The sequence below is a fragment of the Antrihabitans cavernicola genome (genome assembly GCF_008297975.1).
GTDB classification, from domain to species: domain Bacteria; phylum Actinomycetota; class Actinomycetes; order Mycobacteriales; family Mycobacteriaceae; genus Antrihabitans; species Antrihabitans cavernicola.
In genome coordinates this window covers 1-56,611 of sequence record NZ_VLNY01000021.1, presented here as the reverse complement: position 1 = coordinate 56,611, position 56,611 = coordinate 1, and the positions used below count along the sequence as shown (strand labels likewise).

The following is a 56,611-nucleotide window of genomic DNA, read 5'->3' as shown; positions in this document are numbered from 1 at the left end:
GAACTCGTCGACCCGGTCCGGCGTTGGCGGCGGCAACAAGGCCGGCGAATCGTCGCCGACGTGCCGAGAGGCATTGAACTCGTCGACCGGGCAGACCAGCCGCACCCCGAACGTCGACTCGATCTCCGCCGCCTTGCGCACCTGCAGGAACCGGTGGAATCCCTTGAAGATCTGCACATACTCGCGACGCGTCGATGTCGACCTACCCGCCACGGCGAGATCACCGACGACCCGGTCGATGTCCTCGGCTGTCACCTCCCAGGCTGCACACCCCAACGCCGCTAACGTTCGCTCCAACAATCCGATGTCGTTGTCGATGGTGACCGGACTGAAACCCCGTGCCCGCCATGACGCGACGAACGCATCCACGCAATCCTGTTGGAACACAAGCGGATCCGAGGAGACCGGCTCGCCGGCCACGGCACCACCGGGGATCAGCCGCAGTCCGCCCACCACAGACACACCTTCTTCCCACCTGAACGATTAAGGCAGTGCCTAACATATACCAGTTTTACCTCAAAGAACGGCAGGACACGCAAGAGAGTGGAAAGGCCAGCTAGCAGCACCTATCCGGGGAAACGAACATATGCGAGCCCCGGATGGATGGACGAAGACGTTCACCGATCCACGCCTGTGCGCCGCCATCGTCGACCGCTTGACGTTCGGCGGCAACATCATCGAAACCGGCACCGACTCCTACCGACTCGCCCACACCAAAGCCGCCCAGGGGCAATAGATCCAATGGCCACCCTCGCGGACGGTATCCGCGCGGCATCGATGCACAATCGGTAATCAACGAAGATCGACATCTATCGCAGATGTACTCCGCATTCCTACGGATTCCAATCTCTCCCCTGAGCCTCATCAGTCACTTTCGCCACTTCGGTATCTATTTCGGTGGATTCATCCGACGGTCCTATACTCGTCAAGCCCGCGATCTGCCGCCGTTATGGGTGAGGGGACGCTCGATCTGTTCGCGCAGGATGTCACCGTGACCGGCGTGCCGGGCGAACTCTTCTATCATCGCTAGCATCGTCCATCGCATGCTGACCGTGCCCTCACGAGGATTGTCCTTGGTGTCGTCGAGGGCGAAGCGCGCGGCGATGGTCCGCGATCGTTGACTGGCGCGCTCGAACTCGGCGATGACATCTGCCAGTGACTCGTCGTCGGCAACTGCGAAGGTGCCCTCGTCGCGCTCGGAGTAGCCGTCGCAGTCCGATGCATCCATCTCCGCCCAAAAGCGTTGAAACCAGATTCGTTCCGCGGCGGCTGCGTGTTTGATCACCGAGATCGGCGTCGTGAGTGAGGCGACGAGCCGACGGCGGGCATCGACCTCGGACAGCCCTCGCGCAGTCGCGATAAGCGCTTCGCGGTTGTGATCGAGCGTGTCCTCGATCAACGTCCGCTCGTTGCCGTCAGTGATTCGGTATTTGCCCACGTTGTGGCACTCCAATCCAATTGTGTGACAACGATTGAGCGCCGGTCCAGATCTTGCGCGCGGGCCGCTGGAAGCGCCGGAGGCATCGACTGGGCAATCGTTGTTACGGGATTACGGACGAGCTGTCCGATGAGTGGCGGTGGCCATCTGGCGACGAGATCGAGGGTCAACGAACCGCGCTCGAATGCGAGCGACACTGCACGCGATGGATGCCCGGGCGTGCCATCAACATTTGCTACCGCCGCATAACAGTGTGCCGCAGCTTTCCACCGTTGTATCGGGAATCGCTCTCGAGATTGCGTTGAGCGGTTCGATCAGCGGCGCGAGGTCGGTGCGGAGGTCGTGGTAGACCTCGCGTGCGATGAACCGTTTCAGGCAGCGCATAACGTCTTTTTTGGACAGTCCCTCGGCGCGGCGTCGGCGCATGTAGTCGATGGTGCGCTGGTCGAACCGCAGCCGGACCACGACGACCATGTGCAGCGCCCGGTTGGCCTGGCGGTCCCCACCACGATGCAGCCGCATCCGGTCGGTGCGGCCCGAGGACACCGGGATCGGGGCGGCCCCACACAGGCGGGCGAACGCGGCCTCGCTGTGCAAACGTTGGACATTCTGTCCGGCGGTGATCAGGAACTGGGCCGCATGCCCGGCACCGATACCCGTGCGCGAGACGAGGGTGGGTGCCACGTCGGCCACCAACGTCTCGAGGTGGCTGTCGAGCGCCGCGATCTCGGTATCGAGTTCGGTGATGCGCTGCGCCAGGGTTTTCAGGGTGAGTTTCGCGGCCTGGACCGGGTCGGACAGACGGGCGATGTCGGGTCGGAACTTGCCGCATACCGCGGCTTGACGGCGTATACCAGTCACGGTGATCTGCTCGCGCAACGACGCGGGGGCGGTCACCAGTACCGACTGCAACTGCACCAGCGCGACAGAGCGGGCCTTGACCGCCGAGTTGCGGGCCACCGTCAGCATCCGAATCGATTCCACCGCACCGGAACTGGTCTTCGGGCTGGCGATCGCATCCCCGGCCAACACCTTGCGGGCGGCGGCTTCGGCATCAAGAGCATCGGTCTTGCCTCGGCGGGCCTTGGCGTGCGCGTGCGGAGTGTTGACCTCCCGGACCTCGTGGCCGGCATCGAGCAGGTAGCGGGTCAGACCGGCACCATAGGAGCCGGTGGACTCGACAGCGAACACCGCCTCAGCGCCAAACTCGCGGACCCAGTCGCGCAGTTGCCGGTATCCGGCACTGGTCGCCTCGAACTGTCTGTCGGCCAACCGTTGTCCCGTGGTTGTGAGGATAACGCCGTGGTGGGTGTCCTTGTGTGCGTCGACGCCGACAACAACTGCTGGTTGCGGCTGCACTGTGGTGGCTGTCATCGTGGATAGGTCTCCCTCGCTCGGCTGCGGTCGAGGCGAGTGGATGACCGAATCGGGCCGGGCGGACACAACAGTGACGGGGCACGATGCACGACAAGGTCCTATGAAGTCACATCCCCGCCCGGTCCGACCATCCACCACCAGGTGGTGAGTTGTTCGGCAGGAGCCGACAGGTCGCACGAAGGACACCCCTCAGGAGCAGAGCGGGTCAGTTTATCGGGAAGTCAGACCCCCACCGAACAACTCACCCAACATCTTCACTGTTTTATCGGATGGCGCGTGCTTACGCTGCGGATGGCTCGTTAACTCAGCGAGCCGGCAGGGGGAATCTGCGGCGGTGGGGTTTGCAGTCGATTTCGTCTACTGACGACGAAGGGGGCTTCATGTTCAAACGCGTTGCTTTGAGGGGAACTGTTGCGGCAGTAGCTGTTTCCGTGGCGATCTTGGGGATACCGGCCGCGCAAGCTGATCCACCGCCGCCACCTGGCGAGGTCGCTGCGACGGCAGCGAAGGCTCAGTCCGACGCCGAACGAGCGGGTGCGTCGAAGCCTGCGCCCACAAGTATTCCCCCGCAAGCACCGCCAATCGACGTTACCGACAAGGGGATATCAGCTCAGGCGTCCACTGGGCGCATTGCCGTGACAATTCCGGACGGTGGACCGTCAGTTCGCGTGGGTGATCAAGCAGTCACGGACAAATACAGCACGCGGAAGCTTGGTGTCGATGGTGCGACTTTGGCTGTGCTGCGCCCTGGTGAGAGCAGTGCAACGTGGAACCTGACGCTACCTGCGGGTGTCGTTGCAAAGGTGGCGGCTGATGGCTCGGTCCAGTTTCAGAGAGCTGCGGGCGCGGGCACGATCACCGAGTACGTCGCGTTGGCGAAGCCATGGGCCATCGACGCCGCCGGTAGATCGCTACCGACGAGCTATGAGGTTCGTGGGCAGCAGTTGGTTCAGTCGGTCGATACCACGGGTGCTCAGGGGCAGATCGTCGTGGATCCTCGAATCACCTATGGAGCCGGGATTTATCTCAACGCGCGAGGTTACGAGTTGAATGCTTTGCGTATCGCGATCATCGTTGCGGGTGGCGTCCTCGCTGTCGGGACATGCGCTCTCGCAAACCAACTGCCAGTTCCCGGACCGCTCAAGCTCCTCATCACCGCAATTTGCGCGATCGGCGGTGTCAATCTGATTCAGGTCTTCCAGGCAATCGTCAATCACGGACCTTTCAACGACAATCAGTGCTATCAGACACGTCTGATTCCGTCGAGCGATCGCTTCGATGGGGTAGGAGAGGAAAATTGCTCAGGGTTGTGATAGCGGAGCGTCGTTCTCACGCTCAAGTGAGCACGTCGGATGTCGTGGGGGGATCTGGGCAACGGCTGCTGTCTGCGCGAGAATGGGAATCATGGAGCCGATGAATCCCGTTGATCATGTGACCGCAGATCGCAGTCGGCAAAGCCGCCGGGAGATATGGTCTTGGCCGATCTGTTTCCTCGCTGTCGTTATTGTCGGCGTCGTGTTGGCAGTAGCGACCGATGCGCCCGTTTGGGTGCTCGTTGTCGCTGCTCTGGCGGTTTGGGGTCCGTGGCAGTTCGCAACCTTGCTGGGGCGGCGCCGGATCTGATGCGGCGGTCGACCGGAACGAAGCCGGTAGAGAGCTAAGATGCAAGGGCCCTCTACCGGCTTCGCTACACGCTGGCCGCAACTAGTCAGACTGACGACAGCCTCAGCAGGGAAGCCGGTGCGGTTTCGGTGTCGAATGTGTTCCGGTCCGGTCGATGCCCAGATTGCGATCTCAGCAATCTGCAAGCCATTCCACCTGCTGACGGAACCGCTTGTATGACCGGACGACGTGTTCAGTGTGTGTTCTGTAGCTAGTTCCCCAACGCAGGTCGGCTGGCGTCGCATTTCGGAACCTGAGATTTCCGCTGCTACTACCACCAAAGCGGTTCGAGCACCGGACGATTTCCCGTCGGTAATGGCGGACTTCGTTATTGGAACTCCCGGTCACCCGACACCCCTGCATCGCGCGTCTCGTTCGGAGCGCATTCACCCGCCATCAATATCGGCCTGCGTCACGCTGCAGACCATTCGTATGCGCATGGGGCCATGCAAACCTGCTTCGATGGGGCCATGCAAACCTGCTTCGATGGGGCCACACAAACTTGACAGACTCAGCAGACATTCGATCACCGCTACCGGTCTGGCTTCCGGCCGAGGCGGGCCACCCACTCGAACAAATAGAACCCGGCGACAGAGGCGACAGACCAAACGGGTGGTCGGGCGGAGATGTACCGCGGTGGGTGGTGTTGAACATCGCGCCAGGGCGGCACACTGATGCGCCTTGGGTATATGTGGGACATCGGGTTACAGTTAGCATAAGAGCGGTTGCAGATTCGCTGCCGGACATCGGCACCACTCGAAGCCTCAGCGGCACGAGTCGATCGATAGAGGGAGAAGCACATGACGCTTTCGAATGCGCCAGCACGCGGGTCGGATCACCGGTCCGATGACTTCGACTTGTCGTATGAAGAGACCCTGACGTTACTGTCCGAGGGGTCTGTACACCGGCATTTCGACCCCTACGTCGACATTACGTGGGACTCGTCCGAGTTCGAGGTGACCGGTAGCGATCCGCGATGGATCCTTCCCAAGGCCGACCCGCTGGGCAATCACCCCTGGTATCTGGCGCTTCCGGACGAGAAGAAGATCGCCATCGGGATGTGGCGTCAGGCGAACATCGCCAAGGTTGGTTTGCAGTTCGAAACCGTCCTCATGGGTGGGGTCCTGCAGTACGTGTTCCGCGCGGCGAACGGTTCCCCGGAGTTTCGATACTGCACTCACGAGGTGATCGAAGAGGGCAATCACACCCTGATGTTTCAGGAGATGGTGAATCGGATCGGTGTCGACGTACCGGGCGGCCGGAAGTGGTTTCGCGTTGTCGCACCGTTCCTGCCGTTGGCGGGGTCCGCTTTCCCGATCATCTTCTTCATCGGGATCCTGGCCGGTGAGGAGCCGATCGACCACATTCAGAAGACCATTCTTCGCTCGGGTGCCGAGATCCACCCGATCATGTCGAGCGTGATGGCGATTCACGTTGCCGAAGAAGCACGACACATTTCGTTCGCCCACGAGTTCCTGCGTCGGCACATCCCGGAAATGTCGCCACCCGGGCGGTTCGCAATCTCGTTGGCGTTCCCGATCGCGATGCGTGTGCTGTGCGACGTCATCGTGATTCCGCCGCCCGAGTTCTGGTCGAAGTTCGACATCCCGGAGTCCGTGAAGAAGGACCTGTTCTGGGAGAAGCCCGAGTCGCGGCAGACGCTGCGCGACTACTTCGCGGACGTGCGCATGTTGGCTCAGGAAGCCGGCCTGATGAACCCGGTCTCACGTCGGCTGTGGAAGATGTTGAAGATCGACGGAAAGGCCTCCCGGTTCCGCAGTGAACCGAGCCGGGTTTCGGTCCGGGCGACGACGTAGCGGAGAAGCGCCTTCATGCCTCATGTGGTAACCCAGTCGTGTTGCAGCGACGCGTCCTGTGTGTACGCGTGTCCGGTGAACTGCATCCACCCGACGCCGGACGAACCCGATTTTCTGACCGCGGAAATGCTGCATATCGATCCTGCGTCCTGCGTGGACTGCGGGGCCTGTGTGTCGGCCTGTCCGGTCGATGCGATCGTGCCGCAGTCCAAGCTGACGGATTCTCAGCAGCGATACCTGGGGATCAACGCCGACTTCTACAGGGAGCCCCGGCAGCGTCCCCTGCTGGCGCCCGTGACGCCGCCGCCGGCCGCACGCCAAGACGTGGCTGCGCTGCGCGTAGCGATCGTCGGCTCCGGACCCGCCGCGATGTATGCCGCCGACGAGTTGCTGACCCAACCCGACGTGCAAGTCAACGTTTTCGACCGGCTTCCCACGCCACACGGGCTTGTCCGTGCCGGAGTAGCACCCGACCATCAACACACCAAGCAGGTCAGCGAACTATTCGAAACTATCGCCGACCAGCCGGGATTCGAGTACTACCTCAACGTCGAGGTCGGTACCGATCTGACACATCAAGATCTGCTCGAGCACCACCACGCCGTCATCTATGCGGTGGGCGCCTCCTCGGACCGGCGGCTGAACATTTCCGGCGTCGACCTGCCTGGATGTGCGTCGGCCACCGACTTCGTCGCCTGGTACAACGGCCACCCCGACCACGCGCACCACCCGTTCGACCTGTCGCATCCTCGCGCGGTGATCATCGGCAACGGCAACGTCGCACTCGACGTGGCCCGGATCCTTACCGCTGACCCGGACCAGCTCGCCGCCACCGATATCGCTGCTCCGGCGTTGGAAGCATTACGGAACAGCCGCATCGAGGAGGTGGTGATCGTCGGACGACGCGGAGTCGCGCAATCGGCCTTCACTGTCCCAGAGTTCGCCGGTCTGCTCGCCGTACCGAACCTGCGTGTGAGACTTGATCCAGCGCACTTCGAACTCGACGAGGTGACCGCCAGGCGCGAACGTGACGGCAGCTTGGACCATTCGGTTGTCCAGAAACTGCGGATGCTGCGGGAGTTGAGTACGCGCGATTCGGCCACGCCAGGTCGCAAGCAGATCACGCTGCGGTATCTGTCGGCACCGAAGCGGATCGTTGGTGAAGACCACGTCGCGGGAGTGGAGTTGGTGGCGACCTCGCTCGTGCTCGGTGACGACGGTGTGCTGCGGGCCAAGCCGACCGGGCATGCCGAAACTCTCGATGCGGGCCTGGTCCTCACCTCGATCGGATACCGTGGCATCCCCGTGACCGGTCTACCTTTCGATGAGGCGGGGGGAGTCGTGCCCAACTCCGATGGGCGAGTATTGGACCGCGTCGATGGCGATCGTGTTCCCGGCACGTACGTGGCCGGATGGATCAAGCGTGGTCCGACCGGATACATCGGCACCAACAAGTCCTGCGCTCAGGAGACGGTCAACGCTCTCGTCGACGACTTCAACTGTGGGCTCCTGACGGCACCCACGACCAAGGCTTCGGCGTTGAAACGTTTCGTGAGTCGACGCCAACCCGCCGTCGTCGATCGCGCCGGTTGGCAGGCGATCGACCGGGTGGAGCTACAACGCGGGGCAGTGCAGCACCGGGTCCGCGACAAGATCGTCGATCGAGCCGAAATGGTCACTCTGGCTGCGGCACGTCCGCATCGGCTTCTGCGGCTCTCGCCGCTACATCGCGTCCGCAAGTGATACGACGACAAGGTCTTCGGCGTCAAATCCTTATCTATCCGATCGTGCGGTAGCGACGTAGTGGCGCAGCTGGGCACTGGTCCCTCGACGTGATGGTTCGGATCTTGAAGCATGCCAGGCGCGCCGTCCCGACTGTGCGGCCCGCGTCGTTCAGGATGTGATCAAACTGTGGAGTTCTGCAGGCATCTCATCGTCGTGACCGCCGGTGTCAGGCTCGGCGGTGAGTTCGTCGGCGGTGAGTTGGGTGGCGTTCTTACCGCCGAGGTACTGGGTGAGACCTGATTTGTCGTAGTGGGCTTTGATCCGGTCGCTCATGAGGCCGATGTATTCGAGGTTGGGCACTAACCGCTGGAACATGATGTTGCGGAAGCCGAGCATGCCCGGCGCCTGCAGCACTTCCTCGTCCCACCGCTTGAGTGAGATCTTGTGGGAGAACCATTCGTCGTAGATCTCGCGCATCTTGAATCGGTTGCGCATCAGCAGGGCGACCTCGTACGCCCAGTCCTCGCGTTCACGTCGTTCGGATTCGGAGAGGTTCTTGGTGAAATGTTCACGCAGCGCGAGCACACCGTAGTGGACGTGACGGGCCTCGTCTTGAATCACCATTTTCAACAGTTGTTTGAGCAGTGGTTCACGGGTCTGCTGGTAGATGGTGGTGAAGGCGCCGAGCGCGAGACCCTCGATCATGATCTGCATACCGAGGAACTTGATGTCCCAGCGCCCGTCGGTCATCAGGTCGTCGATGATCACGAACAGGTTGTCGTTGACGGTATAGATCTTCTCCAGCTTCGTGTCGAGGTAGCGTAGGAACACTTCGAGGTGACGGCCTTCGTCCATGACCTGGGTGGCGCCGTAGAGTTTGCCGTCCATCCACTGCACGCTCTCGGTGACTTGCGCCGCGGCATAGAGCGCGCCCTGTTCCCCGTGCATGAACTGGCTCAGGATCCATGCGGCCACATCCCAGGTCAGCCGCCGTTCTTCCAGTGCGGTGAGCCGAACTCCGAATCCCTCGATCGCGTCGAACGGGACGAAGCTGCGCGGCAGGATCGCGGCCTGATGATTATCGGGCGCGACGTCGGTGTTCCACGGCAGGTCTGCGTCGCCGTCCCATTGATTGGTGACCGCCCGCCGGTACAGGTCGTACATCTCGGTGAAGTCACCCTGATAGCTCAATGTGTAGTGGGCGCTGTGGTTGGCCTGCATGTCGACGTGATCGCCGCGTTTGCCCGCCCCAAGAACAAGACCTCGCACCGCCGAGGGGGCGAGCGCGGCCGCGACCTTCGGGTTCTCGATCGACAGGGCGAGGCCGATATTGTCCATCGCTTTGTGGATTTCGTTCTGCGCTTGCATCGGCAGGCCACGCAGCATCGTCTCCATCGGCGCCTTGGCTGGATTTTTCATGACCTTGTTCTCCTCGTTCGAATGGTTCAGGCGTCGATGGTTGTGCTGTCGAGGGCATACGCCGAGCAGGCCAGCACAAACCCGTCGGCTCGTTCCTCGGCAGTCAGGCAGTTGGGCTCATCTACGGTGACGTTCCCGTCGAGCACCCGGACCTTGCAGGCGGCACAGCCGCCGACTGTGCAACTGAAATCCAGTCGCACTCCGTGTCTCAGGCCGGCATCGAGGATCGTCTCGCCGGGCCGCTGGGACACGGTCGCGTTCGAGGAGGCGAACCGGAGTGTCTGCGGGCCGGCCGGCAAATGCTGGGTGTGCCGCGGGGCGGGATAGAAACGCTCCCGATGAATCTGCTGAGCCGGCAGGCCGCGGTCGTGCAGTGCGGTCGCGGTTGCATCCATCAGTGCGGTGGGTCCGCACAGAAACACGTGGGTGGCCGCACCGGCGGAGAGCGAGTTTGCGGCCTGCTCGCCGGTGAGCCGGCCCGGCGCACCGCCGGCCGATCTCGAGCGCGACCATTCCATGAACACACTGAGATGCGGATTCTGGATGGCCAGCGCTGCAAGGCGGGACGCGAAGATCGCCTCCGGCTCTGATCGCGCGGCGTAGACGAGCCGGATCGGTGCCACCGTGTCTCGGTGCAACGCTGTTTCGATCATGCTGATCACCGGAGTGATCCCACTGCCCGCCGCCAGGAACGCCAGCGGCGCGCGCGGATCCTCGGGCATTACGAAATCGCCCGACGGGCCCAGCACCGTGTATTCGTAGCCAATCGCGATCCGGGAAGCGACGAACCCGGACACCACTCCTCCCTCGATGCACTTCACCGTGCAGGCCAAGCGCCCACCCTCGGGTTCGCTGATCGAGTACGCGCGCTTGACCACGGACCCGTCTATCGGAAAGCAATGCGTCAGGTACTGCCCTGCCCGATACGGCACCGGCCGACCATCGACGGTTTGGAGCACGAGCGTCACCGCGTCGGCCGTTTCGTGGACCACGCTCACCACTCGCACCCGGGTGGACGTCGCGGCCGGGGTGCCCCTGCTCCATCGTTTCGCGGGGCCGTTCGGCCGGGCAATGGTGATCGGTGCCGGTCCGAACATGCCCCGACCCGGGAGCCGCTGTTCGACCCTCGACAACGCTGTCATCACTGCGCGCATTCGATCCTCGATCCCGGTCGTTTCGACCCCGATGCGAGCCCCACATCGCCACGGCAACCTCACGCCGTGACTGCAGTCGACGATTTGGAGTCGACGCCAAAACTGAGAACGCTGCCGTGTCGAGAATGTAGAAGTCGGAACGGGCATGTGTCAAGATGTTCGGGTGACGCAGGTGATCAGGCCGTTTCGGGGGATCAGCGCAGACGAACGGCGCCGCACGCGCCGAGTCGGCCTGCTCGACGCCTGCTACACCATTGCCGCCGCACAGCGAATGATGGGCACCACCGTGGATGCCATCTGCGCCGAGGCAGGCCTGTCGAAACGCTACTTCTACGAAAGTTTCCGCAACCGAGACGAACTCTTCGCAGCACTGATCGACACCCTCATCGCCGAGATCACCGACGCCGTGATCAGCTCACTGTCCAGCACGGCGATGCCCCTGCTCACCCGCGTCCACGCCGGGATCGAACGGGTCGTCGCTATCCTCACCGACGACCCGCGCAAGGCGAAGGTGTACGTCGACGTTGTCGGCAACCACGTGCACAACGGCACAGTCGACAGCGCCGAGCAGCGCCTCGCCGGCCTACTGGTACAGCTCGTGCTCGCCGACACCGACAGCACCCCCGCCCAACGCCAGCGACTCAACCTGGTTGCACTCATCCTCGTGGTGGGCACAGCCCGAGCCGTCACGGCCTGGCTGGACGGCGACGTCACACTTTCTCGCCACGATCTGGTCGACGAAATCGCGCAAATGGCCGTCGCCGCCGCCCGAACAGTCCGACCAGATCTCTGACAACTTGCCGGCCTGTCCGCGGACACGCCATCACAACCGCGGAATCACTGTCATGAACTCACGCGTGTCACAGCCTCGAAAGCAGTTGCCGAAGAGTCGAGTGACGCCTAGGCCTCCACCGGGTAGTTTGTGTGTAACCGCACGAACCACTCATCCATTCGAGGTGCCAGCCATGCCCGCTCCGTCCGCCGCGTCGTTGACACGCTTACGTTCACTCGTCGCAATCGAGCACCCTGACACCCGCCCGACCAGGACGATCGAGGAAGTGTTCACCGGCGCACCGTTGGCGGAGATTCCGATCGGAACAGCCGACGATGTAGCGGCGGCAGTGGCGAAGGCCCGAGCAGCGCAGACGGATTGGACGCGGACCTCGGTGCGAGATCGTGCCCGGATCATCGAGCGATACCGCACGCTGGTGCGTTCGAATCGCGGGTTCCTGATGGACGTGGCCCAAGCCGAAACGGGGAAGGCGCGCTCCGCCGCTCAGGAAGAAATCCTCGACATCATGCTCAATGCGCGTTTCTACGCGCGTGAAGCACCGAAGCTGCTCGAACCCGAGCGGGTGCAAGGCATGCTGCCGGCACTGACCAAGACGGTGGTCAACTATCAAGCCAAGGGCGTCGTCGGCATCATCTCGCCCTGGAACTACCCGATGGCGATGTCGATCTCCGACGCACTCCCCGCACTGCTCGCCGGCAACGCCGTCGTTGTCAAACCCGACAGCCAAACCCCCTACTGCACGTTGGCGAACGCGGAACTGCTCTACCAGGCCGGGCTCCCACGGGAGCTGTTCGCGGTGGTTCCCGGACCAGGCTCGGTGGTGGGCACCGCTATCGCGCAGAGCTGCGATTACCTGATGTTCACCGGATCGACGGGGACCGGTCGCCTCCTTGCCGAGCAGGCAGGGCACCGGTTGATCGGTTTCTCCGCCGAGTTGGGCGGGAAGAATCCGATGATCATCGCCGAAGGTGCCAACCTCGACAAGGTCGCCAAAGCGGCTACCCGAGCCTGCTTCGCCAACTCCGGACAGGTGTGCATCTCGATCGAACGAATCTATGTCGAAGCATCGGTCGCCGACGAGTTCACCGCCAAATTTGCCGAGCACGTGCGCAACATGAAGCTTGGCAGCACGTACGACTTCACCTCCGACATGGGCAGCCTGGCATCTGAAGACCAGGTCAAGACCGTGTCCGGTCACGTCGACGACGCGCGGGCGAAGGGCGTCACCGTGGTCACGGGGGGAAACGCCCGACCCGACCTCGGCCCGCTGTTCTACGAGCCGACCGTCCTCACCGGCGTCACCGACGACATGGAGTGCGCACGCAACGAGACCTTCGGTCCGCTGGTGTCGATCTATCCGGTCGCTGACGTCGATGAGGCCATCGCCCGCGCAAACGACACCGAGTACGGACTCAACGCCAGCGTGTGGGCCCGAACAGCGGGTGAGGGCGAGGCCATCGCGGTACAACTCCGGACCGGCACAGTCAATGTGGACGAAGGATACGCACCGGCATTCGGCAGCACCGCTGCGCCGATGGGCGGGATGGGCGCATCCGGAATCGGTCGCCGACACGGACGCGAGGGCCTGCTGAAGTACTGCGAATCGCAGACGGTCGCCACCCAGCGAGTGTTCAACCTCGACCCACCGTTCGGCCTGTCCACCGAGTTATGGCAGAAAGCGCTGACGCCGCTGATCAGCCTCGTCCAGCAACTGCCGACGCGACGCTGACGGACTTACCCGTACACCGCCACATCCTGGCTCGTCGAGTGGGGCGCAGCGCAGTCCGCGGATGACGCCACCGGGGACCAGTGCGGGCATTTATCCTTGGACGAGTCGCCGCGAATGCGCGTCGGGCAAGGCTGATGCTGCCGGAAGTGACCACCACATTCTCCTTGGAGGTTCGTATGAGTGATTCCGCACTGCATGACGAGTTGGACCGCCGAGCCGGGGAGGTGACCGATCAGGTCGTCAAGTGGCGCCACCACATCCATCAGCATCCTGAGTTGTCGAACCGGGAGGCCGAGACGGCAAGATTGATCGCCGAACACCTCCGGTCGCTGGAACTCGACGAAGTGCGCACCGACATCGCAGGGCATGGCGTGGTCGGAGTTCTGCGTGGTGGCGGCTCGGGTGAGCGGGTGATCGCGCTGCGCGCCGATATCGATGCGTTACCGGTCAAGGATCTGTCGGGGGTGCCGTTCGCATCGGAGGTGATTGACGAGGATTATCCGGGCGGACCGTTCCCGGTCTCGCATGCGTGCGGGCACGACTGCCATACGGCGATGCTGCTCGGCGCGGCGACCGTGCTGGCCGGGATGCGTGAGCGGTTGCCGGGGACAGTGCTGTTCGTGTTTCAGCCGGCCGAGGAGGGGCCGCCCATCGACGAGAAGGGCGGCGCCCGAGAGATGCTCGACCAGGGCGCTCTCAGCGATCCAGCACCGACGATGGTGTTCGGTATGCACGTCGGCCCGATCCCCAAGGGGGTTGTGGGCTATCGGGTGGGTAACCAGTACGGCGCCTCGTGCATGATCAAGATCGAAATCGGGGGCACACAGGTGCACGGATCGACCCCGTGGATGGGTGTCGATCCGATGCCCGCGGTCGGGGCGATCTTGACCGGTATCGGTCAGATCTACCGGCAGACCAACGCTTTCGACCCGGTCACCGTCAGCCTCGGTCACATCGAGGACGTGGGCCGGTTCAACATCATCGGCGAGACCGTCACGATGTGGGGCACGATCCGATGCTCGGTCGAATCAGACATGGCCGAGGTGCAGCAGCGAGTGTCGACGCTCGCTCACGGGTGCGCGGCCGCCTACGGCTGCACTGCGAAATGCGAGTTCCTCCAAGACGTGCCGGCGGTACACCACACCCAGGAATGGGTCGACGCCGGCCTGCCGACCCTGCGCCGGGTCGCCGGGGACGACAAGGTGCTCGAGACCCCGCCGACGCTCGGCTACGACGACGTGTCGGAGTTCGTAAACAAGTTCGGCGGCCTCTATGTCATGTTGGGCGTGCAGGACACCGAGATAGTGGACGGCACCCGACTCGTCCCGATCGAGGGAGGGCGGGGTGCGGTTCCGAACCACAATCCGCACTTCTACGCCGACGACGACCAACTTGTCACCGGAGTGCGCCTGCACACCCACGTCGCCTACGATCATCTCGCCGGTGAGCTGACACCTGGGGGCTGACGACGATATGGCGGTGTGGTCCCCAACACCGACAGGACCATGGGCGAGGTCAGGGTCGTCGGCAACGCGGGCCTGGAACCGTCGAAATATTCCGCGAAGGTCAGCTCGCGCCGGTCAGGTCGGAGCGGAAGGTTCGCGATGTGCGAAGGCGCACGATCTCATCGTTGAAGTGGTCTGTGGCTTCGATGTTGCTCATGTGTCCGACACCGGGCAGTATGTCGAAGCGAACGAGCACACCGTTGCTCGCCAAAGCCGCCGCGAGTTTTCGGGAGTGCCTTGGCGGAGTGAGCCGATCGAGCCGGCCCGCCAACACGGTTGTCGGAACGCTCCGACTGTCGAGAGCTGCGGTGATGTCGAGGTGGCTCAATGCCGAACCCCACCGGCCCCGGATACGTCCCCTGCACGCCGCGACGATACCGAAGCAGAAGTCCACTTCCTCGACCGTCGATGTCGGCGACATGACGGCGAGTTGGAAGGCCCGCCGAATCACCGCGTGCGGAGGCGTGGCGACTGGGGTTCCGAGAACGGCGCGGCTGAGCGCCTGCGGAATCGGTAGCCGACCGGAAGGGATCGGGATGACGGTTTTGGAGATGAGGTCGCTGCTCGCCGTATTCGCCAGCAGCATCGCGTGCGCGTAGCGGTCGACCTGCTCTGGATGTGCGCCTGCCCACGCCATGATGCTCATACCGCCCATGCTGTGACCGACCAGTACAGCTTTTTCGCCGGGACGAATCGTCGCGTCGAGTACACAGGCGAGGTCGTCGGCGAGCATGGCCGGGCCGAACCTATCGCTGCCGGATTCACTGCGGCCGTGACCACGCTGGTCGTAGGCGATGACCCGGTACTTGCGGGCCAGAACATTGATCTGCGGACTCCAGTATTCGATACAACACGTCCAACCATGGCTGAGCACTATCGGCTCCCCGTCGGTGGGACCATACATGTGCACCCGCAGCCTCGCGCCGTCCCGGGTGCGGACGGCAACTACGGTCGGGTCGACCGGTGTGCGCAGCAGCGGGTTGTCCCACTCGCGATCATGATTTGCGCGCGCGGCACCGAGCGCCCGCAGCACCGCCGCGGTCCCCATTCCGATGGTGGTCCCCGCGACGGTGGCGATGGTCGTTCTTTTCTTCATCAGGGTCCTCTGTGCGGTTCAGCCGCGATCCGAGTAGACATCGTTGGTTACTTCAGAGGGAACGGGCGATGATCTCTTTCATGATCTCGTTGGTGCCGGCATAGATCTTCTGAACGCGGTTGTCCGCCCACAGCCGCGCGATCGGGTATTCCGTCATGTAGCCGTAGCCGCCGTGCAACTGCAGGCACTCGTCGAGGGCCACCATCGCCCGTTCCGTCGTCCACCATTTCGCCATGGCGACCGTCGGGATGTCGAGCTCACCGCGCAGGTGCGCGACGATGCAGTCGTCGACGAAGACCCGCCCGATGCGGGCGTCCGTGGCAACCTCGGCGAGTTTGAACTTGGTGTTCTGAAACCCAAACACCGGCCGTCCGAAGGCTTCCCGGTCCTTGGTGTAGCGCAGCGTGTGTTCGAGCGCGGTCTCGATACCGGCGATCGAGCCGACCGCGATGACCAGACGTTCCTGCGGCAGCTGCAGCATCAACTGGATGAAGCCTTGCCCCTCCTCGGTGCCCAGCAGGTTCGACGTCGGTACGCGCACATCGTCGAAGAACAGTTCCGAGGTGTCTTGGCCCTTCTGTCCAACCTTGTCGAGCACCCGGCCGCGGCGGAATCCTTCGCGGTCCGCCTCGACCAGCACCAGCGAAATTCCCTTTGCGCCTTCGGCGATGTCGGTCTTGGCCACCACAATGATCAGGTCGGCCTGCGCACCGTTGGTGATGAAGGTCTTCGACCCGTTCACGACGTAGTCGTCGCCTTCCCGGATCGCCTTGGTTTTGATCGCCTGCAGGTCCGAACCGGTGCCGGGTTCGGTCATCGCGATCGCACCGACCACCTCGCCGCTGGCCATCTTCGGCAGCCACTGCCGTTTCTGTTCGTCGGTGCCGTACGCGTTGAGGTAGTGCGCGACGATGCCGCTGTGCACGGTCTGACCCCACGACGTGTCGCCGATGCGGGCCTGCTCTTCGATCAGCACTGCCTCGTGGGCGAACGTTCCGCCGCCGCCGCCGAACTCTTCCGGGATGGACATACACAACAGGCCGAGTTCGCCCGCGGTATTCCACATGTCGCGATCGACGTGATGTTGTTCGATGAACTTTTCGGTGTTCGGCTTGATTACTTTGTCACAGAAGGATCGTGCGAGTTCTCGCAATGCGTCGAGATCGTCGTCGAGCCAGGGGGAGCGGTATGCGGTCATCGAATGGCCTTCATCGTGTCGGTTGTGCGGAGTCTCGAATTTCGGTGCGGTACGGGAGGGTGGTGTAGTTGTCGACGTCGAATCGCGAGAGCCGGCGGCGCAACGTACCGGTGGCCCACGGCCATGCGGTGAAGTTGCGCCCCTGCGCATCCAGGTAGTAGCTGCTGCAGCCGCCCTTGTTGAAGACCGTGTGCCCCAACGCTTTCTGAACATCGTCGTTGAAGGTACGGAAAGGCTCGTCGCGAACGTCGAAGACCTCCACACCGTCTTGCTCGAGCCGCCGCAGGGCGTCGATCACGTAGTCGAGTTGAGACTCGGCGAGACCGAGGAACGAGTTGTAGACCAGGATGTTCGGACCCAGCATGATGAACGCGTTCGGCACCCGCGGCGTGGTGGTCGCCAGATACGCTTCCGGGCTGTCGGCCCACCGGTCGCCGAGCAGGTTGCCGTCCATGTCCCGGATGCGACTGGCGATCGGCGGATGACTCACGTCGAAACCGGTGCCGAAGATGATGACGTCGACCTCGCGCTCGGTCCCGTCGGCGGCCACCACGTGGCGCGTTCCGACACCGGCGAGCGCCTGCGGAATCAGCTCGACGTTCGGCATCGCCAACGCCGGAAGATACGAGTTCGACAACAGCAACCGCTTGCAGCCGAGGGTGAACGAGGGGGTCAGCTTCGCGCGTAGCTCCGGGTCGGGCACCTGCAGGCGTAGCCAGGCAAGACCGATCGGATTCAGTAAGCGGGCGCCGCGCTCGTGGCGCATCATCGTGCTGATCGAACGCAGAATGCCGTCGGTGACCGTCCTCAGCCCGGTCTGGGTCACCGGCAGGTGCTTAAATCCTGATCGCACCGCGCCGGGGAACGGGATGTCGAGACGCGGGACCACCCAGGACGCGGTGCGCTGGAATACGTGTAGTTGCTCCACTGCGGGTTGGATTTCGGGGACGAACTGCACCGCGGATGCACCCGTCCCCACCACCGCGACTCGTTTGCCGGTCAGATCGACGTCGTGATTCCAGCGGGCGGAGTGGAAGACATCGCCCTCGAAGTCATCGAGGCCGTCGACGTCGGGGATCGTCGGTTCGGTGATCGGGCCTGCCGCGAAGATGACGTACTGCGCCACGTACGAGCCGTTGTCCGTCTCGAGGATCCAGCGCCTATGTTCGTTCGACCACGCCGCCTCGATCAGCTCGGTCCGCAACCGCAGGTACTTCGCGAGATCGAACTTGTTGACGGTGTCGTCGATGTAGGCGAGGATCTCCGGCTGCAGGGCGAAGTTGTGTTCCCACGCCGGGTTCGGGTTGAACGAAAAGGAATACAACGGTGCGGGTATGTCGACGCCGCAGCCGGGGTAGGTGTTGTCGCGCCAGGTACCGCCGACTCGATCGGCCTTCTCGAGCACCACGAAGTCGGTGATCCCTGCCTGCTCCAAGCGGTAGGCCGCCGCCAGACCGGCAAGGCCGGCTCCGACGACGACGACACGGAACTCCTGCTCCTCGCCGAGCGTGCTCATTCGACGACACCGGCGGTGCGCAGTTGCGCGATGTCCGCCGGGCTGTGACCAAGTCTGCCCAGAATGTCGTCGGTGTCGGCACCGACGCCGGGCGCGGGGGCGGGGGTCGGCGCGGGAGTTCGGCTGAATCGGGGTGCGGGCGCGGGTTGGCGGATCCCACCGACGTCGACGAACGTTTCGCGCGCCTGGTTGTGCGGATGGTTGTGCGCCTCCCAGGGCGACAGCACCGGCGACACACAGGCATCGGAGTCGGCGAATACCTCTGCCCATTCGTCGCGGGTCCGGGTGGCGAAGACGTCGGCGAGGCGCTTGCGCAGTGGGGCGGATTCGTCGAGGTCGTACTGGCCGGGCAACTCCTCGTCCGCCAAGCCGAGTAGGCCGAGCATTTCGGCGTAGAAGTGCGGCTCGACGCATCCGACGGCAACGTGTCGACCGTCGGCGCATTCGTAGGTGTCGTAGAACGCGCCACCGGTGTCGAGCATGTTCTCGCCACGCCCCTCGTCCCACAGCCCGACGGCATGCATGCCGTGCATGAACGCGGTCAGCAGCGCAGCTCCTTCGACCATCGACGTGTCGACAACCTGCCCGCGATTCGATGTGGTCCGCTCGTGCAACGCCGCCAGGATTCCCATCACCAGCATCAGTCCGCCGCCACCGAAGTCGCCCAACAGGTTCATCGGCGGCATCGGACGTTCACCGGCCTGGCCGATGGGATCGAGCGCACCCGCGATCGCGATGTAGTTGATGTCGTGGCCGGCGCGCTGCGCGAGCGGCCCGTCCTGACCCCAGCCGGTCATGCGGCCGTAGATCAGCCGCGGATTGCGAGCAAGGCACTCGTCCGGCCCGACTCCGATGCGCTCGGCAACGCCTGGGCGAAAGCCTTCGACGAAGACATCCGCGGTCTCGACCAACTTCAGGACGATCTCTCGTCCCTCGGCCGTCTTGAGGTCTACGGCGATGGAGCTTCGACCCCGGTCCAGGACGCCGGACGGGGCGAGCAGCCCCGCACCGGCGTCGCCGGCTCGTTCGACCCGGATCACTTCTGCACCCAGGTCTGCGAGGATCATGCAGCCGAACGGTGCGGGTGCGAGGCTGGCGATCTCGATTACCCGCAGTCCGGCGAGTGGGCCCACCCCGGTCATGCCGTTGCGTCCCGTGGCAGCCCCAGCATGCGCTCGCCGATCACGTTGAGCTGCACCTCGGTGGTGCCGCCGTAGATCGTGGTGGCGCGACCGGAGATCAGCTGTTCCATCGCCTTGTCGCTGGGTTGGCCCGAAATGGCAACGGTCCCCGCCGCACCGAGCTCGGCGACCACGAACTCCGAGATCGCCTGGCCCAGGCCCATTCCGAGCAGCTTGCCGACGCTGGAGGTGGTACTCACGTCGATGCCCGACAATTGCTTGAGAACGACGCGGGCGCCGATCACGTCGAGCGCCTGGCTCTGCGCGATCAACTCGCCGAGGCGGTACCGGCCGACCGGTGACAGGGTGCGTCCTTGCGCGAACCGTAGGAGGTCGACGTCGGTTGCGTACGCCTCCATCTTCTGGCTCAACGCAACTCGTTCACCGGCGAGGGTGGTCCGGGCGACGTTCCAGCCGTCGTTTATCTCGCCGACCACATGCTCGTCGGGGATGAAGACGTCGTCGAGGAACACCTCGTTGAACAACGCCGAGCCGGTCATCTCCCGTAGCGGTCGTACCGTCACCCCGGGCGTCGCCATATCCAGTACGAAGTAGGTGATGCCTTGATGCTTCGGCTTGGTGGTATCGGTCCGGGCGATCAACATCGCCCAATCGGAGAATTGTGCCACCGTGGTCCAGATCTTCTGCCCGGTGACCTTCCAACCGCCGTCCACCTTCTCCGCTTTGGTGCTCAACGACGCCAGATCCGATCCTGCGCCCGGCTCGCTGAAGAGCTGGCACCACACCAGCTCGCCCTGCAGTGTGGGCACCGCGAGGTCGTCTTTCTGCTGCTGCGTGCCGTGCGCGACGATCGCTTGCACGGCCCAGCCGCCCATCAACAGCTGTGGCATCGCGATACCGGCGGTCTTGATTTCCTGAGCGATGACGATCTGCTCCAACGGTGACGCAGCGCGTCCGTACGGCTTCGGTAGGTGCGGTTGCACCCAGCCGCCGTCGCCGAGGGCAACCAACTGCTCGTCCTCGTCGGCGATGCCGGCGATCGGCGCCAACTCGGCCCGGATCTGCGTCCGCAGCGTCTCTGCCTCTTCCGGCAATTCCAGCTCCGACACCCGCGTCACCCCCGAAAGGGACTCATCCGCGACGCGGTTCGCCCGCTCCTCGCGGGTACCGAGCACCCCGCGAATAGCCAGCGCCCGCCGGTAGTAGAGGTGCGCGTCGTGCTCCCAAGTGAATCCGATCCCGCCATGTACCTGAATGCAGTCCTGCGCACAGTCCACGGCGGCGTCCGGCACGATCACGGCGGCGATCTCGGCAGCGAAATCGGCGGTGCCGTCGCCCTTGTCGAGCGCGCTGGCTGCGTCCCACACCACGGCGCGGGCCTGCTCCAGCGCAATGCCCATGTGCGCGCATTTGTGCTTGACACCCTGGAACTGGCCGATCGGCTTGCCGAACTGCACCCGGGTCTTGGCGTATTCGGCGGCAGTGGAGACGCACCAGGACATCACGCCGACGGCTTCGGCGCCGAGCACCACAGCCGCGATCGAACGCACCCGCTGTTGCGATAGACCGTCGAGTACCCGATCGGCGCCGACGCTCAGTCCGGACACTTCCAGACGCGCCGAACCGCGCAAAATGTCGATGCTGTCCTGGACCCCGATCGTCACGTCCGCCGCGTCGAGCACGACCCACCGCACGGTGTCACCGATCGTGGCCGGGAGCAGTAGCACGTCGGCGTGCTCGCCGGCGATGACCGCGTCCGCGGTTCCGGTGATCCTGTATCCGGCGCCGTCGGCCTCAGCCACCAGCGGTTCGCCGAGAGCAACCGCGGCTGTCGTGGAGCCGTCGAGCAGGCCGGGGAGCACCTCGATACCGATCTTCGAGTCCGCGGCGGCGAGTAGCGCACTGCCGAGCACGGTCGGCACGAAGGGTCCGGGAGCGACGGTGCGGCCCAACGCCTCGAGCGCGACGGCGAGCGTCAGGAGTCCGGCTCCGTGACCTCCTGCGTTCTCCGGCACGTGCAGGCCGAGTAGATCCTGCCCGACCAATGCGTGCCAGAACGGCGGGTACTTGTCCTCGACCGGTGCTTCGACGGCTGCTCGGACATGTTCGGTGGTGATGGTGCGTTCGGCGAACGATGCGACGGAGTCGGCCAGCGCGCTGTGTTCTTCGCTCAGGCCGAGCCCGAGTTCGTAGGTGTGTCGTGCCACGATTGCGCTCCTCAGCCCAACTTGTTCGCGAGATCGGCGATGGTCCATGGGCCGTCGCTCTCGGTGGTCGACACGGCGTGCCATCCGGTGAGTTCGGAAATTCCGCCGCCCTGCACCGCATAGACCTTGCCGGTGAGCTTGCATTCCGGGCCGGCCAGATAGGCGACCAGCGGCGAGATGTTCGCTGGGGCGAACGCGTCGAATTCACCCTCGGGGACCTCTTCGGCGAAGAGGGCACCCATACCCGGTGTCGCCAGCGTGAGCCGGGTGCGCGCGATCGGTGCGATGGCGTTGACTCGGACTCCGTAGCGCTCCAACTCGTCGGCGGCAACCAGTGTCAAGGCGGCGATTCCGGCCTTGGCGGCTCCGTAGTTGCCTTGGCCTGCGTTGGGCATGAACGTGCCCGAGGCGGATGCGGTGTTGATGACTGCCGCGTTGACCGGCTCCCCGGCCTTGGTCTGTGCCTTCCAGTACGCGGCGGCGTGATGCAGTGTCGCCGCGTGCCCCTTGAGATGCACAGCGACGACGGAGTCCCATTGCGCTTCGTCCATGCCGGCGATGAACGCGTCACGCAGAATGCCGGCATTGTTGACCAGCACGTCCAAGCGGCCGAACTCGCTGACGGCCTGAGCAACCACCGATTCGGCGCCGTCCCAGGTGGCGATGTTGTCGGTGTTGGCCGCGGCCTTGCCGCCGGCGGCGACGATTTCGTCGACCACCTGTTGCGCCGGCCCCGTGTCGGCTCCGGTGCCGTCGTTGGCGCCGCCGAGGTCGTTGACCACGACGCTGGCGCCCTCCCGGGCGAACAACAGTGCGTGTTCACGGCCGATGCCGCGACCGGCGCCGGTGACGATCGCCACCCGTCCATCCAGAGTGCCCATCAGTACTTGTCTCCCTCGGTTTTAGTCATGCAGAAGTAGTTCAGTCGTTCGTGAAGACGGCGAGTCCGTCCTTGATCACCAGGTCGTCGCCGACGGTTGTCTCGAAGGCGTACGAACTGAGCGCCGAGCCGCGCGCACCCGCGTGCCAGAACCGCGTTTCCATGTCCTGATCCGGCAGCACCGGTTTCGCGAAGCGGACCGCAAGACGTTGCAGCCGTTCGGTTTTGCCATCGGCCAGCTCGGTCAACGCGGCCCACGAGGTGAACGCCATGGTGCACAGACCATGGTTGATGATGCCTGGGAGCCCGGACATCTGGGCGATCTCGTCGTCGAGGTGAATCGGCATCGGATCACCCGAGGCCGGCGAGTACCGAAACGTCTGATCCTTGTCGATGTGCTGGGCTAGCTCCGCAACGGGTGCGGCGGAACGCGACTTTGAAGCGAACCGGTGATCGGGTGCCTGCTCGCCGGCGGCAGCACCGGCGTCGACCTTGCGGAAGAACGCGGTCATCCATTGTTCGTTGACCAGTTCGCCTGCGTCCGTGCGGGTTTCCGCATATACGGTCACGGTCGACCCGTTGTCGCGACCAGCGAAGCCTATCGGTTTCGCCCGCACGACCAGAATGTCGCCCGCGAAGATCGGCCGATGAAAGTGGAAGTCCTGCTCGCCGTGCACCAACTTCATCAACAGCTCGACCGGTGCCACCGACAATGCTGCCGGCGCCATCGAGAAGAACACCGGTACCACCGCGAACACCGGCGGCGCCACCTCACCGCTGCGGTGCCGCTCGATTGGATCGTTGGTGGCGGCGGCGTATTCGGCGATCCGCTCGGCCGTGACGTCGAAGCGCTCCTCGTCGGTCCATTCGTTCAACCCGGACGCGTCGAAGGTGACGGTGCGCGTTTCGGAGGTTGTGCCCATCTTCGATCAGCCGACCAGTTCGGCGAACTTGGCGAGAGACTCCTCCAGGTCGCCCTTAGCGTTCTTCGCAACCGCCTTGCCGATCGGCCCGACGATCATGGTGCCGGTGAAGCTGGCATCGACAGTGGCAACGGAACCGGTGCCGTCGGGCGCAACGGACATCACGAATTCCACTGTCACACCCGCCATGCCGGTGCCGGTGATCTTGACCATCTTCGGGACCTCGACTTCGGCGACGGTCCACTCGATCTTGTTCGCCATACCCATCACCGAGACCACCTCGGTGAACTTCGAACCCAGGGTCACCTCGGCCGGAACCTCGGACTTCCAGGCCTGGTGAATGGTGAGCCACTCTTCCCAGCGGCTGAGGTCAGCCAGGGCGTCCCACGCCTTTTCGGGTGCGGTGGGCAGTGTTGCGGATACGGAAACTGAAGCCATGACGAATCTCCTTGTGTCAACTGTTGATTGGTGTGATCGAACGTGTGGTCAGCGATCGGCGGGCTTGTACGCAGTAATCACGACTGCGCCGCCGAGCCCGATATTGTGTTGCAGCGCAACGCGTGCGCCATCGACCTGCCGCTTGTCGGCGGTGCCGCGCAGTTGCCAGGTGAGTTCACTGCACTGCGCGAGTCCGGTGGCACCGAGCGGGTGCCCCTTCGAGATCAGGCCGCCGGAGGGGTTGACCACCCAGCGTCCGCCGTAGGTGGTGTCGTCGTTGTCGACGAGCTTGCCGCCGTCGCCCTCAGGACACAGACCGAGTGCCTCGTAGGTGATCAGTTCGTTGGCGGAGAAACAGTCGTGCAACTCGATCACATCGACGTCCTCGGCCGTGATGCCAGCCTGCTCGTAGACCTTCGCCGCCGCGGTACGCGTCATGTCGGCACCCACCAGGCTGATCGCGCTCTGATCCGCGAACGTGCTCGCCAGGTCGGTAACCATTGCCTGGCCGACGATTTCGACGGCCTGGCCCGCGAGCCCGTGCTTGTCGACGAACGCCTCGCTCGCCAGAATCGCGGCACCGGAACCGTCCGAGGTCGGCGAACACTGCAGCTTGGTCAGCGGCCCGTAGATACGCTTGGAAGCGAGTACTTCTTCCAGCGTGTACGGGTCCTGGAACTGCGCATACGGATTGTTCATCGAATGCTTGTGGTTCTTCACGCCGATCTTGGCGAACTGCTCGGCGGTGGTGCCGTAACGCTCCATGTGTTCGTTGCCCGCTGCACCGAACATGTAGGGAGCGGGCGGCATCGCGAATTCCTGCAGCTCCGCGAGCGCCAACAGATGGCGCATCATCGGCTGCTCACGATCGTCGTAGGTGGAGCCGAGCGAACCCTTCTGCATCTTCTCGAAGCCCAGCGCCAACGCACACTCGGCTTGCCCGCTCTTGACGGCCTGCGCCGCCAGATACAGCGCCGTCGAACCGGTGGAACAGTTGTTGTTGACGTTGACGATCGGGATGCCGGTCAGGCCCAGTTCGTAGACGGCACGCTGCCCCGAGGTCGATTCGCCGTACACATAGCCCACATAGGCCTGCTCCACCGCGGTGTAGTCGATGCCTGCGTCCTCGAGGGCCCTTGTTCCTGCCTCCCGAGCCATGTCCGGGTAGTCCCAGTCCCGCGAACCGGGTTTTTCGAACTTGGTCATTCCTACGCCGACCACAAAGACCCTGTTGCCCATGAACGCTCCTGTTTCGACCTGTAGCTACTGCCTGTGACAAATTGTCACACTAAAGTAAATGAGACAGACTGTCCGAGTCAATAGCGTACAGTACGCAAGATGTCGGAAGCAGCCATAGACGAAGGTCGCACTGCTCACACCGATGGACGAACCACGCGCTGGGACGACCACAAGGCCGCGCGTAAGGACCGCATACTGGAAGCAGCCATCGACGCGATCAACGACGGCGGCTCCGACATCCCAGTTCAGGAAATCGCCGACCGAGCCGGTCTGCCGCGCTCGGTCATCTACCGAATCTTCAAGGACCGTAGCGATCTCGACGAACAGCTGCGCGCCCGAATCGTCGATCGCCTGATGGCCGAGGTGACGCCGGCCTTGACCCCGCGCGGCACGGTCGGCGAATCCATCGGTCGTGCGGTGGAGACCTACGTGGGCTGGATCGTCGACTACCCCGGACTCCACCAATTTCTCGGCACCGGCTCTGCCAGCCGCCGCACCACCGGATCGCGCGTCGTGACCGGCACCAAGACCGCAATCGGCGTGGATCTGGCCGGACTGTTCGACGCGATGCTGGCTGGCCGACCGCAGCACGCCGAAACCGCGGAGACGTTGGCGTTCGCCCTGCTCGGACTGGTCGATGCCACAGTGAACCGTTGGCTCGTCAGTCCCGGTCCGAGGTTGAGCTCGAACGGACTCGCCGCATTCCTGGAGACGTCGATCTGGCATGTACTCGACGGCGCCCTGCGAGACTTCGGTTTCGTCGTGACGAAGTCGACACCGGTGTCGGAGCTGGTCGGCCTCACCTAACGCTCATCGCAAATGGATGGTCCCAGGCCACTTGCTCGCGCACCCCCTCGATCGAAGGACAGGCAGTTTCTATCGGTCGTCGCGATCCTGGACGGAGGGATTCCGATGCCTCGGTACGCGCCGAACAAGGTGTCTGCAGGATCGATCGGCACTAGCCGCCTCCGACTCCCTTCCTGAAGACAATTCTTACCAGGAGCGCTGGTTGTAGAACGTCATCGCTCCGATCTCCATGCCCACGATGTTGCCACCGTGAACACCTCGCAAATAGTCGGGACTAGGAAGGGTTTCTCCAATTCCCGTCGTCACCTTCGATACATTCACGTCCACAGGCCGGAGAGTTCTTCAGCACCTGCACATCCAGGTCTTCGGTGCCCTCCGTCGGCCTTGGCCGTGATTCGGCGGCCCGGCCCTCTCACCGACTCCACCCTCACCGGCAGCGACGCCGCAAACTCGCTTCGCGGCGCGGACCGGGCTCACACAGCGCGGAAGCAGTTCGCAGGATCGCTGTTTCTCGACATGCCCACGATGCAACAACCTGAGGCGTATGTCGGCGACGCTGCCGCCTTCTTCGGCGAGGACGGAACCTTGACCAATACGTCGACCAGTGACTTCCTCGCGGGATTCCTGCGATCGTTCGCCGACTGGACCGACCGGACCGGCTCTACTCCACGATGATCACGCCGGCCACACACCTGTCTCGACTCAAGCGAGGGCTTTTGCTCTTGATGGCATCGAACTCACTCGCGATGACATCCGAATCCAGCAGTTGCTTCGCGACGGCGCCTGGGTCGCCGAACTGACCGGCTGTTGGACCTGTCCGGCTGGCCTGCGGGAATGCGGGTCACCAACCGGAAGGAGCGCCCTGCCGTGAAAATGATCGGTGACGTCGCTGGGGTCCGGGCCTGGATCTGGCTTGGATTACCGGGGGTGTGGTCGCCATCGTCACAGGTCTGATCACGATTGCGATCCTATGGTCGGGACATGCACCTGTTGGCCCCGACGATGCCGTCAACTGGAGTCAAGCCGACGCCGAGGAAGTGGCCCCTGCGATGAGCCCACACCATCGAGGGGCAACCGAGCAGGCAATCCGCAACATCGAACGCAGCTTGAACGGTGCCGGCGCCGGACTGGAACACGTCCTTCCGGCTGACCGTGTACCTGACCGACATCGCGCACCTACCTGCCGTATCGAGCGTCAGGGGGAACGTCTGTTGCCCCACGCTGTGCCTTCGGCGACCCTCCAGATCAGCGCCCTGGCAGACCCCCAGATGATGATCGAGATCGAGACAACATCCGCCGCACCCCACTGACCCGCCCACGTCGGTCGGCCCAGGAGTGTCAGCCCTCCGGTGAATCCGCTTCTCGCGCAGCGGTTTGGGTCAAGAATCGAAGCGATCCGAAGTTCGGACATGATCGCGAATGCAGTAGGTCCCGGAGCGAACGATCAAAGCGACTGCCGGTCTCAGCGGGCACTGGCAGGGTAAACGCGGGGTTCCGGGTCGCCCGCACATTGCACAGGGCAGCGACGAAACGGTACCGATACACTGCGGGGAGGAGGCCAGGCTGACTTTTTCTGCACTCTGTGACCACCGTGCGCAAATGACCCTGCATGCTCGCCTCGTCTACGACCACCTCGTCGGCAATCGGACAGCACAGCATGGAGAGACCACATGACGGACATCGACAACGTGACAGTCTTCGGAGAACCGGGGTGCTCGGCTCGCAGATCATCATGCAGGCCGCCTACCACGGCAAGACGGTAACGGGCTACTACGAGCAGGATCTTGCCGGACTTCGACAGTGCACGCTTCGACGAAGCCATCGCGGCCGTCACGACCACGACCGACATTGCCGCTGCGGTGGCAGACGCCGACTTGGTCATCGCGGCGGTCCCGGAGAACCTGGATCTCAAGCGGAAGGTGTAGTCGCAGATCGGCGAGGCCGCGCCGGCGAAGACGATCTTCACGACGAACTCCTCACCGCCGCGGCGCAGCGACTTCGCCGACGCCAGCGGTCGACCCGAGAAGTTCCTCGCCTTACACTTCGCGTCGAGGCTGCGGCCGCTCCCTACGTCGACGGCATCGGCGATCCGGGTGACATCGATAAGGGGTGGCGGATCGCGACCGGTAGTCCGACCGGTCCGTTCGAGGTCTACGACTTCGTCGGCTTCAACGTCGTCGCCCACATTGCGCGCAACGCCGACGACGATCGGCAGCACAAATTCGCGGACATGCTGCGGAAAAGCGCTGACGCCGGGAAGTCCGGCCTCGGCGACGGGCAGGGCTACACCTACGACTCCGAAGAAAGCCGTGGCGAACCCGTTCAGGACTGGACGATCACCGACTGAGCAGGCGTCTGCATCGAGCGATTCGCATCGCCGCCGGTGCGGATCCGCGCTACGATTGCCGCTAGCCGCGCAGCCTCGTCATCATCGAGCCGGACTCCCAAGTCGCGCACGGCCTTCACGGTATCGGCCGGTGAAATGATCTCCCGCTTTGTGGGACGGCCCGGTGCGCGAACGGTTCGCGCCTGATTGGTGACAGTGACATGGCCTTCGCCGGTATAGCGCATAACCATCAGGGACCGAACAAACGGCGAAGCCAGGTCGGTCGAGGTGATCAAGTGTCCGGTGCGCGCATCGACCGGCTGGACAGTCAGCCCGTCGATGATGTGTTGTACTTCGCCGTCTCGAATCAGGCTCCAGCAGTCGACGCCGTCCGGTCGCTCGAACTGGAGGCGGTAGATGCGGTCGTTTTCGACGCGAACCGCATCCGCCTCGAGCGGAATGGGACCGCAGGCTGAACCCGAAGCCCGGATCGCACAGGTATCACCGGTCGTCGACGGCAGCCGTCACCACCAAGTGGGTGCGAGTACTGGTGGATTGGTGCACCCGGCCAAGCCGCCGACGAACCCGATACCCGAGACCCTCCAGCGCAGCCGCAAATATCTGACTGTTCTCGAAGCAGTAGCCACCGCGACGACGCGTGATCAGCTGCTGCTGCTCGGCCGCCGGCGCCACGCCGGGATGCTGTCCCAGCAGCAAGTCGACGTTGGCGAACGGAATCGTGTGCACGTGAGCATCGTGGAGTCGCTATCCGAAACCGCTCAGGCCAGCACACCAGACTCAAGAAGGATCCAGGTAAAGGGGGAGGGGAGGACCTTTCGTGTCGTTCATAGACGTGTTCCGGCAGAAACCAGCACCGATATCGATCATGCCAGGCGCGAAACAACTCTGTTGACCGCGACGGGCGCCGGGCGAGCCCCGGGCCCTGTTCGTGAGCCTCAGCTCCCACCGTGGCCACTGTGGGAAGAGCCACTGTGTTCCGCGTCGGGTTCGGTGGTGGGCGGCGTGGTGCTGGGCTTGGTTTCGGTGTACTCGAGCATCTGGTGGTCGAGCCCGGTCCCGATCTGCGGGTCGGGCTGTTGTCCGGGTTCGACGACGACGAATTGGCCCATCATGCCTTGGTCTTCGTGGTAAGCCATGTGGCAGTGGTACATGTACGGCCAGCGTGTAGATGTGTAGCCGGTGAACCGGACTGCCAGCGTGGCGACAGCGCCGGGCGCGAGCAGGATGGTGTCCTTCCAGCCGTCGATCATCGGGGTAGTCGAGGTTCGCTCCAGCGACAACACCCGGAACTGGGTGTCGTGGACGTGGAAGTTGTGCAGCCAGTTGTCTTTGTTGGCAACGGTCCACACTTCCCACCCCTGGTGGTCGATGACGTCGTCGACCCGGGTGATGTCCATCCGTTTCCCGTTGATCTGAAACCATTCCATGTCCATATTCCGAGTGGGTGCACCCTTGGTGTCGGGCATCGCAATCAGGGTCGCGTTCAGTCCGTTCGGTAAGGGTGCTGGCTCGCCGCCCTGGTTGGGGCCGGTCAGGGTCAGAAGGTCGAACTCGTCGGCGAGGCCGAAGTCGGGGGCGTCGCTGTTGTCGACTTCGAGATTGTCGGCGAACTTGACCGCCCGCAATGTCACTTCGTCACCGGTCTTCAGGTCGAGAACGATCTCGGCCCGCTCCCCGGGGCTGAGATAGACGTTCTCGACAGGTGTGGGATCGTTCAACAACCCGGAGTCCGAGGCCACGATGTGGAAGGTGCGGCCATCGGAGAAGCGTAGGTTGAACATCCGCATCGTCGCGCCGTTGAGGATGCGGAACCGTACTCGCCGTGCCGTCGCGATGAAATGGGGGTCGGTGATGCCGTTGACCATCGTGGTGTCCCCGAGTAGGCCGAGATCCTTGCGGTCGGTCTCGTCGAGTGTGCCATCGGGGTGGAATCGGCGATCTTGAATTATCAGCGGGATGTCATCGACCCCGTACTCGTTCGGCAGCCCGGCAGCGTCGGCATTGTCGTCGTCGAGGACGAACAACCCGGCCAGGCCCCGGTAGATGTGGTGGCCGGTGTTCCCATGTGGGTGCGGGTGATACCACAAGGTGGCGGCCTGTTGGTCGATGCGCCATTCCGGAGTCCACGTCGAGCTGGGTTCGATCGGTTGATGCGGACCACCGTCCATCAAGGCGGGCAGATGCATCCCGTGCCAGTGGGTTGTCGTCATCTCCGGCAGGCTGTTCGTCACCTCCATCCGCACCAGGTCGCCGCGGCGGGCCCGCACGGTCGGACCGAGAATCGACCCGTTATAGCCCCATGTCGGAGTCGATATACCGGCCTTGATCTCACTGATACCAGCCCGCGCGTCGAGCGCGAAGATCTTCTTGCCATCGACCAGCCGCGGCGCGAGCAGCGGCGGCACTGGCAACGGGCGACGGGCCGCCGTGCCGGTTCCGACAGGGCCGGAATCACTTGCGCAACCGGCGACCACCGAACCGGCGGCAACCGCGACCGCCACGCCACCGGCACCTTTGAACAGGGTTCTGCGATTAATTTGTCTCGCGGGACGATTGATCGATGACATAAAACCGCCTGACTATTCATCGCAGGAATGAATTCGTAAATTGGCGAAAATCTTTCGAATACTGATTTTGAGAATAGCTTCCGCGCGAGTCGGTCTTCCGACTCCACCCTTATGCGGTCTGCTTGTGCGGTACAGAATCATCGGTCGGCGATCTTGGAAGCGTATACGGCCAGACGGATCCGGTTGCCGGCTCCGGTCTTGTCGAGCAGGTTGGCGATATGGCTTTTGACCGTGCTGATACCCCAGGTACAGCCGGTCGGCGATGTCCTGGTTGCTGTACCCGTCGCCGACCAGGCGAAGTACCTCGAGTTCGCGCGGCGTCAGGTCGACCGGAGTCACTCCTGGCGCAGAGTCTGGGCGCGCTTCGACTGCCCGGTCGACGAGTCTCCTCAGCAGTACGGGTGAGAACAGGAGGTCGCCGCCGGATCGACCTGCGATGGACGCCGGTCCGCGCATGCGACCGCAACGGTGGGATCGTCCGGGAGTCCGGCTGCTATCAATTCCGCACGTGTTTCGTCGTCGACGGACCGCGTCAGGACCCCACCGGTTCCGGCTGCGCCGACGACGCCGACGATCACAAGCGCCACAGGCTATTTCCCCCGTTGTTTCGACAGCTTCACCGGCTCGTCCCTTCCTTCGTGACGTGAATGAGTGGATGCCCCCAGCAGCGGGGATGTCTCCGCTCACTGGACGACAACAAGTCTCGTAGCAGATGCACCGCAGAAACTCATCCCCGCAGCTCGCACATGCTCGCCGAACCGACCTCCAGCATCTTGTGGTACCACCGAGATCGTGCCAGGTGACATTGCGGACGAACACACGGACTACGTCCACGACGGCATCTCTGTATGCCCACGACGGCCATTTCGACGAGTGCGATCCCACCGGTCCCGCCGCCCACGAGCATCAGCTCGGGAACGCTGTGGTCACGTTGCGGTCCCATACGACGACCCCACCGATCACCCTCATGACGGACACCGCCACGCGGCGCACGACGGTCACTACGATAAGCACTAACGGACCTGCGCAAGTGCCAGTTGACGAGCCACGTTACAGCGTTTAGGCAACGGGATCGTCGGCAACGGGACTCGTATGGACGCGCGTCGTCTCCGAACCGGCGGCATGTCGAGATTTGGCGTGTTCGCTGATGCTGTCGGCGTCGCCTCGGTAGTTTCAGGTTCATATCTGCAGACCGAGCCGAACGGCTAACTTGTGGCAATCACGCGTGTAGGTCAACCGCGAGTTCTCTTCTGCGATGAGTTCAAGATCGCGGTCTATGGGATCTGTCGGCGCAACGTTTTGACGTCGATGATCACCCAAATCGTGCAGCGTGGTCACCAGGACGCGCTCTGATTCCTGCAGAAAGTCGGCGAGGTAGCGACGCCGGGCCAACCCATACTGCAATGTTTAGCTTGCTGAACCTGGCCATCTCAGTCGCGTGCAGTAGTGATACCAACTGCTGTTTCATCAACCTTCGACGTCCGGACATTGATCGCAATGCGTCGGTGCACTCTGAATGTTATCAACTCTATGCAGTGTGTGTTCTGGCTGGCTCGCTCCGGAAACGCGATGTGTCGCCGTCGATTCCGCAGATTTTCCACACCAGCCGTCCGAGCGGGTTCATCGCTCCGGCCTTGTGCGCGAGCATTCGGACGTCGGCAAACATATTTCGACGAACCTCCTGCGATTCGGGTCCGTCCCAAAACATATCGTCGATCACCGACTGCGGGATGTCGAACTTCTTACGGAACTCGCTCGGTGGAACCATGATTTCGCCGACGAGCCACCGCATCGCAATCGGGAAGGCGACCGACATCACCAGCTGGCCCAGCGGATTCATCCGCGTGACCCTGCGCTCGATGAACTGGTGTGCAAACGAGATGTGGCGGGCCTCCTCGGCGACGTGGATTTCCATCACCCGCAACGCCAACGGGTGAATATCCGCGCGCCGATCGCGCAGCATACTTTTCTGCGTGTGGTCGATCGGCTCCTCTCCCGCAAGGATTCCGATGAAGAAGATCGTCGGAGACAACCCGGCGACGAGGGGGATGAGTGGCGACAGCCCTCGCATCCACCAAGACACTCCGGGGACGTCCAAACCGATTCGGTTGATCATCTCCTGAAACATCATGGTGTGGTTGCATTCTTCGGCGGCCTCGTGCACGCAGTACCGGAACTCCGGTGAACCGTTCGGAACCGTGAACGAATACTGGGTTATCCCTCGAATGAGGATGCTCTCGAATTGCAGACCCACCTTGTAGATGTTCGCGATGCGCCAGCGCCCGATGTCGATCTGCCTGCCCTCTGGAAGTGCGCGATACCAAGGGTGTCGGCCCACGATGTCGCTTTCGGGCAAGATCCATCGCCTATCGGCAACATCGAGTGCGAACGCGGGCGAGTCCCAGTCGATATCGAGGTACGGATCGAAGCGTTTGTGCACGGAAGCTTCCGAAAGTATTCGGAGTTGGTCGAAGTAGTTGTCCTCTGACGATGAGGTTGACTGATCGTTCGACTCCGCTGTGATCGTCATGAAACCTCCGATAGCCGACAAGAATTTGCTATCGATCATAGTTGACGTGACGAGGTGTACCAGGCAAATGCCGTCCAAGGTGTCGACCACTAATGGACCGGGCAAGATCCATTGCCTATCGGCAACATCGAGTGCGAACGCGGGCGAGTCCCAGTCGGGTGCCGGAGTCTTCGATGAACATTGCCGTCGTCGATGACCTGATCGCGGTGGTTTTGAAGTACCCCAGGTTTAGTTCCTATGTGGTTGCGAGGGCCGGGTCGGCTGGCTCGCTGATAAAGATCGGAACCAAACCCAGGGCACCTCACACACCACCGGGTGTGTCGGCGACCCGCACACCGGCGGAGGTGAGGATCAGGCGCGGCGCTGAGGCCCGGAAGTCTGGCCCGGCGTCGCAGCCGGCGCAGATAGTCGGGCGGCGGCGGTGTGCAGTTCGTCGTTACCGAGTGGGTCCAGTCGTCAGCCGGCGCGGACCATGACTGCCGTTCGCGGCAGGACCGGACGCCACGACCGAGTCGCCGTTTCATCGGCGGCCGAGGTTACGACCGCATCCTGGACGTCGATATTTCGCGCTCGGCTCGTTCGGCCCGACCGGGTTCCGATTTTCGTGTCTCAGGCGACATCGGACTCGGATCGGTTCGCGGGTTGCCCGGCTGATCCGGGATCTACGCGGAGCATGTGTCGACACCTTCGCAGAACAATTCTTGCAGTGTCATCTCGTCGCCTTGGTGACAGGTGTGACCGAGCGGACTATTCGAGGGGTGGTCCGAGGTATGGCCGGGACCGCCGCCGTTGTCCGTCGGGTGAAACGCCCGACCCATCGACGTCGGTCCGAACATGCCGAAGATCCTTCGCGATGGAGGCGGCGCAGTTATCCTCGGTGGTGTGCACTGATGCGCACTCGGCCGTGCTGTTGACCGCCGTGCCGTTTGTATCGAGTGTCCTCTCGCCCCTGTCCCTGGCGAGCTCAGGTCGTCGCCGAACGAAAAGTCTCGGCCGATCGAAATCCCCTGCGGGGGAAGGGGTTCTGCGTATGACTCGTACCGAAGTCCATTCCGACTCAACGAGAACAGCGACTGATCCAGGTGTGGCCAGTCGGGTCGGCTGGCCGGGACCGATGCTGCGTTTCGTTTACGGCTTGGCCAGAACGCCGTTGACGATGATCGAGGACGGTCTCGAGTCGACGATGGGTGATTCGTCGGCCGAGGTGCTCGCGTGGCGCCGGGTACTGGGCGCGGCGGACCGGATCGCGGGCGATCTACTCGACGACGCCACAGCGATCCAGCGTGGTGAGGCGCTACGGGTCGCGGTGTTCGCTGCAGCGCACACGAACGCACGTGCCCGGGCAGATCGACATGCGTGGCAGCGTGCAGTGGCCCGGCGACGAGCGATAGACGGTGCCGAACGGATGCGGCGATATCGCATTCACCGCGAAGCAGCGTTGGAGCAACGGCTGCAGGAGAAGGCGCGTCGCGAATCGACGCCCGGCGGGTAGCTTCCCACCCGGCGCACACGACATTTCGCGGCTGCGTCTCCACCTGCACGGACAAACCATGACTTGGCACCTTGATGCGGCTTGCTCGGTATTCGTTTCTGCGTGCTTCTTTAGCCGTCATGCTCGCATACCGGCGGGCAGAGCGCGGATCCGCTCGAAGATCCTGTTTCTTGTATCGGGTGTGTGCTGGTTGACGAGAGCAGTGGTGTTTCGTGATGTGAGTCACGTGTGAAACGATACTTCTGACATGCCCTGACCCCGCCTGTTGCAAGGACGGTGCCCGACCGTGGTTCGGTCCGGCATCCGAATCGCGACAGAGGGGACAAAAGTGCTGTTGCCGATGGCACCGACGGATTCGATGTTCTTGACGGCGGACGCGCCGTAACGGCCGATGCATGTCGGCGCGGTGCTGGTGTTCACCCCGCCCAAGGGTGCAGACGCGACCTACTTGCGGTCGATGCTCGAGAACGCAGTGACGCGGAACTCAGTGGCGAGGCCGTTGCGGAAGCGGGCCCGCCGATCGCTGACCTCGCTGGGGCAATGGGGGTGGGACACCGAGCTCGAGGTCGACCTCGACTACCACATTCACCGACACGCATTGCCCGCCCCGGGTGGAACCGGCGAGTTGTTCGATTTGGTGTCCCGGCTGCACGGCGACCCGCTCGACTGCAGCCGCCCGTTGTGGGAGATGGCTCTGATCGAGGGTCTCGACGACGGCCGTTTCGCGGTGTACGTCAAGATTCATCACGCACTCACCGACGGTGTCGCGGCGATGCGGATGCTGCGTCGTCGGCTCAGTTCCAACCCGGACGAGCAGAACATGCCCGCCCTGTGGGAGCAACCGGCTGCCATCCCAGCTCCGGCGGGCGAGGGGTCCGCCGGGTTCACTCCGTTTCAGGTCAGCGGCGCCGCGTGGCACACCACCCGATCTGGGGTCGGTGAGGTGGTGGGTCTGGTGCCGGCGCTGGCCGATTCAGTGCACCGGGCCCTGCACCGTCGAGGCGGACCACTGTCACTCTCGGCCCCTGCGAGCGTGCTGAACGTTCCGGTCACCCGAGGCCGCCGCTTCGCTGCCCGGTCCTGGCCGTTGGAGCGGCTGCGGCTGGTCGCCAAGCACGCCGACACCACCGTCAACGATGTGGTCCTCACGATGTGTGCCGGTGCGCTACGCGCGCATCTGCTCGCTCGTCACGCGTTGCCCGAGGCACCACTGATCGCGATGGTGCCGGTAGCGCTACCCGACGAGCAGCCGCGCGGACAGGGCGGCAACCGGGTTGGCGTGTTCATGTGCAACCTCGGCACTCGCCTCGCCGACCCGATATGCCGGCTCGCCGCGATCCGCGTCAGCACCGCGGAGGGTAAAGCGGCGTTGAGTGGCATGAGCCCGCTGCAAACACTGGCAGCCGGCGCACTCGGTATCGCACCGCTGGCGGCGGGCCTGCTCGGGCTCCCCTGCCCGGTCCGACCTCCGAACGTGATCATCTCCAACGTGGCTGGGTCGGATACACCTCTGTACTGGAACGGGGCCCGCCTCGACGCGCTCTACCCGGTGTCGGTGCCGTTCGACGGTCAGGCCCTCAACATCACCTGCAGCAGTACCGGCGCCGGTATCAGTTTCGGACTCACCGCCGCCTGGCGGGCAGTGCCCGCACTGCAACCCTTCCTCGACGACCTCGACGGCGAACTCGCCGCCCTCGAAACCGCATGCGGACTGTGACCCCCCGTCTTTCCGAATCGCGACGGCGACGCGCGCGCGGCGAGACGGTGGACCTGCCGGGGCAACCGCTGCTCAACGCACACCGGCATCGTGACTGGCCGGTCGCTTTCGGTGGCGCGGTTGGCGTCGTCGGTGCAATGGCGCTGCTCGGACTACTCGTGGGCTCGATCGTTCTCGGGTTGGGCTGGGGGTACTCACGTGGGTGCTGATTGTCCTGGCTGCAGTGATGCTCTGAGCGCACATACTGTGCAGACTCCTCGCAGCCACGCATTCTCGGATGGTCTCGCCGTCACCATTGGGGCGTGCAGCAAGGTATGCGAAGCGCGGCGACGCTCATCGTCGGCTGCGGCTGGTTCCGAATCAGGCTTCTCGGTGGGCCAGTCCGGGTCGACCTAGGCCGGGCTCGGGTCGCGGGTTACCCTCCCACAGCCCGGCGGTCGGCTAATGTGGCCAGCACATATGCGATGCGGGGTCGCGCTCGATCGGTGTCGACGTGTTGCGGTGAGCCCACCGAACGGTGGACGGGAACCGGGGGACACAGGCATGTACGACATCGGTTTGTTCACCGCCGCGTTGTCACGCTTCGCCCGACTCTTGGTCGCACCCTACGAGGTGGACGTGGTGTTGGCCGAGTTGGCCGAATCGGTGAGCGCGGTGCTCGATCTGGCCGGGGCCGGGGTGAGTGTTGCCACCGACGGGCGGTTGCGTTTCGTCACCGCGGTCACCGCGGTCACCGCGGTTACCGGTGCGGCCGGTGCGCTGGAACGCTGCCAGGAAGAGTTCCAGGCCGGGCCCTGCCGTGACGCCTACGACACCGGTCAGGTCGTGTCGGTTCCCGATCTCGTCTACCACGCCTCCCGGTGGCCCCGATTCGTCTCGACGGCCCGCGGCTCGGGAATCGTGGCGGTCGCCGGGATCCCGATGACCCTCGGCGACGACCGGGTCGGCGCCCTCGACCTCTACGCCGCCAAGCGGCGGGAATGGTCGGCCACCGACCTGACCGCCGCCGGGGTGTTCGCCGACATGGCCACCGGATATCTGGTCAACTCCTCGACCCTGCGCCAACAACACCAACTCGCCGAGCAGCTCGAGCACGCCTTGGGAGCGCGGGTCGTGATCGAGCAGGCCAAAGGCATCCTCGCCAACCGGCACAACATTCACCCCGACCGGGCGTTCGACCTAATGCGCGCCCACGCCCGCAGCCACCGCGTCACCGTGCGGGCGGTCGCGACCGCGATCGTGGAACTACGCCTGCACCTGTAGTCCAACATTCATCGACCTACCGCCGTCGGTCGTCGTCGGTCGGGCGTAGGGTGGGAACACGCGGTGACGTTCCTCCCTGGATCCCCCCGGTTTTGCGTTGCGGTCAGCCACCCACTCGGGTGGTGTGATTCCGAGGATACGGTCCCGATGTTCGACCAACACCTTTTGATAGCCGCGTTGAGCCGGTACGTGCGCACCCTGCCCACCCTCTACGAGAGCGAGTTCGTCCTCGACGACCTGGCCGATACCGTCACCGAGGTGCTCGGGGTCACCGGTGCCGGGGTAAGCCTGGTCTCGGACGAGCGGTTGTGGTTCGTCACATCCAGCACCGGCAACATGGTTGAGGTCGAGTTGTGGCAGGAGCATTACCAGGACGGGCCGGCCCGCACCGCATACGAGACCGACGCACCGGTGTGCATCACCGATATCGGCGACTGCGGGGACCGGTGGCCCCTGTACGCGGCGGCGGCGCATGACGCGGGGGTTGTCGCGGTCGGGGCGATCCCGATGCGGCTCGGCGACGACATCATCGGGGTGCTCGATCTCTACGCGGACGATCCCCGCGCCTGGCCCGCCCCCGACATCGCCGCGGCGCAGCTGTTGGCCGACATCGCCACCGGTTACCTCGTCAACGCCTCCACCCCCGCCCAACACACCGAGATCGACATCTACAACGCTGCTCGCACCGTTCCCGCCGTCGACTGAACCACCTGCAGGCTTCGACGCCCGGGTTCCGTCGTGTTCAACCCGGAGCAAGTGCGGTAGCGGAGGCACGGAGGCGATGACGTGGGAACCCTGCAAATATGCGAGGCGCTGGCCGGAGTTGTGGGCGCCGTTGACGAGTCGGCAACGCCGCGAGCTGTCGGACTCACTCGGCGACGACGATGCCGTACCGACCCGCAGCGACGTCGCCGACCTCGCAGACTACGTCGCCGGTAGCATCACCGCCGAGCAATACCAGCAACACCGCGACTGGCGAGCCGTCAGCGCCGAGACGCCGAGGGGTTCCACATAGACCTCGGCACAGTGTGTCGACGAAATCCGAGAGCCCCATCTGGGTCTGCGATCCCGCACGAGGCAACTTCGACTATCGGCGTGGAGCCCCCACCGTGCGGTGCCGGTGCGTCGTGGTGACCTGCCGGCCGCGGACTAGAGATCGTCGACCGACGCGATTGGATTCGAGGGGAGTGTCCGATTAACGGTTTGTGCCGTGAGGCGCTGTGATTCGAGTGGAGGTGAGAGACCTTCGCCGCTGGCCTGTCGTAGTAGGTCGGTGGAGCTGAGGGCAGCCTGATCCGGGTGGTGCCGGGGAGGGTGGGAGCAGCCCTGACAACGCCGGGACGTGCCAGCACTGCCAGATGGTGCGGGCCCGGTTAGCGGGATGAAGAGGAGTACGCGAGGAACCAGCGTTGTTACGTCTCTCTGAACTTGACGCCTGCTCGAATCTGGTGGATGTGGGCAGGACGCGGTGCGTACCCGCCGGCGTGGTCGGTGGGGAACTCCTGGGCCGGTTTACCGTTGCCGGTCGGGAGGCCACGGGGAAGGTCTACGGCGTACTCGTGGCGAGGCCGCAGGGACACAGTTGGGCTCCTCCTTCGTTGAGCGAATCACAGTGAACACGGGAACCACCCGGTCAGGCTCCCTGGCGGCTCGCGATCCGGTTGCGCCGCTTGGGGATAGACGCATCGACCGTCAAACGGGTCGGGTGGGGCGGAGCCGCCGTAGTAGTCCGAGGCCGGGAAAGCCGGGTCACATGGCGAAGGGCGGCAGCGGTTTCGAGAAAGGACGGAGACTGTAATGCCGAAAGATGCGCCACCGAATGGTGACGCCCTGTCCGCGGTGGTCCCGGTGGGGTCGCGGCGGCGGGTATCGGAGATGCAGGCCAAGCTTCACCGTTGGGCGGTGGCCGATCCTGGTCGCCGGTTCGACGATCTGTTCAATTTGGTGTGCGATCCGGCGACGCTGATTGTGGCGTTCGATCGGGTCGCGGGCAACCGTGGGGCTCGGGCTCCCGGCGTGGACGGCTTGACGGTCGCCGACGTCGAGGAACAGGTCGGGGCTCCAGGGTTCCTGGACGATCTGCGAGCCAGCCTCAAGGATGGTTCGTTTCGGCCGTTGCCGGTGCGGGAGCGCGTGATTCCCAAGCCGGGTGGGTCGGGAAAGGTTCGTCGCCTCGGTATTCCGACGGTGGCGGATCGGGTCGTGCAGGCCGCGCTCAAGCTGGTGCTGGAGCCGATCGTCGAGGCCGACTTCGCGCCGGTCTCCTATGGTTTCCGGCCCAACCGGCGGGCGCAGGACGCGATCGCCGAGATTCACCATTTCGGCTCCCACGGCTATCGGTGGGTGCTGGATGCGGATATCGAGGCGTGTTTCGACCGGATCGACCATGCGGCCCTGATGGGCCGGGTTCGGTTGCGGGTCAAAGACAAACGCGTGCTGCTGCTGGTCAAGGCGTTCCTCAAGGCCGGGGTGCTCACCGAGCACGGCGACCAGCAGGACACCATGACGGGCACACCCCAAGGTGGCATCCTGTCGCCGCTGCTGGCCAACATCGCGTTGAGCGTGCTCGACGAGCACGTGATGGCGCCGTGGAAACCGGGCGGGACGATGTCGAGCGAGGGCAAGCGGGCCTACCGGCGCCGCAAGGGGTCACCGACGTGGCGGCTGGTCCGCTACGCCGACGACTTCGTCGTTCTGGTCCACGGGACCAGAAACGACACCGAGGCTGTGCGCGAACAGGTCGGTGAGGTGCTCGCGCCGATGGGTCTTCGGCTCTCGCCGGAGAAGACCCACGTGCGACACCTCGAAGAGGGGATCGATTTCTTGGGGTTCCACATCCAGTGGCGCCGCAAGCGGGGCTCGGACAAGTGGTTCGTCTACACCTTCATCGGTGACCGGCCTATCCGGTCGTTGAAGGCGAAAGTCCGTGCCCTGACCCATCGGCAGTCGCAGCTGAGTCTGGAGTTCGTGATCCGACGGCTCAATCAGATCATGCGCGGCTGGTCTGCCTATTTCAAACATGCTGTGGCGAAGGACCGGTTCTCCGCACTGCAGAACTTCGTGTGGTGGCGGCTGATCCGGATGCTGCAAGCACGGCACCACTGGAATTGGCGGGCCATGCGTCGCCGCTTCACCACCGCCCACGGGCGTTGGTTGCCGATTACGGCGGCGGACGGAACCTCGTTGTTCAACATGGCGGGGGTGACGGTCACCCGTTACCGCTGGCGCGGCAACAGAATTCCCAACCGATGGTTACCGATCCCGCGAGCAGCCTGACGGCAGAGACCGTGGAGAGCCCGTTGCGTCGAGAGACGCACGGCGGGTTCGGCGAGAGGTCCGGGGAAACGGAGCGGGAGCAATCCCGCCACCGCGCCTCGGGCCTACTCAGCGGATCCGACCTCGGCGTCGGTTAGTTACCGTTCGGGGTGATGCGTCCTTCGAAGGTGATCGCGAACGCGTTGAGCGCCGGCTTCCACCTCATTGCCCATCGTGCCTTGCCTTTCCCCGTGGGGTCCAGTGCTCGTGTGGCGAGATAGAGGCATTTGAGTGCGGCTTGCTCTGTCAGGAAGTGTCCACGGGCACGGACAGCGCGTCGGTAGCGTGCGTTGACGGACTCGATCGCGTTGGTCGAACAGATGACCCGCCGGATCTCGACGTCGTAGTCGAGGAACGGCACGAACTCGGTCCACGCGTTCTCCCACATCCGCACGATCGCTGGATACTGCCCGCCCCATTTCCCGCAGAATTCGACGAACCGTTCCTTGGCTGCGGACTCCGATGATGCGGTGGACACGGGCCGCAGATCGCGAGCCATTTCATCGGCTCTTGAGCTCGTTGATGGCCTTGGTGCGGCTGACCAAAACCCCTTCCCTGCAAGCGAAAACCATCCGCAGCGCCTCGCGCAGACCACCCGCGCGCGGCGCGCCCTGTTCGTCGCGGGCGAGTGCCTGGCGTCCGGCGCGGATCGCGTCGATCCGATCGTTCTTGGCGCCGCGGGCACGTTTGAGCGCACCAACTTCGACGACCGTTTCATCGGCATCGAGGAAGACCACGACCAACCCAGCGGCGAAGCTGCCGGTGCCCTCCAGCGCCCAGATCCGTCGGCCGGGGGCGTGCTCCGCAGCCCAGGTGAGCATCCGGTCATAACCCGGTCCGTCAGCGCTGTCGGCCAGATGAGCGTGAACCCGACCGGCGCTGGTGTCGAGCACCGCCAGGTCGATCGTGTCCCGGTCGGGGTCGCCTCCGATGACGAACTCGTAGTGCTCTGCCAGCATGACCATTGCGGTAGTCCTTCCATCTAGAGTGAAAGTGGAAGGCATCGGCCTGGGTGAAGGTCACTGGTCGCGGCAGCACTGTGAGGGGTCACGCCAGCAAACGGCGGACAAGCTCCTAATCAAGCCAAGACGAGTGGGCCAGGTCGGTGCCAGCAACCCCAGGAACAGGTCAAACGAAAGACACGCCACCGCGGCGGTCAGTATTCTCGAGAGTCACCTCGAGCTGCCAGCACCAGCCTGGCTCAACAACCCAACCGAGCCGCTCTCAACACTCACAGTGTTTTCGTTGGTGCCGCGCTGCCAGGGTGAGTGCGGGTCGGCAAAATAGATCTTGAGGCCGGTCGCGGCCTCGATCCGCTCGTGTGAAACATCTCGTTGCCCTGGTCCCAGGTCAGTGTCCGGCAGCTTGGGCGGGAGCTGGGCAAAGGTCGCTATCAGAGCGTCTCCGATTTGCGGGGCCGAATGTCCGGTGGGCAAGCCGATCAGCAGGGTGAGTCGCATCTTGCGTTCCACCAGCGTCGGACTGCGGACCTCGTGAGCCGACGATGAGATCACCCTCCTTACGGTGTTGTTGAGGGTGAATCCGAGGCTGTCGTAGTGTTCGATTCACCCTCGGGCAGCGGGTATGGCTCAGGTCTCCCTGCCGCCTGGACGGCTCACTGGGAATGGCCGCCCGCTGCCCGCCGATAACTCGACCGCTGATTGAGAATTGCGACATTGATCGTTGGGTAAGGACGTGCCGGCGTGGTTATCGACAGGGCCTACAAGCATCCGACCGCGCGGAAGGAACTGGACTTATGCCAGCGATATGGGCAGGAATCGATTCAGGCAAACGAGCACATCATTGCGTCGTGATCGACCAATCCGGCACGGTACTGCTGTCGAAACGAGTCGAGAACGACGAGGCCGTACTGCTCGAGCTCATCACCACAGTGACCGAGATCGCGGCCGGTGACGATCTTTGCTGGGCAACCGACCTCAATGCCGGAGGCGCCGCACTGCTCATCGCGTTGTTGGCGAACCATGGTCAGCAGATGCTCTACATCCCAGGCAGGATCGTGCACCACGCTGCCGCAACCTACTGTGGCGACGGTAAAACAGACGCCAAGGATGCCCGGATCATCGCCGATCAAGCACGGATGCGTACCGACCTGCAGCCCGTTCGCGGCGCCGACCAGATCAGCGTCGACCTACGGCTTCTCACCTCCCGTCGCTCGGACGTCATCTACGAACGGGTGCGGGCCATCAACCGGCTCCGCGCCACGTTGCTGGAGTACTTTCCGGCGCTAGAACGGGCGTTCGACTACTCGAAAAGCAAAGCCGCCCTGACACTTCTGTCCGGATACGCCACTCCCGACAGCCTGCGGCGCATGGGCGTAGCACGGCTCACAGCATGGTTGAAAGCACGCGGGTGCCGCAACAGCAGCGCCGTCGCTCACACCGCGGTTGATGCCGCACACACCCAACACACGATGCTGGCCACCCAGCGCGTGGGGTCTGCGCTCGTGGCCAGACTTGCCGCCGAGATCACCAGGATCGATGCCGAACTTGCCGAGATCGACACCGAACTGACCCAACGATTCTCCCAGCACCACGACGCCGCGATTCTGGTCTCCATGCCAGGGTTCGGCCCGGTGCTCGCCGCAACCTTCCTCGCCCAGATCGGCGGCACCCTCGACGGGTTCGACACCGTCGATCGGCTGGCGTGCGTCGCGGGGCTCGCGCCGGTCCCACGCGATTCTGGGCGGATCAGCGGCAACCTGCACCGACCGCGGCGCTTCAACCGGCGACTCCTTCGCACGTGCTACCTCGCCGCGCTGTCAAGTCTGAAGAACAGCCCCGCTTCAAGGGCGTTCTACGACCGCAAGCGAGCCGCCGGAAAGTCCCATAAGCAGGCGCTCATCGCGCTCGCTCGCCGCCGTATCAACGTGATCTGGGCGATGCTGCGCGACCACACCCTCTACCAAGAACCCGCCCTCGCGAACACGCCACTTGCGGCTTGACAACAGCATTGAGATTCCCAGTGGCCCGCCTGTCGGCGCGTGTCGACGCTGGCCGGCCGATCATGGATCGACCTCATGTTCGTTCGTTGTTTCAGCGCTCCGTCACGAGAGCGCCCGCGTCCGCGCCGGTGCCGATAGATCCGGCCGCTGCGCAGGACGTTTCGACTCTTCCCTGAAGACCGCGCGCCCTGATCGAAATCGATGACCACGCCCTGGTAGACACTTTCGTAGATCGTCTCGGTGCACAGATGCCAGGACCGGCGACGATATCGTCGCCGCAGCCAGCGGCTGATCTGTGCTGGTGACCACTTCTCGGTCAGCTTCGTCGCCACGATTTTCCGCAGGTCAGCATCTGCGGCGAGCCGCGGCTGCTTCGGTCTGCGGCGCCGCTGGTATGCCTGGCCGTGTGCGTACCAGGGCTGATAAGTGCCGTCCGGCTTCCAGTTTCGGGCGATCTCACGGTAAACACTTTGATAGCTTTTGCCGATCCGCTCGGCGATGTCTTTGACCCGTCTCCACGGTCGAGGCCGTCGGTGATCTCGATGCGTCGGTCGTTCTGTGTCAGATAACGGGGATTGATCGGTGAATCGAGGAAGCGCACGCTGCCAGCGTCGATGAACCACAGCGATCCACAGCTCAAGGACACACCTACCGCCTGCGCCGCCGCGGAGCCCGATATTCCCGTTCTGACCAATTCGAAGTAGCGGCGCTTGACACCTGCAGACATCTTGTTCGGCGCGTATCGCGGCATCGGAATCCTTCCGTCCAGGATTCGCAACGACCGATAGAAACCGCCCGCGGTCGAGGGGCCGGTTCTGCCACTCGACCATCTCGCCGATGACCTTGTCGGTGATCCGCGAGATGGTGTCCTTCGAGACCGTCGCACCGTAGATGTCCTGGAAGTGTGCGGAGACCTCTCCGGTCGTCAATCCCTTTGCCGTCAACGACAATACGATTTCGTCGATGCCGATGAGTCGTCGTTGCCGCTTCTTGACGATCTGCGGTGCGAACGAGGAATCGGTATCCCTCGGCACCGCGATGTCTACCGGCCCTATCTCGGTCAGCACGGTCTTCGAGCGGGTGCCGTTGCGGGAGTTGCCGCTGCCGCGGCCAAGGACATCGTGTTTCTCGTAGCCGAGGTGCTCGGTCATTTCCGCGTGCGGTCTCGAGGACGTTCTTCGTGAGTTGATTGAGCAGCCCGTTCGGGCCCATCAGCCTCCACGCCCTAGCTCTTTGGCCTGAGCCAGGAGCTGCTCGGCCAACTGCCTCTGATCCACCTCGGCCGCTGCCATGGGTTCCAGTGTTTCGGTCATCATCGATCCTTCCCGCCAAGCTCAGCCTGGCGTGTCGAACCAAGAATCGAATCAACCGTTATTCAGACAGTCCCGATTCGAGAGTTCCGATGTGGCACTAGGCCGGTCGTGTGGCGGCGCGGTGTCGAAATGTTGAGTGTGGAAAACGCGAAAGGTCCCGATGATCCCGGCGGCGAGGACACGAAACTGCAATCGATCACATACTCGGCCACGGTAATGTTCCCGGTAGGGCGCACGCCGACATCACATTGGTGATCGGCCGACGCAGAGTGGAATCCCGCGCACCGACCTCCCCGGTGCCCCGCAAACTCGACTAACTGCGCGAAGTAGCAGCCCGGGGCCGGAGCACCATCGCCGTGGTTTTGGATTGCGGCTGTTGTCGCCGACGGTCAGTCGGTGGGGGTGAGTTCGCGCAATTGATCGATGGTTCTGCGGAGTATGCGCGAGACCTGCATCTGGGAGATGCCGATCTGTGTGGCGATCTGGGTCTGGGTCATACTGTCGACGAATCGTAGCCGTAGCACTTGGCGTTCGCGGTCCGGCAGCTGTTCGGTCAGGGCTTTTACGGTTAGGCATCCGTCGATGACGTCGTAGCCGGGGTCGACGTCGCCGAGGGTGTCGGCCAGCGTCATGGTCGAGTCGTCGCCCTGGGTGGAGTTCACGACGGAGAGGGTGTGGCAGGCGTTGGTCGCGGCGAGCGCATCAACGACGAGCGCGTAGTCGATGCCACACGAGTTGGCGACCTCTCGTGGAGTCGGTGCTCGTCCGAGCCGTTGCGAGAGTTCGGCGATGACCGGCCGGATCTGCATCACGGTGTCCTGTACCGAGCGTGGAACGTGCAGCGGCCACGTACGGTCTCGGAAGTGGTGCCGGACCTCGCCCATCATCGTCAGAATCGCATACGGCAGGAATCTGGACTTGCGAGCGATGTCGAATCGGTCGATCGCGTGGATCAGGCCCACTCGGGCGACTTGGAGCAGGTCGTCGCTGCGTTCACCACGGTTGCTGAAATGGAGCGCGATGTTGTCGGCCAGGGGCAGTGCGCAACGGATGATCTCTTCACGTAACCGTCGCTGTGCGCCTGGATCGTCGGCACGTGCTGCGAGCTGCTCGAGCAACGGCTCCAGATGTTCGTAATCGCGTCGGGTGTCATCGGCTCTCGCCGTCCGGCTCCGAGCATGCATGCGGCGTTCGGCTCGCTTGACCGCGATCTGCGTGTCCGCGTAGGTGAGGAGGTTGGTGCACGAAAAGTGGTGGCGTAGTGCGTTGCTCACGTCGGGGTCGACGGCGGCGAGCGAGAGGCGGTGGTCGGCGGTGCGACAGCGCTGAAAAGTGTCGGCGAGTGCCGCAAGTCCGGAGGGTCCGTCGAATCGGAGCCGCCGTAGGTCGATGACCACTTCTCCATGCGGGTGGGGTGCTGAGTCCGCGGCCGTGTCGAGGGTGCGTTTCCAGAGTCGAACCGAGCGATCATCGACGACACCGGTGCCGTGTAGAACGACTGTGTGTTGTCGCACGCTGATCGACGCGGACAACGGATCGGTGGCGGCGTGGCTGCGGATTTTCCTGTGGCGGGGCACAACGGATGTCGACATGGTGCGCTTCCTGTTGTTCGACGCAGAGAAACGCGCAGGCGCGCCCTGTCTCGACGCCAATTGCGCAGTTGCCTTCGAGGTAACCGTTGGGCCGCGGGCGTAAACCCGCCCGCGCATCGTTGCTCACCACGGCGACGGTGCGGGGCAAAGCCGGCCCGCCGGTGCACCAGCGCTCACGAAGGGACTCGGCGAACCGAGCTGGGCACTGCTCCGGCGGGTGGGTGGGCTGTGGTCAGGCGGCGCGGACCGCAGCAAGGGCACACGAACATACCGTTGTGGCGTGCGTCAGCACGGCGGCGGTAGGGCGGCGATATCGACGAGCCGTCGTGCGATCTCGGCGACTTTGACGTTGGCTTCTTGCGAGAGCGTGGTGAGTAGATCGAAGGCTGCCACGGCATCGATCTTGTAGCGCTCCATGAGCATGCCCTTGGCTTGGCCGATGACGTCGCGGGTGGCCAGCGCGGATTGCCATTGTTGCTGTTGCTGCGCACCGGTCAACGCGATTGCGGCGTGGGTGGCCAGCACCGCGGCGGTTCTGTAGGAATCTGCGTCGAACGCGTGCGGGCGCGATCCGTAGAGGTTCATTGCGCCGAGGTCGTTGTCGTCGGTGTAGAGCTGAAACGAGAGCATCGACCCCACCCCCATACCGACGGCGCCGGCGGCGAATCGTGGCCACCGCGACTCCGTCGCCAAATCGGGGGCGGAGACCGTTTCGTGTTCCCACGTTGCCTGCAGACACGGACCCTCACCGAGGCGCTCTTGGAGTTCGTCGAGTTCGCGTGAGACCGGTGAGGTCGCCGCGCGCGACTGCACCTTGTGGCGACCGATCACCAGGGTGATCCCGGCCTGGGCTGCACCGGGCACCATGGTGAGCGCCGCCTGCGTGATCGTCTGCAGTGTCTCTTCCACACTGCCGTGCGCAACCTGCATGCTTCGGGCCAGCTCCGCCATCCGCGCCCGTGAGCTGGTGCTGCCGTTTCCCGCGATCATGCATCGATCTTGCCACGACTGCAGTGCATCCAACGTCAGGACTCGAAATCAACGTGGAGTCAGGTACTACAGGCGACCCGAATACTTGCCGCCGGAGTGTGTTCGATGCCAAAAGGCGAGGTACAGCGGAACGATCCCGTCGAGCGGTGGGCGGCGCTGGTCCGAATTCTGTGCAGCATCCCGAACCGTTCCGTAGTGCGGACGTTCGTCCGATTCGACGCGTCGACGTGGGTGATCGCGTCCGGTCACGACACCCATGGATGGGTAACACCTGGGCGGTGTCGCTCGCCGGTTGGGCCTTACCAGGAAGGCGGTTTCGCAGGCACGCTGCTGAACCTGCGAAACCTAAATCACTGGAGCTCATACGACGGAGCGCCCCGTGATCTATCGGGTGGTTGCCCACTCGCAAGGAGTCGAAACCGGCCTTGCCCCATCGCCGTCGCGATTGCATCGTTCCTGCATCGACCGCGAAGCTCGTCGACAGCACCGCCGGGCGCGCCGTCGATGCGTCACTGCGCCGCGACGAGGTGGTAGAAGTTGCTACCACCATCAGTGAGCGTTTTGTCGAGGAAGCGGAAGGCGAGTCCGGCGGTGTCGAACCTCGCGAACCAATCGGCCCAGCTGAGGTGTTTGACGCTGCCGCGGACCATACCGGGAAAGTCGATACGGAGCTCGCGGGCGGCATCGGGTGAGGCCATTCCCCACACCGCTGCCGGGGTACCACCGTGAGCATCGACCCACCGCACAATCGCCGCGTGTCTGTCGTGGTCTAACCCGGCGCACCATCGCGGGCGGCGCGTGTTGCGGCCCCGTGATCGGTGTAGCAGCGCAGATTCCGGCCGAGGTCGAGCACATGCACCTGACGTTGGACCGGGTAGGAGCCGGTGAGAGAGATCGGGGATCCTCCGCGGCCGGCGCGGTCGTCGAGCGCGGCGAGCGCGGCCAGGCCCTCGGTGCTGATGAAGTCGACCTCGTGGAGGTCGATCACGACCGGTCGAGCTTCGGCAGCGATCAGTACTTCACCGAGGCCGATCACGAACGCGGGTGCGTTGCGGTAGTCGATGTCGTTGTGCACGTGCACGATCACGACGTGGGCGGTGTCGGTACGCGTGAGCCGTAGGGTGCCGGGTACGAGGGGTGCCGCGGCGTCGGGGACATCGCCGATGAGTCGGTGTGCCGTGGTGAGCATCGACTCGTGGCGGCGATCGGCGATCCGGCCCAAGGTGTCCGGTGCCTGCCTGGAGCTGAGACCGTGCCGAGCCATCAGCAGGCCGATGGCCTGCTCGATGACGTCACGGCAGACCACCGCAGATGGGTGCTGCTCGGTGCGCATCATCAGGGTGTGCAGGGCGGCGGCGGCGGTGTCGGCGAAGACCGCGGCGAGTGCTCGGTCGTCGGTAGTGAACGCGTGCGGGCGACGTGCGTAGAGGTTCAGTACTCCGATTGTGTTTCCGTCGGCGGTCAACGGCAGAGCCAGCATCGACCCGACTGCGCATGCGTTCGCGGGCGCGGTGAACTGCGGCCAGCGAACCTCGCTGACCGTGTCGTCGATACGTACCGGGAGGTGCTCGCGCAGGACGGTGCGGGCGGGATTGTCGGCGACAGTGCCTGTTGCGGTGTGTAATTCGTCGAGTGTTGCACTGGCCGAATACCGTTGCTTTGGTCCGAAGTCGCTCTCGCCGTCGATGGGGGCGCGGACGATGTCGGCATGGTCGGCGGCCGGCACCGCGAGCACTACCGCCGCGGTCAGATTCACCAGGTCCGCTTCCTGGGCGCCGGACGCAGGCGCGATCCGGGCCGCGATCGCCCCCATAGTTGCGGTCATTGCCGTCGTGATGTCGGCCGAGCGGTTTGACTCGGACACGGGGTGGGGATTCTGCAGCATATGCAATTCCTGCCGTCGGAATGTCACGCTCTGGTGCGGACGCGATGTGGCTGTCGCACACTGACCGGGGTCTCGGGGCAGTGCAATGGCCCAGTCATGCAGCTGTTGAACATGACGAGCGGTTCGTTGTTCCTCCTTTCTAACACCGAGCACCATCCGCAGCTAGCATTTGTTGCACAATGAGCGACGCAAAAGCAGGCCCGTCGTTTCTGCCCGATCCAGCCGTCGATGGTGCTCGGTGGATGGGTTGCGCACCGCGAGCGAGGTGTCGAGCCCGTGGTGAGTGAGCCGGCGGACACTGCGGGTGACACGTCGGTGCAGGCGGTGCGCGCCGCGGTCCTCGCCGCGCTGCACGACGGTGACTCCGAACTCGATGCTCTCGGGCGGGTGTGTCGGGCATGTGTCGACCTGTTGCCGGTGGACGGGGCGTCGATCACCGTGATCGACGGCACCGCACATCACGAAACCCTCTATGCCAGTGACGAGGTCAGTGCTCGTCTCGAATCCATCCAGTTCACGCTGGGGGAGGGGCCGTCGTTTCACGCCTTCGCCACCCGCGGACCGGTGCTCGTCCCCGATCTGGCCACCGCGACGACCGCGGCGTGGCCGGTCTTCGCCGCCGAGATCGCCGATCTACCGGTCGCAGCATTGTTCGTGTTTCCCATTCAGAGCGGCGCGATCGCGATCGGTTCATTCGGTCTCTATCGCAGCCGGGCCGGGCCACTGGTTCCCGACGAGTTGTCGATCGCGCTGCAAGTCGCCGATATCGCTGCTATCGCGTTGCTGCATATGGGAGCCATCGCAGACGTAGATGACGACGAGCACTACGAACACTGGCTCACACAGCTGCCGCGCAGCAGCGTCGAGGTCCACCAGGCCACCGGAATGCTCATCTCCCAGCTGGGACTACCTGCGGCGCAAGCACTCTCGCGGCTACGCGGGCATGCCTTCGCGACCGGTCGCCTCGTACACGACGTCGCAGCCGACGTCATCGCGCGCCGCGTGGATCTGAGCAAACCCGACGAATAGATCACCAGATGCCGAGAGAGACGCGGCGCTACCGTAGTAACAGGACACAGATGATGGAGATGAATCGTAATGTCATCGCACACCGACCGCGAAACGGCCCTGGTGCGGGCGTTCGTGGGTATGGCCGACACCCTCGTCGACGACTACGACGTGGTCGACGTGCTCTACCAGTTGGTCCAGCACTGCGTGGACCTGCTCGACGCTGCAGCAGCCGGGCTGATGTTCGACGATCAGCGTGGTGGTCTGCAGGTCCTGGCCTCCTCCACCGAACGCACCCGTTTGTTGGAGCTGTTCCAACTGCAGGCTGACGAGGGCCCGTGCCTCGATTGTGTGCGCAGCGGGGAGCCGGTCCTCATCGAGGACCTGACCGCGCAGACGCAGCGTTGGCCGGTCTTTGCCCCGGAGGCAGTTCGGGAAGGTTTTCTGTCGGTGCATGCGGTGCCGCTGCGGTTACGCGGACAAACCATCGGCGCGCTCAACTTGTTCGGCACCACCCGCGGCCCGCTACCCGAGGAGGACCTGACGGTCGCGCGTGGGCTGGCCGACACCGCCACTATCGGTATTTTGCAAGAACGTGCGATCAGCCGCGGCGAGGTGCTGACCGAGCAGTTGCAGACCGCGTTGAACAGCCGCATCACTATCGAGCAAGCCAAAGGTGTCCTCGCCCACGCCGTTGATCTGGACATGGAACAAGCCTTCCACCTCCTGCGCGGGCACGCCCGCCGCACCAACAGCCGCCTCGGTGACATTGCGTATCAACTCGTCACCGGCCACCTCGACCCCCACGCCGTGACCGCTGCGTCGCGCACCTGAAACTCAGCGAGGGTCCATGTGACGCCTGGCGACGATCACTGGATTCCGGAATCCAGGTGCATCCGGCGTCGACGGCGAAGCGCGGCCGTCGATTGTCTGCGGAGTATGCGTGAGACCTGCACAGTTTGGTGTTCGGTCGACCCGAATTCGTCGGCTTCGCTCTAGCTTCGGCCGGGCACGCGAACGGCGATCGCCGGGATCGACCGATACAGGTGAGGCCTGCCGACGAGACGGCGGTTGCACCACTTCTGCATCGTTTCTTCGATACGGGGTACCACAGTGAGGAATACGTTTCGTTCGATAGACGCAGCGATCGCTCGGTAACCACCCCTGAATGCAAGGAGTCATATGACTTACCTCCTCGACGCGGTTGTCCGGGCACTGTCCCCGAGTGCGTTGTCGTGGAGATGACCGGGCAACGCTATGCAACGCATGCGGTCGCCGACGCTGGGCATGTTCGCATAGACGAGATCGACAGTCTTCGCTTTCGTCGCAACTCCCGATGTTGCGAACGGTACCGACGACCTGACCCCCGAAACGTCTCTACGCGGCAGCGCTCGCGACCTTCCTGCGTCAGACCCTGGTACGTGCGACAACAAACGGTGACATCGATGTCAGTGATGTAGTTGTGACCGCGAAAATGAGACTGACACATGATGATCAGCGAGGATATGTCCTAACTGCCGCCGTATCTTTCGAGCTGCCCAATCTCGACGACGGCGAGGTTCGGGATGCGCTCGCGCAGCGCGCTGTGGACGAATGCCCGATGAACGACCACATCGTCGTTTCCGTCGGTGGTGGTACAACGTCGTTTCCGTCGGTGGTGGTGGTACAACCAGATCTAGACGGGAAGAGCTGACGGCGGTGAGCGAGGATTTTCGACCCGATCAGCAGCGTATGACGCGGACACATGCGGGTAAATCGATCGAAGACCAACGCAATTGGCCGGGTTTCGCCTTGATCGTTCTCGGTTTGGCGTTTCTTGCGTTCTTCTTGGTTGCCACCGCTGATGGTTAGAAGCTGGGTACTGATCACCGCGCCGGCATGTCTGGCGAGTGGAGCGGGTACCGGCTGGATTCTGCTGCGGCACAGACAGGTCAAGAATGCGGAAGGATTGGCAATCACCGATCCGCAGGGCCACTGATCGCAGACGCGGCGCGGGTCGTCGGCCGCGTCGGGGTGGCCAAGAGTGCACAGTTGGTAGAGACCTCGGCGTAGGGGTGTTTCGCTGTCGCCGAATGGCTGCGCGCCGCATTCGCCGGTCGTGATCGCGGTCCATCGTCGACGCACCCGCTTAGGTGGGCGACCGGTGCCTTCACCGATGATGGTCTCCGGCTCGTTGGGCGGCATCAGCCGGCCGATTACAAGGCGTCCGCGACGTCGTCGTCGAGTTCCTCGGCGCGGTGTAGCGCGCTGCGGAGGCGGTCGAGTTCGAGTTCGCGGGCGGCGAGTTGTCCGGCGGGTTCACCGCGGGTTCTGGCTTTGTCGAGTGCGCGGGTGTGGCTGGCGATCATGCGCCGAAACACGGGTGCCGCCGACTTTTTGGGTTGGGCGTGGTGGCAGCCGAGGCAGACCAGCCCGCGGCTGCAGTGCTCACCGGTCGGGAGGGCGCATATGTGGGTGCCCATGTCACGCAGGCTGGAGCCGGCGGCGAACGCCTTCCATTCCTCGACGGCCGGTGAGCGCAGGGCATCGGTGTCGTAGACGTCGGTGTAGAGCCCGCGCATCGCTGTACGGTAGCCCTCGATCAGAGTGTCCGGGTAGAGCTTGGCGTAGATCATCACGGTGTCCAAGGACGCGTGTCCGAGTAGTGCGGCGATGACGTGGACAGGGTTGTTGTTGTTGTTGAGGTGTTCGGTGGCGAAGACGCGTCGGCAGTCCTGCGGTAGCAGTCGCAGCGGGGTGCCGTCGGCGTGGCGAGCGCCCGCGAGTGACAGGTTCGTCAGCCGGCCGCGGATGGTCTGGATCGACATCGCGCTGGGATGTCCTACTCCTTGCAGCAGATACGGCGCGGTCGGTAGCGGGGCCTTGGCGACGTAGTCGCGGCGGTCGCAAGCAGGGACCGCGTCGGTGCGGTAGAAGGTCTTGATGTGGCCGATGATTTCGGCGATGACCCGGCCGAGTCCGTCGCCGATCGGTATGACCCGTGCCCGATCGCATTTCGACGGTTTGACGTGCAGCAGATAGTAGATCTGGCCGTCGGGCAGCTTCCGTTTGACAACGTCGAGCGTGGTGAGTTCGCTGACCTCCTCCACCCGAAGCCCGCTGGTCAACAACAGTTCCAGCAGCGCCCAGTCTCAGAACCGGTCCCGCTCGGCACGGATCGCGGTAGTGGCTTCGGGGTCTTCTGCTAGCCGTTGGGTGGCCTCGTGCCAGGTCCGTAACGCATAAGCGCGGATGTTGGGGATTTCACGGGTCAGATCCATCACCGTCGCCGTCATTCGTGCGGTGGTGCGGGCGCGGGCCGCGGCGAACCCGCCGCTGTTGAGGTCGTGGGTGGTGAGTGGGATCGCGACCGGCATGTGTTGTGTCAGCGGTGAACCGGGCTCGGTGCCACAGGTGCACATATCGGTGAATAAGCGGCTGCGTTTTTCGTCGCACGGTGCCTCGTCGCGGGGACCGGCGGAACACGCCCAGATCGCAGAGAGCACCGTCGAGGATGTCGAGAGCGTTCGCGCCGGGCGGCAACTCTTCCAGGTCGTCATCGGTGAGCTGGTCGAGTCGGTCGTAGTCGTGGGCGAGCATCAGTCGCATCCCGGTGCAGATCCCGCGGCGGCGGCCCTTGGGCGCTGCCCACGCAACCTGCTCGCACGCCTGCTGCAGGCGTTGACCCGCGACCGTGAGCGGATCTTCGGAGGGTAACGCGCGCACCCACGGTTCGACCAGGACCTTGGACATGAACATCGCGCTCGGTTGCACGAGCCGGCCGGTGATCAGCGGCCGCGCCATCATCGATGTCATCGGTTTCCGGCCGGCGGTGTCGTTCCACCACTGCTGCAGCGACATTCGGTTGTCTGCAGGTTGTGATGCTTCGACGAATCTCGTCGCGCCGGCCAACACTGCGCGGCAGGCCTTCAGGCTCAGGTCCCAACACGACACTTCGAGGCTCAGCATCTCGACCACCGCGTCCCGGTCGAACGGCTGATGCCGCATCCGCCGGGCGGTGTAAAGCAGGCTGGCCCGGTCCATCATCGCCGGCTGCCGTCGGTGAGTTCGTCGAGGGCGGCGACGGTGTCACTGGAGTAGGAGTAGGGAAACGCGTAACGCGGTGTCGGTTCGACCACGGCGAGCAGTGAGTGTCGTTGCCTGCGGGCGACTTCGGTCAGTGCGGCGAGCATCGCTTTCTCGTCGACGTGGGCGTACTCGTCGGCGGTGGTGGATATGTGTCGGTGGCCGAGGACTTCTTGGGCGACCTTCACTCCGGCGGTGTCGACCAATTGCTGGGCGACGGTGTGCCGGAACATGTGCGGAGTCGCGTGCCCACCCATGCTCCTTGTGGTCCGTCGAAACGATGTCTCGAACGCCGGATACCGCAACGGCCGGTCGGCTCCTTGTCGACGCCCGACCCACAGCGCTACCGTATCCGGTTGTCCGCGTTCGGAATTCAGGTAGTCATCGAGCAGTGGCCACCAGTCCGGGGTAACCGGGACCCGGTGCTCGTCGCGAGCGCCCGCCCTTGAGCCGTACGGTGATCGTCCGGCGTCGCCGATCGACATCGGTCAACCGCATGCCGAGCACCCCGTGGCGGCCGTGCTCGTCGCTCCAGTCGCCGATCCGTTGACCGGTGCGCAGCAGCAACGTGACGATCGCCCGATCGCGTGCCGAGGATGGGGCGACCGCGAGACGCTCGGCCGTTGCTGGATCGAGATCGCGTGGCAGCAAACGAGGTTCGCGGTGGTGCAGTTCCAGACGGCCGCGTTGCGGTAGGTCCCGACCAGGCATTCCATGCGCCGGCCCAGCAACACCGTTGGGCACCGGATTCTCACACCCCGCCCACGAACCGCTGGCGCGCCTACTATCGCGCTCGATCAAGAACCCATAAAGCGCGGCCAGTGCCGCCAGGCGATGATTCACCGTCCGCGGAGCGCGTCCGCCGCCCCGCTCGGCGAAGTCGTGGATGTATTCCCCGACGACCGTCCGGGTCGCGGCGTTCAGCGAGCGAGGATCTAGCCATCGCCGGAAGTGTTCGACGCCGAGCCGGTAGTTCCAGATCGTGTAGTTGGAGCGGCCCAGGAGCACCAAGTGCTCCACGAACTCGGCGACATCGTCCACCGGCAGCTCCCCTCAGTGAGTCCAGGACAACCCGAACACAGGAAAGACTGTTGAGACAAGAGCTCGGCTACATGGAACTCGACAAACGCGGTGCCGAACTGCTGTTCCAGGTGTTGACGGAGCGGGAGGAAAAGAACAGCGTCGCAATAGCTTCCAACGAATCCTTCTCCAAAGCGCACTTGTTCGCGCGAACGTGTGCGTAGGTGGGACCGAAGTCGCACAGGTTCAGTGCGTGGCCGGACTATCCCTCGTTGGGTAGGTGTGGGACGCTCGTCGTCGTGGGTGAGCATCATTACGAGATCGAAATCGAATGGACTGGCGCCACTACCGGGTATGGCAGCTACTCGCGCAATCATGCAGTCCATTCGCCTGGGAGGCAACCGATTCCGGCGTCGGCTGATCCTGTGATCGGCCGCGGCGACGCGACTCGTTGGAACCCTGAGCAGCTGCTCGTTGCGG

Annotated in this window: 53 protein-coding genes and 8 pseudogenes (1 of these 61 cut by a window edge); 27 read left to right on the top strand and 34 right to left on the bottom strand. The window is 64.0% G+C overall.

The genetic code is table 11. The features are described 5' to 3' along the window. On the bottom strand, nt 1-462 hold the beginning of the coding sequence (locus FOY51_RS24995) for a tyrosine-type recombinase/integrase (protein ID WP_149432987.1). Its footprint begins 606 nt before the window's first position; the window shows 462 of its 1,068 coding nt (coding positions 1-462); it begins with the start codon at nt 460-462; its stop codon lies off the left edge, out of view. Nucleotides 463-601: 139 nt separating this feature from the next. Here FOY51_RS24995 and FOY51_RS24990 point away from each other — a divergent pair. Beyond that, nucleotides 602-736: pseudogene (locus tag FOY51_RS24990) on the top strand (ATP-binding protein); the annotation flags it as partial. 189 nt (nt 737-925) lie between these two features. Here the strand turns inward: FOY51_RS24990 and FOY51_RS24985 are convergent. Together FOY51_RS24985 and FOY51_RS24980 are read right to left on the bottom strand one after the other, a co-directional pair. Further along, entirely contained in the window at nt 926-1,438 is a 513-nt protein-coding gene (locus FOY51_RS24985) for a DinB family protein (RefSeq protein WP_149432986.1), read from the bottom strand. A gap of 225 nt (nt 1,439-1,663) precedes the next feature. Further along, nucleotides 1,664-2,812, bottom strand: a complete 1,149-nt coding sequence (locus FOY51_RS24980) for an IS110 family RNA-guided transposase (protein WP_235916737.1) — start codon at nt 2,810-2,812, stop codon at nt 1,664-1,666. A gap of 272 nt (nt 2,813-3,084) precedes the next feature. On the opposite strand from FOY51_RS24980, the gene FOY51_RS27430 reads away from it, so the two are divergent. The 3 genes from FOY51_RS27430 to FOY51_RS24965 all read left to right on the top strand — a co-directional run bounded on the left by FOY51_RS27430 (nt 3,085) and on the right by FOY51_RS24965 (nt 8,037). Next, nucleotides 3,085-4,128, top strand: coding sequence for a hypothetical protein (locus FOY51_RS27430; protein ID WP_214633150.1), 1,044 nt, complete (start codon nt 3,085-3,087; stop codon nt 4,126-4,128). Nucleotides 4,129-5,277: 1,149 nt separating this feature from the next. Next, a complete protein-coding gene (locus tag FOY51_RS24970) occupies nt 5,278-6,294 on the top strand; it encodes an AurF N-oxygenase family protein (protein WP_149432984.1) in 1,017 nt (338 codons plus the stop codon). A 15-nt stretch (nt 6,295-6,309) separates the two neighbouring features. Further along, a complete protein-coding gene (locus FOY51_RS24965) occupies nt 6,310-8,037 on the top strand; it encodes an FAD-dependent oxidoreductase (protein ID WP_149432983.1) in 1,728 nt (575 codons plus the stop codon). Nucleotides 8,038-8,187: 150 nt separating this feature from the next. On the opposite strand, the gene FOY51_RS24960 is transcribed toward FOY51_RS24965, so the two are convergent. Both FOY51_RS24960 and FOY51_RS24955 read right to left on the bottom strand, forming a co-directional pair. Continuing rightward, nucleotides 8,188-9,438, bottom strand: a complete 1,251-nt coding sequence (locus FOY51_RS24960) for a ferritin-like domain-containing protein (RefSeq protein ID WP_149432982.1) — start codon at nt 9,436-9,438, stop codon at nt 8,188-8,190. A 26-nt stretch (nt 9,439-9,464) separates the two neighbouring features. Next, complete coding sequence (locus FOY51_RS24955; protein ID WP_187776464.1) at nt 9,465-10,592, bottom strand: iron-sulfur cluster-binding domain-containing protein; 1,128 nt, start codon at nt 10,590-10,592, stop codon at nt 9,465-9,467. Between the two features lie 163 nt (nt 10,593-10,755). Between FOY51_RS24955 and FOY51_RS24950 the strand changes: the two genes are divergently transcribed. The 3 genes from FOY51_RS24950 to FOY51_RS24940 all read left to right on the top strand — a co-directional run bounded on the left by FOY51_RS24950 (nt 10,756) and on the right by FOY51_RS24940 (nt 14,580). After that, nucleotides 10,756-11,385 carry a TetR/AcrR family transcriptional regulator gene (locus FOY51_RS24950; RefSeq protein ID WP_187776463.1) on the top strand — a complete coding sequence of 210 codons (630 nt, stop codon included), beginning with the start codon at nt 10,756-10,758 and terminating at the stop codon, nt 11,383-11,385. Between the two features lie 172 nt (nt 11,386-11,557). Beyond that, entirely contained in the window at nt 11,558-13,114 is a 1,557-nt protein-coding gene (locus tag FOY51_RS24945) for a succinic semialdehyde dehydrogenase (protein ID WP_149432979.1), read from the top strand. A 176-nt stretch (nt 13,115-13,290) separates the two neighbouring features. Next, on the top strand, nt 13,291-14,580 hold the full coding sequence (locus tag FOY51_RS24940; protein WP_149432978.1) for an amidohydrolase: 1,290 nt from the start codon (nt 13,291-13,293) through the stop codon (nt 14,578-14,580). 100 nt (nt 14,581-14,680) lie between these two features. On the opposite strand, the gene FOY51_RS24935 is transcribed toward FOY51_RS24940, so the two are convergent. Genes FOY51_RS24935 through FOY51_RS24895 form a run of 9 tightly spaced genes read right to left on the bottom strand, consistent with a single transcriptional unit; the run spans nt 14,681 to nt 25,258 of the window. Continuing rightward, nucleotides 14,681-15,715: an alpha/beta fold hydrolase gene (locus FOY51_RS24935; protein ID WP_149432977.1), complete on the bottom strand. Its 1,035-nt coding sequence runs from the start codon at nt 15,713-15,715 to the stop codon at nt 14,681-14,683. 52 nt (nt 15,716-15,767) lie between these two features. Beyond that, nucleotides 15,768-16,913 (bottom strand): acyl-CoA dehydrogenase family protein, encoded by a 1,146-nt coding sequence (locus tag FOY51_RS24930; protein ID WP_149432976.1) that lies wholly within the window; start codon nt 16,911-16,913, stop codon nt 15,768-15,770. A gap of 10 nt (nt 16,914-16,923) precedes the next feature. Then, complete coding sequence (locus FOY51_RS24925) at nt 16,924-18,429, bottom strand: flavin-containing monooxygenase (protein ID WP_149432975.1); 1,506 nt, start codon at nt 18,427-18,429, stop codon at nt 16,924-16,926. Next, nucleotides 18,426-19,571, bottom strand: a complete 1,146-nt coding sequence (locus FOY51_RS24920) for a CaiB/BaiF CoA transferase family protein (protein ID WP_149432974.1) — start codon at nt 19,569-19,571, stop codon at nt 18,426-18,428. The genes FOY51_RS24925 and FOY51_RS24920 overlap by 4 nt, the downstream gene beginning before the upstream one ends. Further along, on the bottom strand, nt 19,568-21,778 hold the full coding sequence (locus tag FOY51_RS24915; protein WP_149432973.1) for an acyl-CoA dehydrogenase family protein: 2,211 nt from the start codon (nt 21,776-21,778) through the stop codon (nt 19,568-19,570). The genes FOY51_RS24920 and FOY51_RS24915 overlap by 4 nt, the downstream gene beginning before the upstream one ends. A gap of 11 nt (nt 21,779-21,789) precedes the next feature. Beyond that, complete coding sequence (locus tag FOY51_RS24910; RefSeq protein WP_149432972.1) at nt 21,790-22,659, bottom strand: SDR family oxidoreductase; 870 nt, start codon at nt 22,657-22,659, stop codon at nt 21,790-21,792. Nucleotides 22,660-22,699: 40 nt separating this feature from the next. After that, nucleotides 22,700-23,581 (bottom strand): MaoC/PaaZ C-terminal domain-containing protein, encoded by an 882-nt coding sequence (locus tag FOY51_RS24905; RefSeq protein WP_149432971.1) that lies wholly within the window; start codon nt 23,579-23,581, stop codon nt 22,700-22,702. Between the two features lie 6 nt (nt 23,582-23,587). Then, nucleotides 23,588-24,019: a type II toxin-antitoxin system Rv0910 family toxin gene (locus FOY51_RS24900; RefSeq protein WP_149432970.1), complete on the bottom strand. Its 432-nt coding sequence runs from the start codon at nt 24,017-24,019 to the stop codon at nt 23,588-23,590. Between the two features lie 48 nt (nt 24,020-24,067). Further along, a complete protein-coding gene (locus tag FOY51_RS24895; protein WP_149432969.1) occupies nt 24,068-25,258 on the bottom strand; it encodes a lipid-transfer protein in 1,191 nt (396 codons plus the stop codon). Between the two features lie 99 nt (nt 25,259-25,357). On the opposite strand from FOY51_RS24895, the gene FOY51_RS24890 reads away from it, so the two are divergent. The 3 genes from FOY51_RS24890 to FOY51_RS28205 all read left to right on the top strand — a co-directional run bounded on the left by FOY51_RS24890 (nt 25,358) and on the right by FOY51_RS28205 (nt 28,412). Then, nucleotides 25,358-26,065: a TetR/AcrR family transcriptional regulator gene (locus FOY51_RS24890; RefSeq protein WP_149432968.1), complete on the top strand. Its 708-nt coding sequence runs from the start codon at nt 25,358-25,360 to the stop codon at nt 26,063-26,065. Nucleotides 26,066-26,449: 384 nt separating this feature from the next. Continuing rightward, complete coding sequence (locus FOY51_RS24885) at nt 26,450-26,740, top strand: hypothetical protein (RefSeq protein ID WP_214633149.1); 291 nt, start codon at nt 26,450-26,452, stop codon at nt 26,738-26,740. A gap of 1,036 nt (nt 26,741-27,776) precedes the next feature. Continuing rightward, entirely contained in the window at nt 27,777-28,412 is a 636-nt protein-coding gene (locus FOY51_RS28205; RefSeq protein ID WP_442862209.1) for a 3-hydroxyacyl-CoA dehydrogenase family protein, read from the top strand. Here FOY51_RS28205 and FOY51_RS24875 read toward each other — a convergent pair. Next, nucleotides 28,388-28,687, bottom strand: coding sequence for an arylamine N-acetyltransferase family protein (locus FOY51_RS24875; RefSeq protein WP_149432966.1), 300 nt, complete (start codon nt 28,685-28,687; stop codon nt 28,388-28,390). The genes FOY51_RS28205 and FOY51_RS24875 overlap by 25 nt on opposite strands. Here FOY51_RS24875 and FOY51_RS24870 point away from each other — a divergent pair, their 5' ends adjacent. After that, entirely contained in the window at nt 28,688-28,867 is a 180-nt protein-coding gene (locus tag FOY51_RS24870) for a hypothetical protein (RefSeq protein ID WP_149432965.1), read from the top strand. A 25-nt stretch (nt 28,868-28,892) separates the two neighbouring features. Here the strand turns inward: FOY51_RS24870 and FOY51_RS24865 are convergent. From FOY51_RS24865 to FOY51_RS27330, 4 genes and pseudogenes are all read right to left on the bottom strand, one after another. Continuing rightward, a pseudogene (locus FOY51_RS24865) lies at nt 28,893-29,141 on the bottom strand (arylamine N-acetyltransferase); the annotation flags it as partial. 206 nt (nt 29,142-29,347) lie between these two features. Further along, complete coding sequence (locus FOY51_RS24860) at nt 29,348-30,913, bottom strand: multicopper oxidase family protein (RefSeq protein ID WP_235916736.1); 1,566 nt, start codon at nt 30,911-30,913, stop codon at nt 29,348-29,350. 78 nt (nt 30,914-30,991) lie between these two features. Then, nucleotides 30,992-31,435 carry a response regulator transcription factor gene (locus tag FOY51_RS24855; protein WP_235916734.1) on the bottom strand — a complete coding sequence of 148 codons (444 nt, stop codon included), beginning with the start codon at nt 31,433-31,435 and terminating at the stop codon, nt 30,992-30,994. Further along, on the bottom strand, nt 31,369-31,566 hold the full coding sequence (locus FOY51_RS27330) for a hypothetical protein (protein ID WP_187776465.1): 198 nt from the start codon (nt 31,564-31,566) through the stop codon (nt 31,369-31,371). The genes FOY51_RS24855 and FOY51_RS27330 overlap by 67 nt, the downstream gene beginning before the upstream one ends. Before the next feature lie 202 nt (nt 31,567-31,768). Here FOY51_RS27330 and FOY51_RS28150 point away from each other — a divergent pair. Continuing rightward, nucleotides 31,769-31,996 (top strand): annotated as a pseudogene (locus FOY51_RS28150) (hypothetical protein). 511 nt (nt 31,997-32,507) lie between these two features. On the opposite strand, the gene FOY51_RS24845 reads toward FOY51_RS28150, so the two are convergent. Continuing rightward, nucleotides 32,508-33,509: an AurF N-oxygenase family protein gene (locus FOY51_RS24845; protein ID WP_149432962.1), complete on the bottom strand. Its 1,002-nt coding sequence runs from the start codon at nt 33,507-33,509 to the stop codon at nt 32,508-32,510. Nucleotides 33,510-34,593: 1,084 nt separating this feature from the next. On the opposite strand from FOY51_RS24845, the gene FOY51_RS24840 reads away from it, so the two are divergent. The 7 genes from FOY51_RS24840 (at nt 34,594) to ltrA (ending at nt 41,257) form a co-directional block, all read left to right on the top strand. Continuing rightward, nucleotides 34,594-35,001: a hypothetical protein gene (locus FOY51_RS24840; protein WP_149432961.1), complete on the top strand. Its 408-nt coding sequence runs from the start codon at nt 34,594-34,596 to the stop codon at nt 34,999-35,001. Nucleotides 35,002-35,392: 391 nt separating this feature from the next. Beyond that, nucleotides 35,393-36,718, top strand: coding sequence for a WS/DGAT/MGAT family O-acyltransferase (locus FOY51_RS24835; RefSeq protein WP_235916731.1), 1,326 nt, complete (start codon nt 35,393-35,395; stop codon nt 36,716-36,718). Then, on the top strand, nt 36,715-36,927 hold the full coding sequence (locus tag FOY51_RS24830) for a hypothetical protein (RefSeq protein ID WP_149432960.1): 213 nt from the start codon (nt 36,715-36,717) through the stop codon (nt 36,925-36,927). Before FOY51_RS24835 ends, FOY51_RS24830 begins: the two co-directional genes overlap by 4 nt. A gap of 334 nt (nt 36,928-37,261) precedes the next feature. After that, nucleotides 37,262-37,981, top strand: coding sequence for a GAF and ANTAR domain-containing protein (locus FOY51_RS24825; protein WP_149432959.1), 720 nt, complete (start codon nt 37,262-37,264; stop codon nt 37,979-37,981). Between the two features lie 147 nt (nt 37,982-38,128). Next, on the top strand, nt 38,129-38,686 hold the full coding sequence (locus tag FOY51_RS24820) for a GAF domain-containing protein (protein ID WP_149432958.1): 558 nt from the start codon (nt 38,129-38,131) through the stop codon (nt 38,684-38,686). 76 nt (nt 38,687-38,762) lie between these two features. Then, nucleotides 38,763-38,996 carry an antitoxin VbhA family protein gene (locus tag FOY51_RS24815; RefSeq protein ID WP_149432957.1) on the top strand — a complete coding sequence of 78 codons (234 nt, stop codon included), beginning with the start codon at nt 38,763-38,765 and terminating at the stop codon, nt 38,994-38,996. A gap of 782 nt (nt 38,997-39,778) precedes the next feature. Then, complete coding sequence (gene ltrA, locus FOY51_RS24805) at nt 39,779-41,257, top strand: group II intron reverse transcriptase/maturase (protein WP_149432956.1); 1,479 nt, start codon at nt 39,779-39,781, stop codon at nt 41,255-41,257. A gap of 133 nt (nt 41,258-41,390) precedes the next feature. On the opposite strand, the pseudogene FOY51_RS24800 reads toward ltrA, so the two are convergent. The 3 genes and pseudogenes from FOY51_RS24800 to FOY51_RS24790 all read right to left on the bottom strand — a co-directional run. Next, a pseudogene (locus FOY51_RS24800) lies at nt 41,391-41,801 on the bottom strand (transposase); the annotation flags it as partial. Next, complete coding sequence (locus FOY51_RS24795) at nt 41,797-42,255, bottom strand: IS110 family transposase (protein WP_235916742.1); 459 nt, start codon at nt 42,253-42,255, stop codon at nt 41,797-41,799. The gene FOY51_RS24795 and the pseudogene FOY51_RS24800, both read right to left, overlap by 5 nt. A 276-nt stretch (nt 42,256-42,531) precedes the next feature. Then, a pseudogene (locus tag FOY51_RS24790) lies at nt 42,532-42,774 on the bottom strand (IS30 family transposase); the annotation flags it as partial. A gap of 278 nt (nt 42,775-43,052) precedes the next feature. On the opposite strand from FOY51_RS24790, the gene FOY51_RS24785 reads away from it, so the two are divergent. Next, nucleotides 43,053-44,258, top strand: a complete 1,206-nt coding sequence (locus FOY51_RS24785; protein ID WP_149432954.1) for an IS110 family RNA-guided transposase — start codon at nt 43,053-43,055, stop codon at nt 44,256-44,258. On the opposite strand, the gene FOY51_RS27735 is transcribed toward FOY51_RS24785, so the two are convergent. The 7 genes and pseudogenes from FOY51_RS27735 to FOY51_RS24755 form a co-directional block, all read right to left on the bottom strand. Next, nucleotides 44,216-44,881 (bottom strand): IS30 family transposase, encoded by a 666-nt coding sequence (locus FOY51_RS27735; protein WP_235916741.1) that lies wholly within the window; start codon nt 44,879-44,881, stop codon nt 44,216-44,218. The two genes, FOY51_RS24785 and FOY51_RS27735, sit on opposite strands and share 43 nt — an antisense overlap. Then, nucleotides 44,876-45,571: pseudogene (locus FOY51_RS24780) on the bottom strand (transposase); the annotation flags it as partial. The gene FOY51_RS27735 and the pseudogene FOY51_RS24780, both read right to left, overlap by 6 nt. Before the next feature lie 389 nt (nt 45,572-45,960). After that, nucleotides 45,961-47,163: a SigB/SigF/SigG family RNA polymerase sigma factor gene (locus FOY51_RS24775; RefSeq protein ID WP_235916727.1), complete on the bottom strand. Its 1,203-nt coding sequence runs from the start codon at nt 47,161-47,163 to the stop codon at nt 45,961-45,963. A gap of 285 nt (nt 47,164-47,448) precedes the next feature. Then, nucleotides 47,449-48,153, bottom strand: a complete 705-nt coding sequence (locus FOY51_RS24770) for a GAF and ANTAR domain-containing protein (RefSeq protein ID WP_235916725.1) — start codon at nt 48,151-48,153, stop codon at nt 47,449-47,451. A 66-nt stretch (nt 48,154-48,219) separates the two neighbouring features. Next, the gene (locus FOY51_RS24765; RefSeq protein WP_149432953.1) at nt 48,220-48,411 is read right to left on the bottom strand and encodes a hypothetical protein; all 192 of its coding nucleotides are present in this window, start codon (nt 48,409-48,411) and stop codon (nt 48,220-48,222) included. A gap of 251 nt (nt 48,412-48,662) precedes the next feature. After that, the gene (locus FOY51_RS24760) at nt 48,663-48,851 is read right to left on the bottom strand and encodes a hypothetical protein (protein ID WP_149432952.1); all 189 of its coding nucleotides are present in this window, start codon (nt 48,849-48,851) and stop codon (nt 48,663-48,665) included. A gap of 71 nt (nt 48,852-48,922) precedes the next feature. Beyond that, nucleotides 48,923-50,017, bottom strand: coding sequence for a GAF domain-containing protein (locus tag FOY51_RS24755; RefSeq protein WP_187776461.1), 1,095 nt, complete (start codon nt 50,015-50,017; stop codon nt 48,923-48,925). Nucleotides 50,018-50,317: 300 nt separating this feature from the next. Between FOY51_RS24755 and FOY51_RS24750 the strand changes: the two genes are divergently transcribed. The 3 genes from FOY51_RS24750 (at nt 50,318) to FOY51_RS27875 (ending at nt 53,024) form a co-directional block, all read left to right on the top strand. After that, nucleotides 50,318-51,067 (top strand): GAF and ANTAR domain-containing protein, encoded by a 750-nt coding sequence (locus FOY51_RS24750; RefSeq protein ID WP_214633148.1) that lies wholly within the window; start codon nt 50,318-50,320, stop codon nt 51,065-51,067. A 69-nt stretch (nt 51,068-51,136) separates the two neighbouring features. Beyond that, nucleotides 51,137-51,880: a GAF and ANTAR domain-containing protein gene (locus FOY51_RS24745; RefSeq protein WP_149432949.1), complete on the top strand. Its 744-nt coding sequence runs from the start codon at nt 51,137-51,139 to the stop codon at nt 51,878-51,880. 1,009 nt (nt 51,881-52,889) lie between these two features. Next, entirely contained in the window at nt 52,890-53,024 is a 135-nt protein-coding gene (locus FOY51_RS27875) for a hypothetical protein (RefSeq protein WP_290367922.1), read from the top strand. A gap of 217 nt (nt 53,025-53,241) precedes the next feature. Here the strand turns inward: FOY51_RS27875 and FOY51_RS24740 are convergent, their stop codons facing one another. Next, a complete protein-coding gene (locus FOY51_RS24740) occupies nt 53,242-54,159 on the bottom strand; it encodes a tyrosine-type recombinase/integrase (protein ID WP_290367923.1) in 918 nt (305 codons plus the stop codon). An 18-nt stretch (nt 54,160-54,177) separates the two neighbouring features. Further along, the gene (locus FOY51_RS24735; protein ID WP_149432947.1) at nt 54,178-54,402 is read right to left on the bottom strand and encodes a hypothetical protein; all 225 of its coding nucleotides are present in this window, start codon (nt 54,400-54,402) and stop codon (nt 54,178-54,180) included. A 49-nt stretch (nt 54,403-54,451) separates the two neighbouring features. Here FOY51_RS24735 and FOY51_RS24730 point away from each other — a divergent pair, with 49 nt between their 5' ends. Together FOY51_RS24730 and FOY51_RS24725 are read left to right on the top strand one after the other, a co-directional pair. Continuing rightward, the gene (locus tag FOY51_RS24730) at nt 54,452-54,742 is read left to right on the top strand and encodes a hypothetical protein (protein ID WP_149432946.1); all 291 of its coding nucleotides are present in this window, start codon (nt 54,452-54,454) and stop codon (nt 54,740-54,742) included. Between the two features lie 34 nt (nt 54,743-54,776). Then, entirely contained in the window at nt 54,777-55,025 is a 249-nt protein-coding gene (locus FOY51_RS24725; RefSeq protein ID WP_149432945.1) for a hypothetical protein, read from the top strand. Nucleotides 55,026-55,068: 43 nt separating this feature from the next. Here the strand turns inward: FOY51_RS24725 and FOY51_RS24720 are convergent, their stop codons facing one another. Then, entirely contained in the window at nt 55,069-55,596 is a 528-nt protein-coding gene (locus tag FOY51_RS24720) for a tyrosine-type recombinase/integrase (RefSeq protein ID WP_149432944.1), read from the bottom strand. Beyond that, nucleotides 55,493-56,152, bottom strand: a complete 660-nt coding sequence (locus FOY51_RS24715; RefSeq protein ID WP_187776459.1) for a tyrosine-type recombinase/integrase — start codon at nt 56,150-56,152, stop codon at nt 55,493-55,495. The genes FOY51_RS24720 and FOY51_RS24715 overlap by 104 nt, the downstream gene beginning before the upstream one ends. A 59-nt stretch (nt 56,153-56,211) precedes the next feature. On the opposite strand from FOY51_RS24715, the pseudogene FOY51_RS24710 reads away from it, so the two are divergent. Together FOY51_RS24710 and FOY51_RS27425 are read left to right on the top strand one after the other, a co-directional pair. After that, nucleotides 56,212-56,322 (top strand): annotated as a pseudogene (locus tag FOY51_RS24710) (ATP-binding protein); the annotation flags it as partial. Between the two features lie 108 nt (nt 56,323-56,430). After that, nucleotides 56,431-56,611 (top strand): annotated as a pseudogene (locus FOY51_RS27425) (OsmC family protein); the annotation flags it as partial.

Excerpts from the sequence above, each read along its gene's own strand:
- FOY51_RS24980 (WP_235916737.1), bottom strand. The coding sequence starts at position 2,812 with ATGACAGCCACCACAGTGCAGCCGCAACCAGCAGTTGTTGTCGGCGTC.
- FOY51_RS27430 (WP_214633150.1), top strand. The coding sequence starts at position 3,085 with ATGGCGCGTGCTTACGCTGCGGATGGCTCGTTAACTCAGCGAGCCGGC.
- FOY51_RS24970 (WP_149432984.1), top strand. The coding sequence starts at position 5,278 with ATGACGCTTTCGAATGCGCCAGCACGCGGGTCGGATCACCGGTCCGAT.
- FOY51_RS24965 (WP_149432983.1), top strand. The coding sequence starts at position 6,310 with ATGCCTCATGTGGTAACCCAGTCGTGTTGCAGCGACGCGTCCTGTGTG.
- FOY51_RS24960 (WP_149432982.1), bottom strand. The coding sequence starts at position 9,438 with ATGAAAAATCCAGCCAAGGCGCCGATGGAGACGATGCTGCGTGGCCTG.
- FOY51_RS24955 (WP_187776464.1), bottom strand. The coding sequence starts at position 10,592 with ATGCGCGCAGTGATGACAGCGTTGTCGAGGGTCGAACAGCGGCTCCCG.
- FOY51_RS24945 (WP_149432979.1), top strand. The coding sequence starts at position 11,558 with ATGCCCGCTCCGTCCGCCGCGTCGTTGACACGCTTACGTTCACTCGTC.
- FOY51_RS24940 (WP_149432978.1), top strand. The coding sequence starts at position 13,291 with ATGAGTGATTCCGCACTGCATGACGAGTTGGACCGCCGAGCCGGGGAG.
- FOY51_RS24935 (WP_149432977.1), bottom strand. The coding sequence starts at position 15,715 with ATGAAGAAAAGAACGACCATCGCCACCGTCGCGGGGACCACCATCGGA.
- FOY51_RS24930 (WP_149432976.1), bottom strand. The coding sequence starts at position 16,913 with ATGACCGCATACCGCTCCCCCTGGCTCGACGACGATCTCGACGCATTG.
- FOY51_RS24925 (WP_149432975.1), bottom strand. The coding sequence starts at position 18,429 with ATGAGCACGCTCGGCGAGGAGCAGGAGTTCCGTGTCGTCGTCGTCGGA.
- FOY51_RS24920 (WP_149432974.1), bottom strand. The coding sequence starts at position 19,571 with ATGACCGGGGTGGGCCCACTCGCCGGACTGCGGGTAATCGAGATCGCC.
- FOY51_RS24910 (WP_149432972.1), bottom strand. The coding sequence starts at position 22,659 with ATGGGCACTCTGGATGGACGGGTGGCGATCGTCACCGGCGCCGGTCGC.
- FOY51_RS24905 (WP_149432971.1), bottom strand. The coding sequence starts at position 23,581 with ATGGGCACAACCTCCGAAACGCGCACCGTCACCTTCGACGCGTCCGGG.
- FOY51_RS24900 (WP_149432970.1), bottom strand. The coding sequence starts at position 24,019 with ATGGCTTCAGTTTCCGTATCCGCAACACTGCCCACCGCACCCGAAAAG.
- FOY51_RS24895 (WP_149432969.1), bottom strand. The coding sequence starts at position 25,258 with ATGGGCAACAGGGTCTTTGTGGTCGGCGTAGGAATGACCAAGTTCGAA.
- FOY51_RS24890 (WP_149432968.1), top strand. The coding sequence starts at position 25,358 with ATGTCGGAAGCAGCCATAGACGAAGGTCGCACTGCTCACACCGATGGA.
- FOY51_RS24855 (WP_235916734.1), bottom strand. The coding sequence starts at position 31,435 with ATGCGCGGACCGGCGTCCATCGCAGGTCGATCCGGCGGCGACCTCCTG.
- FOY51_RS24845 (WP_149432962.1), bottom strand. The coding sequence starts at position 33,509 with ATGACGATCACAGCGGAGTCGAACGATCAGTCAACCTCATCGTCAGAG.
- FOY51_RS24835 (WP_235916731.1), top strand. The coding sequence starts at position 35,393 with ATGCATGTCGGCGCGGTGCTGGTGTTCACCCCGCCCAAGGGTGCAGAC.
- FOY51_RS24825 (WP_149432959.1), top strand. The coding sequence starts at position 37,262 with ATGTACGACATCGGTTTGTTCACCGCCGCGTTGTCACGCTTCGCCCGA.
- FOY51_RS24820 (WP_149432958.1), top strand. The coding sequence starts at position 38,129 with ATGTTCGACCAACACCTTTTGATAGCCGCGTTGAGCCGGTACGTGCGC.
- FOY51_RS24815 (WP_149432957.1), top strand. The coding sequence starts at position 38,763 with ATGACGTGGGAACCCTGCAAATATGCGAGGCGCTGGCCGGAGTTGTGG.
- ltrA (WP_149432956.1), top strand. The coding sequence starts at position 39,779 with ATGCCGAAAGATGCGCCACCGAATGGTGACGCCCTGTCCGCGGTGGTC.
- FOY51_RS24795 (WP_235916742.1), bottom strand. The coding sequence starts at position 42,255 with ATGCTGGCAGAGCACTACGAGTTCGTCATCGGAGGCGACCCCGACCGG.
- FOY51_RS24785 (WP_149432954.1), top strand. The coding sequence starts at position 43,053 with ATGCCAGCGATATGGGCAGGAATCGATTCAGGCAAACGAGCACATCAT.
- FOY51_RS24775 (WP_235916727.1), bottom strand. The coding sequence starts at position 47,163 with ATGTCGACATCCGTTGTGCCCCGCCACAGGAAAATCCGCAGCCACGCC.
- FOY51_RS24770 (WP_235916725.1), bottom strand. The coding sequence starts at position 48,153 with ATGATCGCGGGAAACGGCAGCACCAGCTCACGGGCGCGGATGGCGGAG.
- FOY51_RS24765 (WP_149432953.1), bottom strand. The coding sequence starts at position 48,411 with ATGGGTGTCGTGACCGGACGCGATCACCCACGTCGACGCGTCGAATCG.
- FOY51_RS24760 (WP_149432952.1), bottom strand. The coding sequence starts at position 48,851 with ATGGCCTCACCCGATGCCGCCCGCGAGCTCCGTATCGACTTTCCCGGT.
- FOY51_RS24745 (WP_149432949.1), top strand. The coding sequence starts at position 51,137 with ATGTCATCGCACACCGACCGCGAAACGGCCCTGGTGCGGGCGTTCGTG.
- FOY51_RS27875 (WP_290367922.1), top strand. The coding sequence starts at position 52,890 with ATGGTTAGAAGCTGGGTACTGATCACCGCGCCGGCATGTCTGGCGAGT.
- FOY51_RS24735 (WP_149432947.1), bottom strand. The coding sequence starts at position 54,402 with ATGCCGGTCGCGATCCCACTCACCACCCACGACCTCAACAGCGGCGGG.
- FOY51_RS24725 (WP_149432945.1), top strand. The coding sequence starts at position 54,777 with ATGAACATCGCGCTCGGTTGCACGAGCCGGCCGGTGATCAGCGGCCGC.
- FOY51_RS24720 (WP_149432944.1), bottom strand. The coding sequence starts at position 55,596 with ATGTCGATCGGCGACGCCGGACGATCACCGTACGGCTCAAGGGCGGGC.